The following is a 55618-nucleotide window of genomic DNA, read 5'->3' on the forward strand; positions in this document are numbered from 1 at the left end:
GTTAGAATACCGGCCTGTCACGCCGGGGGTCGCGGGTTCGAGTCCCGTCCGCTGCGCCATATTTAACGAGTCAGACAATGTCTGGTTCGCGATTGAAAAGCACCGAAGCTTTCAGTCAAACGAGTTACTTGAGCGTCAGCTCAAAGCGATACGCAGCGGTAGTTCAGTCGGTTAGAATACCGGCCTGTCACGCCGGGGGTCGCGGGTTCGAGTCCCGTCCGCTGCGCCATATCTGTTTCAAGGATCACTGAACGCCTTGAAACACCGAAAGCAACCTCGGGTTGATTCGGCATCGATAGCAAAGACCCTGGTCGAAAGACCGGGGTTTTTTGTGTCTGAAATTTGACCTTTCCCAAATTCCTCCCTTCTAGCCGGCGACGAAGCCTAGCCGTGGCTCGTTCGATGCCGCCGGGCAATCTACCTGTGTCTCTGAGTCGCTGCGATGCAATACCGCATTGATTTTTTGATTCTTTGGTCAAATTTTTGTAACTGGTTGTTTGCTGCGAGCTCAGAAACCTATAAAGTTAACCTTTCGGTCAGCTTTGCACTGTCATCACGCCCTTTGCTTCGTCAAAAAGGGCTTCTGCAAGACTCGAGATTCCCAGTAGATAACCAGAAGGGCGGATCCATAACCGTCCAGAGGATGATCCATGTCCAACCGTGAAATATCCCGGCGCTCGTTCCTCCAGGGCGGGCTGGTGGCGGGTGTGAGCGTTACGCTCACGCCGCTCAGCAGTCAGGCGCTCGGTGCCTTGATGGAAAACAGCGTGACCGTGCCGTCCGAGCAGTGGCTCGGCAACAACGGCAAGGCGCGCCAGCGTAATGATGCCTTGTCCAAGGTCTGCGGCAGCAAGGTGTTTGCCCGCGACATCCGTTCCAAGGACATGCCGGGCTGGCCCCAGCAGCAAGGCCACGCCATGTTGCTGAAAACCATCAAGGCCGACCGCATCTACGACGGTTACGACCTGTCGTGGCTCGGCGCCGATCTGCAGCCTGATCGTATCGTTACCGCCGCCGACCTGGACAAGGACGGCATCGTGTTCCCTGAAGAGCACGCACCGGATCCGCTGCTGCCGGAAGGCAAAGTGCCGATGTTCATCGGCCACCCGGTTGCGATCCTGATCTGGAACGACTTCGAGCGTTTCCGCCAGGCCAAGAACAAACTCAAATTCAATGACAAAGCGATTCGTTACGGTGCGCAAGTACCGTTCTACGAAGGCGATCCCTATGGCAGTTTTCGCTACGTGCGCGTCGGTGGCCCGACGTCGGCGGACGAAGACGAGTTCGCCAGCCTCAAGGACTCGATCCTGTTCCCGATGCTGAAGAACCGTCGTCCGGTGTGGAATTCCCAACCGAACCTGCACGGCAACCTGACCGAACGCGGCCTGTTCTACGCCGACCGCATGAAAAAAGAGATCGACACCCCGCCGGACAACTGGCTGGTGTTCGACGAACGCTACAAAACCCCGTCGATCGAACCGGCCGCGATGGAGCCGGACAACGGCAACGGCTGGTACGACCCGGCGACCAAGACCCTTCATTTCGTCGTCGCCACTCAGTGCCCGCTGGAAACCGCCACCGAGACCGCGAAGATGATCGGGCCGTCGCGTTTCGGCCTGGCGAACCTGAACATGCACCCGGGCTACACCGTCGGTTACGGCTCCAAAGACCACAATATTTTCGTCTACTACGCGGCCCTGGCGGCGTTGTACGGCGCAGGTGTGCCGGTTCGCCTGGCCAACGACCGCTACGAGCAGTTCCAGAGCGGCATCAAGCGTCACCCGTTCGACATCCGCTATCAATTGGCAGTGGACAAGACCGATCACAGCTTCAAGATTTTCCGTGCCGAGATGAGTGTCGACGGTGGTGGCCGGATCAACTACAGCCCGTCGGTGGCCGCCGTTGGCGCTACTGCGGCGCAGTCGATCTACTACATGCCGCAGAACGACCTGCAGGTCACCGCTTACCATTCACGCGCCGTTGAAGCGGGTTCGATGCGCGGCTACGGCACGCTGCAGAGCATGGCCTCCACCGAAATGATGGTCGACGAAATCGCCGATCGCCTTGGTGTCGATGCCATTGATCTGCGCCGCAAGAACGCGCTGCGCTCGGGAATGAAAAACACTCAGGGCGCGATCCCGGCCGGTGCGTTGCGCCTGCACGAGATTCTCGACAAGGCTTCGCTGCACGAAGTCTGGAAAAACCGCGACGCGATCAAAAAGCAGCGCGAAGCGGCAGACCCGGACAACTGGTACGGCGTAGGTTTCGCCATTTGTCAGAAAGACTTCGGCACCGGTTCCGAAGCGCCGATGGCCAGCATCGAGTTCACCGCTGACGGGCGCATTTCCCTGCGTCACATCGGCATCGAGATCGGCACCGGCATGTCCACCTCGCAAGCGTTGGTGGTGGCTGACTTCCTCGGCAGCGCGGCTCACGACGTGAAGACCGGCGAAACCGAGTGGGATGAAATGCAGCTGGTCACCGCCGGCAACCCTTACATCATGAGCCAGGCCGAGCAGGACAACTTCCTGCGCAATCCGCGCTGGGTCGGCAAGCTGGCATCGGCCTCGTCCGCGACCAACTCCGCCTACTACTTCAGCCACGCCACCCGTGAAGCGGCGCGCGTGTTGTTCAACCACGGTCTGTGGCCGGCGGCGCTGGAGATCTGGCGTCAGGGCCCGTACGGCGGCCAGGCCAACCCTTACGTGGTGCGTCGCGAAGATGCGCATTGGGTCGACGGCAAGCTGACCGCCAACGGCATGCAGCCGCTGACCTTCGAAGAGCTGGCCAAGCGTGCTCACGAGCGCGGTCTGGTCACCGGCGCCACGGTTCACGGTTTTAACCGCTGGAGCTGGGCCGAAGCCGAATACAGCATCGACGGCGTGCGCGAGCGTCTGCCGCTCGACGGTCTGGCGGTGAAGTACGGCGACGGCGCCCCGAAAGCGAAAAAGGCGCAGATGACCAGCGCCGGTTTCCACCTGCTGGATCGGCAGAACATCGCCTACCCGGTGGTTCAGTTGAACAACGCCGCCGTGACCTACTACAGCCCAGTCGCAACGCTGGTCGAGTTGAAGGTCAACAAAGGTTCGGCAGAAGTCGAAGTGCTCAACCATCACTCGTGGCTGGAATGCGGCCGGGTGCTGGTCGAAGAACTGGTTCGCGGCCAGCTCGAAGGCGGGATCGCCATGGGCATCGGTCACGCCTTGATGGAAGAGATGCCGTTGTACGAAGGCGGGCCGGGGGAGGGTGACTGGAACTTCAACCGTTATCGCCTGCCGATGGCGCGCCATGTGGCGGTTTGGAAGCAGACGTCGGAAATCCTGCCGCCGCTGTCCCCGAGCGACCCGTCCAAGGGCATCGCCGAAGTGGTGATGATCCCGGTGGTCGGCGCCATCGGTAACGCCGTGGCCCACGCCATCGGTAAACGTGTTCGCGATCTGCCAATCACTGCTGCGCGCATCAAGGAGGCCCTCAATGGCTAACCGTCCGCTTCAACTGACCCTCAACGGTCAATCCGTCGGCCCGGTGGACATCCCTGATGACCTGCCGATGATCGATTACCTGCACGAATACAAAAACCTCACCGGTTCGCGCCTGGGCTGCGGCCAGGGCATCTGCCACGCCTGTGTGGTGATCGTCGACAACCCGGACGGCACCAGCGAAGAAGTGCGCACCTGCATCACTGGCGCGCATTACTTCGAGGGCAAAAAAGTCCGCACCATCGAAGGCCACGCCAAGCGTGACGAGCAAGGCCAGGTTACCGAGCTGAACCCGATCCAGCAGCGCTTCGTCGATGAATTCGCCTTCCAGTGCAGCTACTGCGCGCCGGGCTTCGTCAACGCCGCGACCGTGCTGGTGGAAAAGCTGCAACGCCAGCCGATCGTCAAAAGCAAACTGGAACAAGTCATCGAGGACAGCCTCGGTCATCACGTCTGCCGTTGCACCGGGTACGTGCGTTACTACAACGCCACCCGCAACGTGCTGACCGATCTCGGCCTGGTCAAGGAGGGTTAAGCATGAAGCAATTACTGACCCGCCTGACCCTGGCGGTCGGGCTGGCTGCGCCTGTGTTGGCGGCGCATGCGGATGATCAGGTCAAGCGCGGCGAATACCTCGCCCGCGCGGCCGACTGCATGGCGTGCCACACGGCGCCCGGTGGCGCGCCGTTTGCTGGCGGCCTGCCGATCGTGTCGCCGTTCGGCACGATCTACGGCACCAACATCACTCCAAGCAAAGAGCACGGCATCGGTTTGTACAACGACGACGAGTTTTTCGCTGCGCTGACTGAAGGCAAGCGCCGTGACGGCGCGAACCTATATCCGGCGATGCCGTACACCTCGTATCACTTGATGCCGCGTGCGGATTCGGATGCGATTCACGCGTATCTGAAAACCATCGAGCCAATCGAGCGTGCCGCACCGGTGACCAGCCTTAGCTTTCCGTTCAACGTGCGTCCGGGCCTGATCGGCTGGAACATGATGTACGGCAAAGCCTTGAAGCTCGAATCTGCCGAAGGCAAAAGCGACGCCTGGAAACGCGGCCAGTACATGGTCGAAGTGCTCGGCCATTGCGGCGAATGCCATACGCCACGCGGCCTGCCGGGCGCGATGCAACTGGACAAGCGCCTGACCGGCGGCATCCTCAACGGCTATCTGGCACCGAGCCTGCTGGCCACTGATCTGGCGGCCCGCGGCTGGAACCATCAGGACCTGAGCACGTTCCTCAAGCACGGCATGAGCGCCCAGGGCACGATGTTCAACGAGATGTTCCCGGTGTTCCACAACAGCACTCAGGGCCTGAATGATCCGGATCTGGCGGCGATGGCGACGTTCCTGCTGGGCGACAAGCCTCCGGCGGCGAAAGAGCTGACCGACGTGCCGTTGGAAAAACTCAGTGCCAGCGCTCAACGCGGTCGTCAGGAATACTTGAACGTCTGCGCCGGCTGTCACGCGGCTGGTGGCGAGGGTAAGCCGCACATCGCGGTGGCCATGCGCGGCAACACCACGCTGCGTCTGGAAGACCCGCGCAACCTGTTGCGAGTGATCGAGGATGGTATCGGCGAACAGAAATTCGCCGGATTCGAACACATGCAGCCGATGCCGGGTTTCGCCGACAAGCTCAGTGCTGAGCAACTGACCGATCTGCTGAACTACCTGCGTCAGGGTTGGGGTGGTCAGTCGGCCGAGCTGGCGGTCAGCGATGTGCAGAAGCTTCAGGCTGACGCCCCGTCCATCGAGCACAAGGCGCACTGATCATGCAGCATCTCGATCTGCAGGTTGTGCGTCGGGCGCTGGAGTGGTCGACGGCGGGGCAGCGCATCTGGCTTTGCACCGTGCTGACCACCTACGGTTCGGCGCCGCGCGCGCCGGGTTCACTGCTGGCGGTGAACGATGGCGGGCAGTGGATCGGGTCGCTGTCCGGTGGTTGCGTCGAGGAAGACTTTCTCGAGCGCGTCGCCGAAGGTGCGTTTCTCGATGCGATCAATGTCGTCCGTTATGGCGAAGGTGACGATCCACGTTCGCGGGTCAGCCTGCCGTGCGGCGGCATTCTCGATGTGCTGGTAGAGAAATTTGACGCGAGCTGCGATGTGCAGGCGCACCTGCGTGAACTCGAATCGGCGTTGCTGGGGCAGCGCCGGTTGATTCGCGAGGTCGATCTGGCCACGGGCGCGCGTAGCCTGTTTGCCGATCGCGAACAAGGTGCGCGGATCGAGCGTGAAATCGACCGGGTGCGGATCCGCATCGGCGCCGCTCAGCGTTTGTTGCTGGCGGGGTATTCCAGCGTGGCGCAGGCGTGTGCGGAGTTCGCGGTGAGTCTTGGCTTCGAAGTGATTCTCTGCGACCCGCGTGATGAGGTGCTGGAAGGCGTGGTGCTCAATGGCGTGGAGATCCGCCGGCAATTGCCGTCGGTGTTTATCGCCGACGGCGGTTGCCACCGGGATACGGCGGTGGTGGCGTTGACCCACGATCCGCGTATCGACGATCTGGCGATGATGGAAGCGGTGCGTACCGAAGCGTTCTACATTGGCGTAATGGGCTCACAGCAGACGTCGCAGAAGCGCTTCGAGCGATTGCGCCGGATTGGCGGTCTGGGGGAGAGCGAGCTGGCGCGGATTCATGCGCCGATCGGTCTTAACCTGGGCAGCAAGACGCCGTCGGAAATCGCTTTGGCGGTGCTCGCGGATATCCTGCGGATTCGCAGCGGGATTGCGCGGGATCAGTTGTGATTTGAGCTGAATGTAAAAAGGGCCGCTATTCAGCGGCCCTTTTTTTGGCTTGTCAGAAACCGAGCTTGTCGCGCAGTCCGTAGTACCACGCGCCCAGCGCGGCAAACGGTGTGCGCAGCAGTTGCCCGCCGGGGAACGGGTAGTGCGGCAGGTCGGCAAACGCATCGAAGCGCTCGGCTTGCCCGCGCAGCGCCTCGGCCAATACCTTGCCGGCCAGATGCGTGTAGGTCACGCCGTGGCCGCTGCAGCCCTGGGAGTAATAGATGTTGTCGCCCAGACGCCCAACCTGAGGCAGGCGCGACAGGGTCAGCAGGAAGTTTCCGGTCCAGGCGTAGTCGATCTTCACGTCCTTGAGTTGCGGGAAGGCCTTGAGCATTTTCGGGCGGATGATCGCCTCGATGTTTGCCGGATCCCGTGCGCCATATACAACGCCGCCGCCGAAGATCAGGCGCTTGTCGCCGCTCAAGCGGTAGTAGTCGAGCAGGTAGTTGCAGTCTTCGACGCAGTAGTCCTGCGGCAGAAGGGATTTCGCCAGCTCATCGCCCAATGGCTCGGTGGTGATGACCTGAGTGCCGCACGGCATCGATTTGGCCGCCAGTTCCGGCACCAGATTGCCGAGGTAGGCGTTGCCGGCCACGATGATGAATTTGGCTCTGACCTTGCCCTGCGGTGTATGCACGACCGGATTGGCACCGCGTTCGATGCGCACGGCCGGTGACTGTTCGTAGATGGTGCCGCCCAGGGACTCCACGGCAGCAGCTTCGCCCAATGCCAGGTTAAGCGGGTGGATATGGCCACCGCTCATGTCGAGCATGCCGCCGACGTATTGATCGCAGGCGACCACTTCACGGATGCGGCGCTGATCGAGCAGTTCCAGTCGGGTATGGCCGAAGCGTTCCCACAGGCGCTTCTGCGATTCGAGGTGGCCCATTTGCTTGGCGGTGAGGGCGGCGAATACGCCACCGTCTTTCAGGTCGCACTGGATGTTGTACTTGCTGACGCGTTCACGAATGATCCGGCCGCCCTCGAACGCCATCTGCCCGAGCAGTTGTGCCTGTTTCGGGCCGACGCTGCGTTCGATCACATCGATGTCACGGCTGTAGCTGTTGACGATTTGTCCGCCATTGCGCCCCGAAGCGCCGAAGCCGACCTTGGCGGCTTCCAGCACGGTCACGCGAAAACCGTTCTCGAGCAGGAACAGGGCCGAGGAAAGTCCCGTATAACCAGCGCCGATCACACAGACATCCGTCTCCACGTCATCCTGCAGGGCAGGGCGTGGTGGCACGGCGTTGGCCGACGCAGCGTAATAAGACTCTGGGTAAGGGGTGTTCGCCATCCTGCAGCCTCTGTTTAATATATTTTACGAGTGCGGCGATCCTACCCCAGTTGAAAAACCTCCGCCAGCCACCGGGAAATCTTCTTGCGGCGGGTCGAAATTAAATATTTTGCATATTCATAGGGTTAGGTGAAAAAAAGGTGTTGACACCCCTTCGGAATTCCGTAGAATGCCGCCTCACAGCAGGCACGTAGCTCAGTTGGTTAGAGCACCACCTTGACATGGTGGGGGTCGTTGGTTCGAGTCCAATCGCGCCTACCAAACAAAATCCGCTCTGCTGGGCGGTCTGGAAGGGCTCACCGAAAGGTGGGCCCTTTTTTGTTGTCTGCGATTTCAGAACCTTTGCAAAGTTTCGGTTTGGTCGACCGCAGCTACACTGCGGCACATTTGCAGAGGTGTATTCATGAGTCGCCAATTCAGGCGCGCCGGTCCAGGCGATATCGAAAGCCTGTTGAAGATTGATCCTGTCGCTGAAAAAGATAGCTGCCGTCGCGAGTACATCGCGAGGGCTGTACGGGCGCAGGAGTGCTGGGTTGTCTGCGAGGCGGACGATCCTGGCGCTCCCGTCGGCTACGGATGTCTGGATCGAAGCTTTCTTGGAGAGTGGTTCATACCTCTCGTGATCGTCTCCAGTGCGAACAGGCGTTCCGGCGTGGGGCGGCAGATCGTGAGCGGTCTGGAGCAGCATGCTTGTGCAGAAAAGATCTTCACGTCGACCAATACGTCCAACTCGCCGATGCGACAGCTGCTTACAAATCTTGGATATCAGCACAGCGGAATGGTAGAGAATCTGGATCCGGGGGATCCCGAGCTCATTTTTGTAAAATTCTTGAGCCAAGCGCGTATTGATCGTGATTGATTTTGATCCATTCGTCGCCGACCGTCGCGAGCGACCTTTTAAATAGTGTGGATATTTAAGGGGTTACGGATTTTATTAACCATCCGGTTATCAAAAATACGTTGTTACATACTGGAAAAATCAGTAATATCCGCCCCGCGTTCACCACCACGGTTTATGCATTTTTAAATCCCAAGCTTCCATCAGCTGCTTGGGATTTTTTTTGCCCGCGATTTGCCTTTCCCGCACCTCTGCCCAGCCTCTCGTCTCGCCCGTTCCTGTTTTCCGGGAGCGGTGACAGGCAAGTCCATATTTTTTCGACTACTACTGTCAGGCTGATTTCAGCTCTGCCGGACAGGAGTTCATCGATGCTGGTTCATTGGTTTCTTGCAGCGATTCATTTACTGGCTTTTGCCATGGGCTTCTGGGCGGTGTTGACGCGTGGGACGGCCTTCAGTCGTTTGGCGTCCGGCTCCGGTGATGTCGGGCGAGTGTTGCTAGCCGACAATCTTTGGGGGCTTTCGGCGTTGGTGTTGCTCGTCACCGGCGGCATGCGCGCCTTCGCAGGTTATGAGAAGGGAACCGACTATTACCTGCATCAGCCACTGTTTCATCTGAAGATGACGCTGTTCGTGCTGATTCTGCTTCTGGAGCTCATGCCGATGATCACCCTGATCAAATGGCGCGTGTCCAAGGCGCGCGGCGCTGTCCCTGACACGGGGCGTGCAAAGATGTTCGCGCGGATCAGTCATGCCGAAGCGCTTCTGTTGGTATTGATGGTCGTGGCGGCCACCGGAATGGCGCGTGGCGTTACATTCGGCTAGTCGGGCGAGATTCCCAGCCGCTATTCGGAAATGTCCGACAGCCAGCTCGTTGAATGACGGTTAGTATCGGTTGCGAGAAGGGTTGAGGCAGGAAGTGGCGTGGCACGCGCCGTCACCAGGGAGGTGGGGGATGGCAATACGGCGCTTGAATCTTTAGCCAGTCATTGCGCGCAGGCAAACGAACTGGCTACTGACTGCGTAGGGCTCAGGGCGTTTGTGGCTTGTCCGGTGCGGTCAGGCCAGCCTGGATGCGCTGGTAGATCTCTTCCCGGTGCACTGCAACGTTCTTCGGAGCATTGATGCCGATTCGAACTTGCTGGCCGCTGACGCCGAGAATGGTGATCGTGATGTCATCACCAATGTTTATGCTTTCACCGACTTTGCGGGTGAGTATCAGCATGGTCTTCTCCTTGATTGCTTTGTAGGGCACCTGATTCAGACAGTGCAGAGGTCGGTGGTACGTATAGATTAGTGCGAAGTCTTACAGTTTGGGTGCCTCTTTCTGACGCGCAGCAGCGGCATTAATTCCCAGCGCGTAACTATACAGGGGCCGTCGGCATCAATCTCGTAGTTTTATGCCGCAATTTGCGGGGCTCGGAAAGTATTCTCGAATGTTAAGATCGCCGCTTTGAGAATTCAGAGGGAAGCGTTGTGCGCAAATTGGTCTGGGTAGTCGCGGCACTGGCATTGGCAGGATGTGGCGAAGGCAAGAGTGTGGATGCGCAAAAGCCGAAACCGGCGGTGGTAGCGGCGCCTGCTGCGGTGGGCCCGCAGTGGGATCTCGAAGTGCGCGGTGAAACCCCTCAGGCCGTCAGCGACCTCAGCGGCTGGCTGATAGAGCATGGCTTTGTGGCCAGTGTCATCAAGGACGCCAGCGGCAAGACCCGGATCCTGCTCGGCCCTTTCAATTCGAAGGCTGACGCCGAGGCGCGCCAGGCAGATGTGAACGCCGCATTGATCAAGGCGAAGAAGCAGAACATCGAAACGCTGGTGATCGAGCGCACGGCGACGCAATAAGGGGCCTTTCGACGGAGCTGACTAAAGGGTGTCCCCCGTGATTCGTTTTTCAAGGAGTCACTGAAGATATCCAGAAGGAGCTCCGCATGGCCTCCGCCAATCCTTACAAGTTGTTCGACGTCGTTTTGCGTCACAAGCAGCAATTGAGCCCGCATCTCATGCGGATCACGCTCGCAAGCCCCACGGTCACCGAGATGGCGACCTGGGCGCCGGATCAGCGAGTGAAGCTGTTTTTCCCGGCAGCCGACGGTTCACCCGCCAAGCTTTCTCAGGGCGAAGGGTGGTACGCCCGTTTCCGCTCGATGCTGGTTGATTGTCGCCCGGCGATGCGCACTTACACCATCCGTCATTTGCGTGCCGAGTCGGGTGAAGTCGATATCGATTTCGTCCTGCACGGCGAAACCGGCCCGGCCTCCCGTTGGGCGTTGCGAGCGCAACCTGGCGAGTCGATGCAGATTCTGGCGCCCGACAGCCGATTCTCGGCACAAGAGGCGGGGGGATTTGAATGGAAGCCACCGCAAACGCTCAAGCAACTTCTGTTGGTCGCCGACGCCACAGCGTTGCCGGCCGCCATGGGGATCCTGGAAGAACTGGCGACACTTACTGAACCGCCGCAGGCCCAGGCGTTTTTTGAAGTCGACAGTCGTGAGGATATGTTGGCGGTTCCTGACTGGCCCGGACTTTCGGTGCAATGGCTGATCCGCGATCACGCAACTGCCGGCACGTTGATGGTGGAAGCCGTGCAGCAGGCGACGTTGCCTGTCGATGCATCGCCGGTTGGGCAAGCGGTCGAGCTGGCGGATGTCGACATCGAAGAAGAGATTCTGTGGGAGATCGCCGATACGGCCAGCGAGTGTTTCTATGGTTGGATCGCCGGAGAATCCGCTGCGGTCATGAGCCTGCGCAAATACCTCATCAAGGAGCGCGGCATTCCGCGCGAGTCACTCAATCTGATGGGCTACTGGCGTCACAACAAATCCGGCGGTTGAGCACAAAAAAGGCCTTGAGTTTATCGCTCAAGGCCTTTTCTTTTGATCAGACAATCAACCGCAGGCTTTCAGGTTCACCGGGCCGACAAATTCGTTGCCGCGCCCCATCACACACGCCACGCTCTGATTACGCTGGCGCTCCCAGTCTTGCACCGGGTAAGTCTTGTCCCAGGCTTCGTACAGTTGTCGATCCTGCTTCGACAAGCGCAAGCCGTATTGTTTGCTCATGTAAAAGTAGGTGCGGGCGATCATGCCGCGGATCGAAGGGCGGGGCATGACCTTCTTCGCCTTGAAGTCGACCTGAGTCAGGCAGGAGCCGTACTGACCTTTTTCGACCGGCAGCCAGCCGTAGCTGAAATTGCTGCGGTCGCCATTCACCTCGCCGATGCTCGGCACCAGGTTGTGCAGGTCGGCTTCGGCTTTCTGATAGCTCGGGTCGTAGCGGGTGCAATTCTTGCGGCCGCCTTCCTGCCAGCATTGACGCTGATGGCCGAACTGCCAGGCCGGAACAATGTGCTCCCATTCGATGCGGGACGCTCGCTTGGCGTTCTTGCGCGGGACGTAGCCGCAGGCGGCAAGATCGACCTTGTTGCCGGTGTATTTGCACCCGCAATAGAACTCGGTGGATTGTGGTGCGTACAGCTTCCAGGCGACCTTCTTGGCTTCGGTGAACGTACGCGGCGCGCCAGCTTGCGCACCCAGGGAAATGAACAGCAACAGCACAGCAGCAAAACGCAGAATCATTGAATCAATCTTCCTTCGGCACAACCCAGAAAATCTGTACGCCGCCATCATCGCGGTAGGCGAGGGTGACGTTGTCGTTCTCGTCGATCTCTTCCAGCAAGCGCTCCCAGTCATCCACCGGCTCGTCCGGAAGGCGGAAGATCAGTGCGGCTTTGGCTTTTTGTGCGGTGGGGGAGTTGATGATTTTTTGAACGCGCATGCCCATGCGTTCATAAGCGTCAGGAGCATCAGGGGAAGTGGCCACGAGGTTATCCTTATTAAGCTGTACGTGCATACAGTATTTAACTGTAGGCATTTTCGCAACTGCTTAAAATTCAAGAAAATCCTCTGACAGCGGTTTTCCGGTTTTGATGTCACGCAGGTGAAATTTTTCTTTGGAGGAGGTGCAAGCTTCACCCTCCGTCAAGTTGACGAAGGGTGAAGTCAGTGCCCGATCAGGAAAAGATCAGGCGAGGTCAAATCAGTATTCCCAGAACATCCGTTGCAGCTCTTTGCTGTCGTTGGTCTTGGTCAGCGCGACCATGGCCAGGATGCGGGCTTTCTGCGGGTTCAGGTCGTGAGCAACCACCCAGTCGTATTTGTCGTCAGGCTGTTCGGCGTTGCGCAGAACGAAACCGCCGGCATTGACGTGAGACGAGCGAATGATCTGCACGCCGTCCTTGCGCAGCGCCTGCAGGGTCGGAACCACGCGCGAGGAAACCGAGCCGTTGCCGGTACCGGCATGGATGATTGCCTTGGCGCCGGACTGGGCGAGGGCCTTGTAGGCTGTGTCGCTGACATTGCCGTAGGAATAGGCAATTTCTACATCAGGAAGGCTCTTGATGTTTTTGATATCGAATTCCGAATCCATGGTGTGGCGCTTGGCTGGCAGGCGGAACCAGTAAGATTTGCCTTCTACCACCATGCCGAGCGGACCCCAGGCGCTTTTGAACGCTTCGGTCTTGATGTTGATCATCTTGCTGACATCGCGACCTGACTGGATTTCATCGTTCAGGGTCACCAGTACGCCTTTGCCGCGCGCTTCTTTGCTGCTGGCGACGGCCACGGCGTTGTACAGGTTCAGCATGCCGTCGGCCGACATGGCGGTGCCCGGTCGCATGGAGCCGACCACGATGATCGGCTTGTCGGTTTTTTCCACCAGGTTCAGGAAGTACGCGGTCTCTTCCAGGGTATCGGTGCCGTGGGTGATGACGATGCCATCGACGTCTTTGCTGTCGGCCAGTTCGGAAACGCGACGTCCCAGTTGCAGGAGGTTTTCGTTGGTGATGCTTTCCGAGGCGATTTGCATGACCTGTTCGCCGCGCACGTTGGCCAGCGTGCTCAGTTCGGGAATGCCGGCGATCAATTGTTCGATGCCCACTTTCGCGGCCTGATAAGTCGCACTGTTGGCTGCACTGGCGCCCGCGCCGGCGATGGTGCCGCCGGTGGCCAGTACCACCACGTTGGCCAGCTTGGCCTGGGTTTCAGCTTCTTTTGCCTGGAGGGCAGTTGGCAGGAGCAGGAGGAGGGCCAAAGCGCCCGGAACGAAACTCTTCAAAGCAGATGTCATTATTTTTCTCTCTAGTAGTGAGACGGTGCTGATGCAGGTTCATCTAGATGCGCCCCGGGCCGATCTGAATGCCAGGGGTGCAGGGAGGGAGCAGGATCTGTACCAGTCGTACTGTGCTTGAGAGAAATGTTTAACCTTATGATTTGAATCAAGATTTATTTGAAGAGTGGTTGTGAGCTTGCCTAGCTCATCCGGGTTTCCGAACGCGGGATGTTTTCTCGTTCGGCTCACCGAAAAGGACTACGAGCCTCGTCCTCAGACTGAACTGGCTGCTTTCCAGATCTCTGCTAAAGAAAACGGCGCGCTGGCCGATGCGCCTTGACAGGGATTCAATTTTTCAGGAGTTCAAATGTCATTGACTATCGGTTTTTCAAATCCCGGTTCGGTCACGATCGGCGGCAAAACGGCCGCTACGATCAATGCAATGAGTGAAGCTGAAGCCGACGCGTCTGCCGAGGCACTGGGTACCGAAAAGGTTGAAACCAATCAGGTCAGAACCGGTGGTCCTGCCCAGGAAGCAAGCGCGAGCGAGGCTCAAGGCGGTGACAATCTGAGCATCACTATCAAGACGCTGCTCAAACGGATGCAGGAACTGCAGAAGCAGCTTCAGGAGCAGCAACAGCAACTGGCTGCCGCGCAGGCTGCGAGTTATCCAACCCCCGAAGCCAAGTCGCAGGCGGTGATGTCCATACAGGGGCAGATCGCTCAAACCAGCGGTGCGTTGTTGGAAGTCTCGGCTGCATTGGTCAAGGAAATGTCGAAGGGTTCTTCTGTCGGTAACGTGGTCAACACCACGGCTTGAGCACTCAAGGGGCGGATCGATGGATTCGCCCTGCAACGCAATACCGATTTCTGATTGTTGACAAATGTCGGCGTGATTCGCATAGTTCGGTCTACGCAAACGTTTGCGCGGCCTTCGCGATGGATTGAATTGTCGTGGGGTGCAGCGAGCTTACGCCAGCGCAAGCGTTGCTCACAATAATCATAAGATCGGAGTGAACCCATGAAGCTGCCATTCGCTGGACGTCTTCTTGCTGTCGCCATGCTGGCTGCCGCATCCGCCGCACTGCCTGTCTCTTCGGCTTTCGCCGAATCCCCTGAAAAACCCAAAGTCGCCCTGGTCATGAAATCCCTGGCCAACGAATTCTTCCTGACCATGGAAGACGGCGCCAAGGCCTACCAGAAAGAACACTCCGCCGATTTCGACCTGATCTCCAACGGCATCAAGGACGAAACCGACACGGCGGGGCAGACGCGCATCGTCGAGCAGATGATTCTGGCAAAGGTCAACGCGCTGGTCATCGCACCGTCTGATTCCAAGGCGATGGTGCCGGTGATCAAGAAAGCCGTCGATGCCGGTATCACTGTGATCAACATCGACAACCAGCTCGATCCGGCTGTGATCAAAAGCAAGAACATCAGCGTTCCGTTCGTAGGCCCGGACAACCGCAAAGGCGCGCGTCTGGTGGGCGAGTACCTGGCCAAGCAACTGAAGGCCGGTGACGAAGTCGGCATCATTGAAGGCGTCTCCACGACGACCAACGCCCAGCAGCGTACCGCTGGCTTCAAGGATGCGATGGAGGCTGCGCAGATCAAGGTTGTTTCCCTGCAGTCCGGCGATTGGGAAATCGACAAGGGCAACAAGGTGGCCGCTTCGATTCTCAGCGAGTACCCGGACGTCAAGGCGCTGCTGGCCGGTAACGACAGCATGGCCGTGGGTGCCGTTTCCGCCGTGCGCGCTGCCGGCAAGGCCGGTCAGGTGCAGGTTGTCGGTTACGACAACATCAATGCCATCAAGCCCATGCTGAAGGACGGCCGCGTTCTGGCGACTGCCGACCAGTACGCTGCGAAGCAAGCGGTATTTGGCATCGAGACTGCGCTGAAAATCATCAAGGGCGAGAAAGTCGACAGTGGTGCGAATGGTGTGATTGAGACACCAGTCGAGCTGGTCACCAAATAAGTCCTCTGGCGACACAACGGCGCTCGTCCGTCCGGGCGAGCGCATGGAGATTTTTATGTCAGTTTCCGCTCCGAACGCTGTCCTCTCGGTCAGCGGTATCGGCAAGACCTATGCGCAACCGGTTCTGACCGGCATCGACCTGACGTTGATGCGCGGTGAAGTGCTGGCGCTGACCGGTGAGAACGGTGCCGGCAAAAGCACCCTGTCGAAGATCATCGGCGGGCTGGTCACACCTACCACCGGCCAGATGCAGTTCCAGGGCAAGGACTATCGCCCCGGCAGTCGCACGCAGGCTGAAGAGCTGGGTGTGCGCATGGTCATGCAAGAGCTCAATCTGCTGCCGACGCTTTCGGTGGCGGAGAACCTGTTCCTCGACAACCTGCCAAGTAACGGTGGCTGGATCAGTCGCAAGCAGCTGCGCAAGGCCGCCATCGAAGCCATGGCTCAAGTCGGCCTCGATGCCATCGACCCGGACACACTGGTCGGCGAGCTGGGCATCGGTCACCAGCAAATGGTCGAGATCGCCCGTAACCTGATCGGCGATTGCCATGTGCTGATCCTCGACGAACCGACCGCAATGCTCACCGCTCGCGAAGTTGAAATGCTTTTCGAGCAGATCACCCGGTTGCAGGCGCGCGGCGTCTCGATCATCTACATCTCGCATCGCCTCGAAGAGCTGGCCCGGGTAGCACAGCGCATTGCCGTGTTGCGCGACGGAAACCTGGTCTGTGTCGAGCCGATGGCAAATTACAGCAGCGAGCAACTGGTCACCCTGATGGTCGGTCGCGAGCTGGGCGAGCATATCGATCTGGGGGCTCGCAACATCGGCGCGCCGGCCCTGACGGTCAAAGGTCTGACCCGCTCCGACAAGGTGCGTGACGTGTCCTTTGAGGTTCGCGCCGGTGAGATTTTCGGCATTTCGGGGCTGATCGGAGCAGGGCGCACCGAGCTTTTGCGGCTGATCTTCGGCGCCGATGTCGCGGACAGCGGCACGGTGGCGCTCGGATCTCCGGCCCAGGTGGTGAGCATTCGCTCGCCAGTCGATGCAGTGCGCAACGGCATCGCCTTGATCACCGAGGATCGCAAGGGCGAAGGCCTGCTGCTGAGCCAGTCGATCAGCGCCAACATCGCTTTGGGCAACATGCCGGAGATTTCCAGCGGCGGGTTCGTCAACAACGGCGATGAAACGAAGCTCGCGCAGCGGCAGATCGACGCCATGCGCATCCGCAGTTCCAGCCCGACGCAGCTGGTGTCCGAGCTGTCCGGCGGTAACCAGCAAAAGGTGGTGATCGGTCGCTGGCTCGAGCGCGACTGTTCGGTGCTGCTGTTCGACGAGCCGACTCGCGGTATCGATGTCGGCGCCAAGTTCGATATTTATGCCTTGCTCGGCGAACTGACTCGGCAGGGCAAAGCGCTGGTCGTGGTGTCCAGCGATTTGCGCGAGCTGATGCTGATCTGCGACCGCATCGGTGTGTTGTCGGCAGGGCGCCTGATCGACACGTTCGAGCGCGACAGCTGGACCCAGGATGACTTGCTTGCCGCCGCGTTCGCCGGCTACCAGAAACGTGATGCGTTGCTCAACGAAGCAGCGCCTAGGGATCTCCCATGAAAACTGCATCTTCCGCCGGCAAATCCAGTGGCAATTTCTACGGCCTCGGCACTTACCTGGGCCTGGCCGGCGCGTTGCTGGCAATGACTGCGCTGTTCTCGGTCATGAGCAGCCATTTCCTGTCGTATAACACCTTCAGCACCCTGGCCAACCAGATTCCCGACCTGATGGTTCTGGCGGTGGGCATGACGTTCGTCCTGATCATCGGCGGGATCGACCTGTCGGTAGGCTCGGTACTGGCGCTCGCGGCATCTACCGTCAGCGTGGCGATTCTTGGCTGGGGCTGGAGCGTATTGCCGGCTGCCTTGTTGGGGATGGCCGTCGCGGCGTTGGCCGGCACGGTTACCGGCTCGATTACCGTGGCGTGGCGAATTCCGTCATTCATTGTGTCGCTCGGTGTTCTGGAGATGGCCCGTGGCCTGGCCTATCAGATGACCGGTTCGCGCACGGCTTATATCGGTGACTCCTTCGCCTGGCTGTCGAACCCGATCGCCTTCGGCATTTCGCCGTCGTTCATCATTGCCTTGCTGGTCATCTTCATTGCCCAGGCCGTTTTGACCCGTACCGTGTTCGGTCGCTACCTGATCGGCATTGGCACCAATGAAGAAGCGGTGCGTCTGGCGGGGATCAATCCCAAGCCCTACAAGATCCTGGTATTCAGCCTGATGGGCCTGCTTGCCGGCATTGCGGCGCTGTTCCAGATTTCCCGGCTGGAAGCGGCCGACCCGAACGCTGGTTCCGGCCTTGAGCTGCAAGTGATCGCTGCCGTGGTGATCGGCGGCACCAGCCTGATGGGCGGACGTGGTTCGGTGATCAGCACCTTTTTCGGCGTGTTGATCATCTCCGTGCTGGCGGCCGGTCTGGCGCAGATTGGCGCGACCGAGCCGACCAAGCGCATCATCACCGGTGCGGTGATCGTGATCGCCGTGGTGCTCGACACCTATCGCAGTCAACGCGCAAGCCGACGGGGCTGATAAATGGCAACGATCAAGGATGTGGCGGCACTTGCAGGAATTTCCTACACGACCGTGTCCCACGTAGTAAACAAGACCCGACCGGTGAGCGAAGAAGTGCGGCTCAAGGTCGAGGCGGCCATCAAGAGTCTCGACTATGTGCCGAGCGCGGTGGCCCGTTCGCTGAAAGCGAAAACCACCGCCACCATTGGTTTGCTGGTGCCCAACAGCCTCAACCCGTACTTCGCCGAACTGGCGCGCGGGATCGAGGATTATTGCGAGCGTAACGGCTACTGCGTGATTCTCTGCAACTCCGACGACAACCCGGACAAGCAGCGCAGCTACCTGCGGGTCCTGTTGGAAAAGCGCATCGACGGCTTGATCGTCGCCTCTGCGGGTGGCGACAGTGGTCTGGCGCAAGGACTGGCGGGCGTAAAGACGCCGATGGTGATCGTCGACCGTGGACTCGAAGGCGTGGACGCCGACCTGGTGCGCATCGATCACGAATATGGCGCGTACCTCGCGACGCGGCATTTGCTTGAGCTCGGTCATCGCGATATCGCTACGATCGGTGGTCCGACGAGTACCAGCGTCGCGCAAATGCGTCAGGCCGGTTTTGCTCGAGCGCTGAAAGAGGCGGGTGTTGAAGTGGCCCCGTCGCGCATGCTGGAAAGCGACTTCACCAGCACCGGCGGTTACAACGCGGCTTCGGTTCTGCTTGAGCACAACCCGCCGAGCGCGATCTTTGCCGGTAACGACATGATCGGCATTGGCGTGTTGCGAGCGGCGGCGGAACGTAACGTGCGCGTGCCCGCCGAGCTGTCGGTGATCGGCTTCGACGATATCCAGATGAGTCGCTATGTGTATCCAGCGCTGACAACCGTGGGCCAGTCGATCCTTCAGTTGGGTGAGATGGCCGCGGAAGTGTTGTTGCGAAGAATTGCCACCCCGGATCTGGCGACGGATCAGCGGATCGTGACCCCGAGTATTGTCCTGCGCGAATCGACTGCACCGCTGTCCGGGGTGTTCACCGAATACCGCTGAAACCGAATTGATGAGTAATGATGTATGTCCGCAAATGTAGTGGTAATAGGCAGCCTGAACATGGACCTGGTCACCCGGGCGCCTCGCTTGCCTCGAGGCGGTGAGACGCTGATCGGCCATTCCTTCGCGACCGTGTCCGGTGGCAAGGGCGCCAATCAGGCGGTAGCCGCTGCACGGCTGGGTGCACAGGTGTCGATGGTCGGCTGTGTCGGCAACGATGACTATGGCGTGCAATTGCGCGACGCGTTGCTGGCCGAGCAGATCGATTGTCAGGCGGTCAGCGTGGTGGAGGATTCCAGTGGCGTGGCGCTGATCGTGGTCGATGACAACAGTCAGAACGCGATTGTCATCGTGGCCGGCGCCAATGGTTCGATGACCCCGGCGGTCATCGACCGGTTCGACGCCGTGCTGCAAGCGGCCGACGTGATCATCTGCCAATTGGAAATCCCCGACGCCACGGTAGGCCATGCGCTGAAACGTGGACGTGAACTGGGCAAGACGGTCATCCTCAACCCTGCGCCGGCCAGTCGCCCGCTGCCGGCAGACTGGTTTGCCGCCATCGATTACCTGATTCCCAACGAGAGCGAGGCCGCCGCCCTCAGCGGTTTGCCGGTGGACTCGCTGGCGACCGCTGAAAAAGCCGCTGCGCACCTGATGTCACTGGGCGCCGGCAAGGTCATCATCACGCTGGGGGCTCAAGGCTCGTTGTTCGCCAACGGCACGGGTTACCAGCATTTTCCTGCACCCAAAGTGAAGGCGGTCGATACCACCGCCGCCGGGGATACGTTTGTCGGCGGATTTTCGGCGGCACTGGCGGCCGGCAAAACCGAGGACGAGGCCATTCGTTTCGGGCAGGTCGCTGCGGCCCTGTCGGTTACCCGGGCAGGTGCCCAGCCGTCCATTCCCACCACCTCCGACGTACAGGCATTCAAACCCGCATGAAAAAGACTCCTTTGCTCAATGTCGCCCTGTCGCGGCTGATTGCTTCCCTCGGCCACGGCGACATGGTCGTGATCGGCGATGCCGGCCTGCCGGTGCCGCCGGGTGTCGAACTGATCGACCTGGCGTTGACGCATGGCGTGCCGGATTTCGTCAGCACCCTGAAAGTCGTACTCAGCGAGATGCAGGTGGAAAGCCACGCGCTGGCCAAGGAGATTTTCGACAAGCAACCGACCGCGCTGTCCACGCTGGACGAGCTGAATGACGAAGGCTCGCTGGGGCGGCGTGACCTGCTCAGTCACGAGCAATTCAAAGTACTCAGCCGACAGGCACGAGCGATCGTTCGTACGGGCGAATGCCAGCCGTACTGCAACATCGTGCTGGTGTCTGGAGTTACGTTCTAAACAGGGTTCGCCCCTTTTGATTTCATCTGCACAAGGAATGCGCCATGCACCGCTATGCTCAAAAAATGCATCAATTGATTCGGAGTCTGCTGCTTTTGTCCGTGATAACCGCGACCGGCGCCCAGGCGGCGGAAAAGATCGACCTGATCATCGACACCGATCCGGGCGCCGATGACGTGGTCGCCCTGTTGTTAGCCATGGCCTCACCGGAGGAGCTGAACATTCGCGCGTTCACCACCGTGGCCGGCAACGTGCGTCTGGACAAGACTTCGCGCAATGCCCGGTTGGCCCGTGAGTGGGCAGGGCGGGAAGAGATTCCGGTGTACGCCGGCGCGCCGAAGCCGCTGATGCGCACTCCGATCTACGCCGAAAACATCCATGGCAAGGAAGGCCTGTCGGGTGTCACCGTGCACGAGCCGAAAAAGGGCCTGGCCGAAGGCAATGCGGTCAACTACCTGATCGACACCCTGAAAAAAGCCAAGCCGCACAGCATCACCATCGCGATGCTCGGCCCGCAGACCAACCTGGCCCTGGCGCTGATCCAGGAGCCGGAGATTGTTCAGGGGATCAAGGAAGTGGTGATCATGGGTGGCGCCCACTTCAATGGCGGCAACATCACGCCGGTGGCCGAGTTCAACCTGTACGCCGACCCGCAAGCAGCGGAAGTGGTGCTTAAAAGCGGGGTGAAACTGACTTACCTGCCACTGGATGTGACCCACAAGATCCTGACCAGCGATGCGCGCCTGAAGCAGATCGCGGCGCTGAACAACAATGCGAGCAAGATTGTCGGCGACATCCTCAACGAGTACATCAAAGGCGATATGGAGCACTACGGCATTCCGGGTGGTCCTGTGCATGACGCCACCGTCGTGGCTTATCTGCTCAAGCCTGAGCTGTTCACTGGCCGGTCGGTGAATGTGGTGGTCGACAGCCGTGAAGGCCCGACCTTCGGCCAGACTATTGTCGACTGGTATGACGGCCTCAAGGCGCCGAAGAACGCCTTCTGGGTGGAGAACGGCGACGCCCAAGGCTTTTTCGATCTGCTGACCGAGCGTCTGAAACGTCTGAAGTAAGCGATACGCCCGCAGGTGCCAGCTTGCGGGCTTTTACTCCCTCTCGGTGTCCGATGTGCCTTTGAAGTCATCGGGATACTTTTCGAACAGCTGGGCGATGAACGACTGCGCGCCTTGCGTTCCCAGCGTCTTCACCAGCAAGTCAATGCTGATCAATGCCAATTCCTCCGGACTGCCCGGGCTGTAAGAACTGTGCCCTTGCGGCCAGGCGGCCTTGATGTCGGCGGTAATGCTTACGGTGGTCATGGCAAGGCTCGGTCGCGGGATCGGAGTTTTGAGTTAACCACTTTGCCGAGCGTTTGGCACTGCGACTTAGGCATGAGCGCAGGGCTATGCGACACTTGGTCGTTTCCGCAAAAAACAAGGATTGCGCTGTGCAGATCGATTTGAATAGCCCCGACGGCCTGACCCTTGATGCTGTCCGCCGGATGCTGGCGTCAGCCAGTGATGACGAACACACTCAACTGCGCGTGACCAAGGGTGGGATTGCGTATATCTCTTCGGGTGTCACTGGTGGTCAAGACATAGATGGCCTGCTATTTCGTCTGGAGACCTGGGCAAAAGGCTCGGGATACGTGGGAAATGTCGCGGCCAACGACGAAGTCTGGGTCATGCAGATCTTCAACGCGCTCAAGGACAACTGGCCAAATCCTCCCTTCGATTACATAGATGTCTACTGAGCGTCATTAATATTCAGTGACGTTTTACGGGGTGAAGCTTCAGACGTTGCTCAGGCACACTCAGTGTTTTTCCGATTGTGGGGCGGGGTGATAGCACTCACCGTGAAACCAAACGCCGTATTGGCGGTCGCACGATCTCTGCTCAAAATTGAAATAAGGAGGCTTCAATGCCTTGGAAGTTCGCGTCACTGGGTGCACTGATGGCCGTTGCTCTGTTGGCTGGTTGCTCTACGACCTCCAGCGAGTCGCAGAAGGATCCCGTGGCGACTGAGGCCGGACATGGTCGTTGTGAAGCATCGGCTGCGGAGTTCGCTCTCGGCAAGAAAGCTTCGCCGGAACTATTGGAGCAAGCGCGCAAGAAAGCCGGTGCGCAGAACGCCCGATTCCTCAAGCCGAATGACATGATCACTTTGGAGTACCGCTCCGATCGCCTCAACCTGAATACCGATCAGAACCTGGTAGTCACCCGCGTCAACTGCGGCTGAGCCTTTCGGGCGTTTGTTTCACCCATAAAAAACCCCGTCACATGGACGGGGTTTTTTTAGTGCGCCGGGAAATTACTCTGGGCGAACTTGTGCAGCTTGCATACCCTTTTGGCCTTTCTCAGCCACGAAGGAAACGGTCTGGCCTTCTTTCAGGCTTTTGAAACCGTCGGATTCGATAGCTTTGAAGTGTACGAACAGGTCGTCACCGCCACCTTGAGGAGTGATGAAGCCGAAGCCTTTTTCATCGTTGAACCATTTAACGGTGCCGGTTTGGCGATTAGACATGGTGTATCTCCAAGAAACATATATTTTCAGTAGTACTGTGCTGCTCAGGCCAACTGGGCACACTGGGGTATCATAGTCGAAATGTTCGCTTTGGTAGCCCCCCGGACGTGCTGTTTGCCAATCAGTCGTGTTTTCTTTACTGCCTGTTTCGGCTGGAGGCCCCGGTTTAAAAGGCTTCTGGCGAAAAATGAAGACAATAAAAAAACCTGTAAAACCTGCATAAATCGTACGAAAAGGCCTGAATCAGATGCTTTTCAGCGGTGCTGGGGGCAGTGGAAAGGCCTGTTCCATCATTTTTTCGCCGGTGTATTGGCCTTGCATTTGGCAATTTGCCCCAGGGCTTTCTGCTGCAGTTCCTGGCTGGCCTTGTTGTCCATCAGTGCCTGAATGTCGCTGGCCGGGTAGGACTTGATCGCATCGGCACCGCACGCGCAGTGGGACTTTGCGGCAGCGGCACCGATTTGCGGAGTGGCCGCCTGGGTGCACTGAGCCATGTATTTCTCACGCTCGCCCTTCGGCCAGTCGGCGTGGGCGCTCAACGGCAGCAGCAAAACGAGGGGGGCGACTGCAGCAAGCAGGGTGTTAAGACGCATGCGAGGATGCTCCTTGTGGGTCAATGTCTTGTTATCTGAGGGGCCTAAGGCCGATCAAGTTCAGCACTCTGGCATAAAACGGACGATTTGCCTCCCGGTAAAACCAGAGTGCATCGGTGACCGTTCATCTGTGCTAGCATGCCTGGCTCGGGCGTTCGCAAGCTCCGGATGACCTTCAGTCCTGGCAGCGGCAGCGTACGAATTTTCTGATTTGAATCCCAGTCACTCTGGTTCGGTTTTCCGGTTGGCCGCAAGGCTCCTGCCGCTGTAAGGCAGGCGTTCGTCATTGAATGGCCTGGATCGGATCTTGTACTGGCTCATCCCAACCCACGTGACCTTTGGTAGGGGTCACCACTAGGAGAGGAGGCGCCATGCCAACTATTACTCTTCCCGACGGCAGTCAACGTTCATTCGATCACCCGGTTTCCGTAGCCGAGGTCGCCGCATCCATCGGTGCAGGCCTGGCCAAGGCCACCCTGGCCGGCAAGGTGAACGGCAAGCTGGTTGACGCCAGCGACATCATCGACAGCGACGCAACGCTGCAAATCATCACGCCAAAGGATGAAGAGGGGCTGGAGATCATTCGCCACTCTTGCGCCCACCTGGTTGGCCACGCGGTCAAGCAGTTGTACCCGACGGCCAAAATGGTCATCGGTCCGGTCATTGATGAAGGCTTCTATTACGACATCGCCTTCGAGCGTCCTTTTACGCCGGACGACATGGCGGCCATCGAACAGCGCATGCAACAGCTGATCGACACCGAATACGACGTCATCAAGAAAGTCACCCCGCGTGCCGAAGTGATCGAAGTGTTCAAGGCTCGTGGCGAAGATTACAAGCTGCGTCTGGTCGAGGACATGCCGAACGAGCAGGCCATGGGCCTGTACTATCACGAAGAATACGTCGACATGTGCCGCGGTCCGCACGTGCCGAACACTCGCTTCCTGAAATCCTTCAAGCTGACCAAGCTGTCCGGCGCCTACTGGCGCGGTGATGCCAAGAACGAGCAATTGCAGCGCGTTTACGGCACCGCGTGGGCTGACAAGAAGCAACTGGCTGCTTACATCCAGCGTATCGAAGAAGCTGAAAAGCGCGATCACCGCAAGATCGGCAAGCGCCTGGGCCTGTTTCATACCCAGGAAGAAGCGCCGGGCATGGTGTTCTGGCACCCGAATGGCTGGACGCTTTACCAGGTTCTCGAGCAGTACATGCGCAAAGTGCAGCGCGACAACGGCTATCTCGAGATCAAGACGCCGCAAGTCGTTGACCGCAGCCTGTGGGAGAAATCCGGGCACTGGGCCAACTACGCCGACAACATGTTCACCACCGAGTCGGAAAGCCGCGACTACGCCATCAAGCCGATGAACTGCCCTTGCCACGTGCAGGTGTTCAACCAGGGTCTGAAGAGCTACCGCGAGCTGCCGATGCGCTTGGCCGAGTTCGGTGCCTGCCATCGCAACGAGCCGTCGGGTGCGCTGCACGGCATCATGCGTGTGCGCGCGTTCACTCAGGACGACGCCCACATCTTCTGCACCGAAGAACAGATGCAGGCTGAATCGGCAGCGTTCATCAAGCTGACCATGGATGTTTATGCCGACTTCGGCTTTAAAGACATCGAGATGAAGCTGTCCACTCGTCCGGAAAAACGCGTCGGTTCCGACGAGCTGTGGGATCGCGCCGAAGCGGCCCTGGCTGCAGCGCTTGATAGCGCTGGTCTGCCGTACGATCTGCAGCCGGGTGAGGGCGCTTTCTACGGTCCGAAGATTGAATTCTCGCTGAAAGATTGCCTCGGTCGCGTGTGGCAGTGTGGTACCTTGCAGCTCGATTTCAACCTGCCGGTGCGTCTGGGAGCCGAATACGTCTCCGAAGACAACAGCCGCAAGCATCCGGTGATGTTGCACCGTGCGATCCTCGGTTCGTTCGAGCGTTTCGTCGGGATTCTGATCGAGCACTACGAAGGTGCATTCCCTGCGTGGCTGGCGCCAACCCAGGCAGTGATCATGAATATCACTGATAAACAGGCAGATTTCGTCGCTCAGGTCGAAAAAACTCTCAACGAAAGCGGGTTTCGTGCCAAGTCCGACTTGAGAAATGAAAAGATCGGCTTTAAAATCCGCGAGCATACTTTGCTCAAGGTTCCATATCTCTTGGTTATTGGGGATAAGGAAGTCGAGATGCAGACTGTCGCTGTGCGTACTCGTGAAGGTGCTGACCTGGGCTCGATGCCCGTCGCCCAGTTCGCTGAGTTTCTCGCGCAAGCGGTTTCCCGGCGTGGTCGCCCAGATTCGGAGTAATTATTATTAAGCGTGAAATGAGACAAGATAAACGAGCTGCACCGAAAGCCCCGATCAACGAGAATATCTCGGCACGCGAGGTTCGGTTAATTGGCGCTGATGGCGAGCAGATTGGCATCGTCTCGATTGATGAAGCGCTTCGTATTGCTGAAGAAGCAAAGCTTGATCTGGTAGAAATCTCTGCCGACGCAGTCCCGCCGGTTTGCCGGGTGATGGACTACGGCAAATCGATCTTCGAAAAGAAGAAGCAGATTGCTGCGGCGAAGAAGAACCAGAAGCAGATTCAGGTAAAAGAAATCAAGTTTCGTCCAGGGACGGAGGAAGGGGATTACCAGGTAAAACTGCGCAACCTGGTACGTTTCCTGAGTGACGGGGACAGGGCCAAGGTATCCTTGCGATTCCGCGGCCGTGAGATGGCCCACCAGGAGCTGGGGATGGAACTCCTCAAGCGGGTTGAACAAGACCTGCTCGAGTACGGTTCGGTCGAACAGCATCCTAAGATGGAAGGACGCCAGCTGATCATGGTCATCGCCCCGAAAAAGAAGAAGTAATCAACAGGGCACGGCAGGCCTTCTGATTATGTTTATCAACTGAATGCGGAGTATCCGAACATGCCAAAGATGAAAACCAAAAGTGGTGCTGCTAAGCGGTTTCTGAAAACTGCTAACGGTATCAAGCACAAGCACGCTTTCAAGAGCCACATCCTGACCAAAATGTCGACCAAGCGTAAGCGTCAACTGCGCGGTAGCAGCTTGCTGCATCCGTCTGACGTGGCAAAAGTCGAGCGCATGCTGCGCCTTCGTTAATTTTTGGATCAAGAATAGAGGAAGTAACTCATGGCTCGTGTAAAGCGTGGCGTCATTGCCCGTAAACGTCACAAAAAAATTCTGAAACTTGCTAAAGGCTACTACGGCGCACGCTCCCGCGTATTCCGTGTTGCCAAGCAAGCGGTAATCAAGGCAGGCCAATACGCCTACCGTGACCGTCGTCAGAAAAAACGTCAGTTCCGCGCTCTGTGGATCGCTCGTATCAACGCTGGTGCTCGTGTTAACGGTCTGTCCTACAGCCGTTTCATCGCTGGCCTGAAAAAAGCGTCCATCGAGATCGACCGTAAGGTTCTGGCTGATCTGGCAGTGAACGAAAAAGCGGCGTTTGCTGCGATTGTCGAGAAAGCTAAAGCCACCTTGGCTTAAGTACCCCCGACAGTCACCTGGCCCCACCTCTGTGGGGCCAAGTGTTAAACGTCATAAATAGGGGAAGAGCCTTCAAGCTCTTCCCCTATTTTGTATCTGGAGTCTGTACATGGAAAACCTGGATGCGCTGGTCTCTCAAGCACTAGAGGCTGTGCAAAGCGCTGAAGATATCAATGCCCTGGAGCAAATCCGGGTTCAATACCTTGGCAAAAAGGGTGAATTGACTCAGGTGATGAAGACCCTGGGGAATTTGCCGGCAGAAGAGCGTCCGCAGGTCGGCGCCCTGATCAACGTTGCCAAGGAACGTGTTACAGGCGTTCTCAATGCGCGCATGGCTCTGTTTGAAGAAGCCGAACTGGCTGCCAAACTGTCTGCCGAATCGATTGACGTGACCCTGCCGGGCCGCGGTCAGACCTCCGGTGGTCTGCATCCGGTAACCCGGACTCTGGAACGTATCGAACAGTTCTTCACCCATATCGGCTACGGCATTGCCGAAGGCCCTGAGGTTGAAGACGACTATCACAACTTCGAGGCGCTCAACATCCCAGGTCACCACCCGGCCCGGTCGATGCATGACACCTTCTATTTCAACGCCAACATGTTGCTGCGCACCCATACCTCGCCGGTACAGGTCCGCACCATGGAATCGAAAAAGCCGCCGATCCGCATTGTCTGCCCAGGCCGTGTGTACCGCAGCGACTCCGATATCACCCATTCGCCGATGTTCCACCAGGTCGAAGGCCTGCTGGTCGATCGCGATATCAACTTCGCCGACCTCAAAGGCACGATCGAAGAGTTCCTGCGGGTGTTCTTCGAGAAAGAGCTGGCGGTGCGTTTCCGTCCTTCGTACTTCCCGTTCACCGAGCCTTCCGCCGAAGTCGACATGGAATGCGTGATGTGCAGCGGTAAAGGCTGCCGCGTTTGCAAACAGACTGGCTGGCTGGAAGTGATGGGCTGCGGCATGGTTCACCCGAACGTGTTGCGCATGTCCGGGATCGATCCGGAAGAGTTCTCGGGCTTTGCCTTCGGCATGGGCGTTGAGCGTCTGGCCATGCTGCGTTACGGCGTGAACGACTTGCGTCTGTTCTTCGACAACGACTTGCGGTTCCTCGCGCAATTTCGCTAGTCGTAACGAATTCTTAGGAGAGCAGGATGAAATTCAGTGAACAATGGCTGCGTGGCTGGGTCAGCCCGCAGGTAGATCGCGACGCGCTGGTTGCCCGTCTGTCGATGGCCGGTCTTGAGGTCGATAGCGTTACGCCGGCCGCCGGTGTTTTCAGTGGCGTGGTGGTGGGTGAGGTGCTGAGCACCGAGCAGCACCCCGATGCCGACAAATTGCGCGTGTGCCAGGTCAGCAATGGCGCGGAAACTTTCCAGGTCGTGTGCGGTGCGCCAAACGTGCGTCCAGGCCTGAAGATTCCGTTCGCGATGATCGGTGCCGAGCTGCCGGGCGACTTCAAGATCAAGAAGGCCAAGCTGCGCGGTGTCGAGTCCAACGGCATGCTGTGCTCGCAATCCGAGCTGCAGGTCGGTGAAGGCAATGACGGTCTGATGGAGCTGCCAGCCGATGCGCCGGTGGGCGAAGATTTCCGTGTTTATCTGGACCTGGAAGACGCCAGCATCGAAGTCGATCTGACTCCGAACCGTGGCGACTGCCTGTCCCTGGCCGGTCTGGCCCGTGAAGTCGGCGCGCTGTACGACGCTCCGGTCACTCGCCCGGTGGTGATGACCGTTCCGGCGGTGCACGACGAAGTGCGCTCGGTAGAAGTTTTGGCACCTGCGGCCTGCCCGCGTTACCTGGGCCGTGTCATCCGTAACGTTGACCTGTCCAGGCCGACGCCGCTGTGGATGGTTGAGCGTCTGCGTCGCGCCGAAGTCCGCAGCATCGACGCCGCCGTCGACATCACTAACTACGTGATGCTCGAGCTGGGCCAGCCTCTGCACGCCTTCGATCTCGCCGAAATCAATGGCGGCATCCGTGTGCGCATGGCGGAAGAGGGCGAGAAGCTCGTTCTGCTCGACGGTCAGGAAGTCAGCCTGCGCAGCGATACGCTGGTGATCGCCGACCACACTCGCGCTCTGGCGATTGCCGGCGTGATGGGTGGCGAGCACAGTGGCGTTTCCGCGACCACTCGCGACGTGTTCCTTGAAAGTGCGTTCTTCGACCAGATCGCTGTCGCGGGCAAGGCTCGTTCGTATGGTCTGCACACTGACGCTTCGCACCGCTATGAGCGCGGTGTGGACTGGCAACTGGCCCGTGAAGCCATGGAGCGCGCCACCGGCCTGCTGCTGGAAATCACCGGTGGCGAAGCCGGCCCGATCATCGAGACCGTCAGCGAGCAGCACTTGCCGTCGATCGCGCCGATCACCCTGCGGGCTCAGCGCATCACCCAGATGCTGGGCATGGAAATGGATTCGGCCGAAGTCGAGCGTCTGCTCAATGCTTTGGGTCTGAAGGTTTCCGCCGACGGAGCAGGGCAGTGGCGCGTAGAAGTGCCAAGCCATCGCTTCGACATCAGCCTGGAAGTCGATCTGATCGAAGAGCTGGCACGTCTGTACGGTTACAACCGCCTGCCGGTTCGTTACCCGCAAGCTCGTCTGGCGCCACAGGCCAAGGCCGAAGCGCGCAGCGATCTGCCGGAGCTGCGTCGTCTGCTGGTCGCCCGTGGCTACCAGGAAGCGATCACCTACAGCTTCATCGATCCGAAGCAGTTCGAGCTGTTCAACCCGGGCGTGGAGCCGCTGCTGTTGGCGAACCCGATCTCCAATGACATGGCCGCCATGCGTTCGTCGCTGTGGCCGGGTCTGGTCAAGGCGTTGCAGCACAACCTCAACCGCCAGCAGGATCGTGTTCGTCTGTTCGAGAGCGGTCTGCGCTTTGTCGGTCAGCTGGAAGGTCTGAAGCAAGAGTCGATGATCGCCGGTGTGGTATGCGGCAGCCGTCTGCCGGAAGGCTGGGCGCAAGGTCGCGATACCGTGGACTTCTTCGACGTCAAGGCTGACGTAGAAGCAGTGCTGGGCTTTGCCGGTGCGCTGGATCAGTTCACTTTTGCACCGGGCAAACACCCTGCGCTGCATCCGGGCCAGACCGCACGCATCGAGCGGGAAGGGCGTGAAGTCGGCTTTATCGGCGCGATTCACCCTGAACTGTCGAAGTCCCTGGGTCTCGACCGTCCGGTCTTTGTCTTCGAGCTGGTTCTGGCTGAAGTCGCTCTGGGTAAAATGCCGAAATTCCACGAGTTGTCGCGCTTTCCTGAAGTGCGTCGTGACCTGGCACTGATTGCGCACAAAGACGTTGCAGCCTCGGCTGTACTGGACGTAATCCGTGAAAATGCAGGCGAATGGCTGACAGACCTCAGGCTATTTGACGTGTATCAGGGTAAAGGCATTGATCCTGATAGAAAAAGCCTCGCAGTCGGCTTGACCTGGCAGCATCCATCGCGCACTCTTAATGACGATGAGGTGAATTCGACGACGCAAAATATCCTCACCTCGCTCGAACAAAGGTTGAACGCCACGTTAAGGAAGTGACGTATGGGGGCTTTGACGAAAGCTGAGATGGCGGAACGTCTGTATGAAGAGCTGGGCCTGAACAAGCGGGAAGCCAAGGAATTGGTTGAACTGTTTTTCGAGGAAATCAGGCACGCTCTTGAAGACAACGAGCAGGTCAAATTGTCGGGTTTCGGCAATTTCGACCTTCGGGACAAACGCCAGCGGCCTGGCCGCAACCCGAAAACGGGGGAAGAAATCCCGATCACGGCTCGCCGTGTGGTCACCTTTCGTCCAGGGCAGAAGTTGAAGGCCCGAGTTGAGGCTTATGCTGGAACCAAGTCATAACGACGAGCTCCCCGTCATCCCGGGCAAACGCTACTTCACCATCGGTGAAGTCAGCGAGCTGTGTGCGGTAAAACCGCACGTGCTGCGCTACTGGGAGCAGGAGTTTCCTCAGCTCAACCCCGTCAAACGCCGCGGAAACCGCCGGTATTATCAGCGCCAGGACGTGCTGATGATCCGGCAGATCCGCGCGCTCCTTTACGATCAGGGGTTTACCATCGGCGGCGCGCGACTGCGTCTGTCCGGCGATGAAGCCAAAGACGACACCACCCAATACAAGCAAATGATCCGCCAGATGATCGCCGAGCTCGAAGATGTTCTGGTGGTTCTCAAGAAATAATTTCCTGCTTTTAAATACTTCCAGTTTTCAAAAGCTTGCGATATATTCTTGAGCGTTCTTCGAGATGGAGAACGAGTTTCAAACCTAGTCGGGGCGTAGCGCAGTCCGGTAGCGCACTAGCATGGGGTGCTAGGGGTCGAGTGTTCGAATCACTCCGTCCCGACCATATAATTCAATGACTTAGCCCAACTTTAGCGAGTTGGGCTTTTTCATGCGCAGGGACTTTTACAGGGGATCCAGTTTACTTCCTCATCAAAGTCCGACACTCAAGCCGATCACCTAGATCGGCTTTTTTGTGCCCGCACAAAACTACCCAGTGATTTCACTGACAGACACCCAGCGTCGTTCCTCAGCCGCGACCCGAATCGCCGTCGCCAGCCTCTCAACTTCAAATGCTTCTTCAAAATCAGTCCCGGTCTGCCCGCTCCCGGCCAACGCCATGATCAGCTCATGCACTTCCAGTGTCTTCAGCTCGTTGTAGCCCAGCTGATGCCCCGGCGCCGGGCTGAACGCGGCGTAGCCGGGCAAGTCCGGTCCGGCGAGTAAACGCTGGAAGCCACCTTCGCCGGCGCGACACAGGCGTAGCTCGTTCAAGCGCTCCTGATCAAACGCCAGGGTGCCTCGGGTGCCGCTGATCTCGAAGCTCAGATGATTCTTGTAGCCATGCTTGAGCCAGCTGCTGCTGAAGGTACCCCGCGCGCCACTGGCGAAACGCAGCAAGGCATGGGCCTGATCGTCGACCGCAATGCGACGTCGTTCCTGGCTGCCGGTTGTGGTCGGGCGTTGGCCATGGACTGTCTGGGAGTCGGCGCACACCGCTTCGACATCGCCCAGCAGGTAGCGCGCCATGGCGAGCAGGTGGCTGCCCAGATCCGCCAATGCTCCACCAGCATGTTCCGGTTCGCAGCGCCACGACCAGGGGGAGGCCGGATCGGCCATGAAATCTTCGCTGAATTCACCTTGAAAGCTGATGATCTTGCCGAGTTCGCCACTCAGGATCAGCTCTCTCGCCAGGCCGATGATCGGGTTGTGCTGATAGTTGTAGCCGACCCGGGTGACGACGCCGGCATGCTTCGCCGCCACGCGCATGGCATGAGCTTGCTCAAGATTCACCGCCAGCGGCTTTTCGCAGTAAACCGGCTTACCGGCGGCGAGGGCGGCCATGGCCATCGGGTAGTGCAGGTGATTGGGAGTGGTGATGGCGATCAGGTTGACCTTGGGGTCGTGGATCAATCGCTGCCAGTCGCCATGGGCCTGATCGAAGCCCCAGGCGGTGGCGCAGGCTTGTGCGCGTGCGGGATCGGCGTCAGCCAGGGCGGCCAGGCGAAGGGTGAAGGGCAGTTCGAATGCCCCGCTGACGTTGCGAAAGGCCAGGGCGTGGGCGCGCCCCATGAAGCCCGTGCCGATCAGGCCGATTCCGAGTTCACGCATGACAGGATCCTTTGAGTTTTTGTTTTCAGAGATCCTGTTTATAGAATAAATATTCCCTGCATTCAAATAATGGAATAAATATTTTGAATTGCCACATTCGTTGAGATGACGGTGCTCCGATCAGTCCTCGAACCCGACCTGCTCGTGTATCTCGTCCACCTTCAACTCCAGTCGATAGGCCACGGCGATAAACAGCGCCTGGCAAAGGCACAAAGTCGCACTCAAGGATCGGAACGCAAACGAGCTACCTTCATTGACCAGCAGCAGGGTATTGGCGCGCTTGGCCAGGGGCGAGAGATTGCTGTCAGTGATGATCAGGGTTTTCGCCTGATGGTGCTGGGCGATGCGCAGGCAGTGCTGGGTTTCCTTACCATACGGCGTAAAGCTGATGGCGATCACCAGGTCATTGGCGCGCACGCTGCGCATCTGCTCGCGATAGCTGCCGCCGAGGCCCGAGACCAGGTGAATGCGCTTGTTGGTGTGTTGCAGGTTGTAGACCAGATAGTCGGCCACGGCGAACGAGCGGCGCACGCCGACCACGTAGATATTGTCGGCATTGACCACAAGATCCACGGCCTTTTCAAAGGCTTGGTCATCCAGTTCCTGGCCCAGGCGTTCGATGCCCGAAAGGGTGGCGTCGATGCACTCGCGGGCCAGGTCGCCGCCGCTGGCTTTCTGCGACTTGTTGGCGATCATGCTGCGAATGCGCTGCTGGTAGTTCTGTACCGGCGTGGCTTTGTGGGTATACGCCTCGCGGAACAGCGCCTGCATTTCACTGAATCCGCTGAAACCGAAACGCTGGGAAAACCGCACGATGGCCGACGGGTGCACTTCGCACTCGCGGGCGATGTCGCTGATGCGGTCGACCATGATCCGGTCGCTTTGCTGGCTCATGTAACTGGCGATGCGTTTGAGCTGGCGCGGAAGGCTTTCGTATTCAGTGGTGATGAGCTGCAGCAGACGCTCGGCATTGATCGGGGGGCTGGCAAGATCGCTCTCGGGCGTGCTCTCGGCGGTAGCCGGCTGATCGGTGCTGGACATAAATAATCCTTTTGGCTTGTTCTTATAGGGACGGTTACGTCTCGTCCCCTGACAATAGTTTGGCTGTGCGCAGTCTACAGGCTCGGCCCGGACAAAATCTTGGGCTTGCGCCAGCGGGATGCCTGCTGAAACGATGCACTGCGTCTGGAGCGCCCGCACTGAAGCTTATTGGAAAAAATATTCCACGTGAAAAATAATTGGAATATTTATTGATTGTTCGATCCGGCTCGTTTTAGTCTGCATCCACCAAGAGTGTCCGGCGCGGTCACCGCGTTGGGCACAGGCTGATAAAAATAACAGGAGCCAGCATGGGCCAGACTCGTTTTGCCAGTGGACGTCAATTGGATCTGATTTGCCTCGGACGCCTCGGCGTCGACCTCTATGCGCAGCAAGTCGGGGCACGGCTGGAGGATGTGAGCAGCTTCGCCAAATACCTCGGCGGCTCGTCCGCCAACATCGCGTTCGGCACCGCCCGGCTGGGGCTCAGGTCGGCGATGCTGAGCCGGACCGGCGACGATCATATGGGGCGTTTCCTGATCGAGTCGCTGGCCCGTGAAGGCTGCGATGTCAGCGGCATCAAGGTCGATCCGGAGCGACTGACCGCCATGGTGCTGCTGGGTCTCAAGGATCGGGAAACCTTTCCCCTGGTCTTCTACCGTGAGAATTGCGCCGACATGGCGCTGCGGGCCGAAGACATCAGCGAAGCCTTTATCGCCTCCAGCAAAGCCTTGCTGATCACCGGCACTCATTTCTCCACCGATGGCGTCTACAAGGCGAGCACCCAGGCGCTGGACTACGCCGAAAAGCACAACGTCAAACGGGTGCTGGACATCGACTACCGCCCGGTCCTGTGGGGACTCGCCGGCAAGGCGGACGGCGAAACCCGTTTCGTTGCCGATCAGAACGTCACTCAACATGTGCAACAAATCCTCCCGCGCTTCGACCTTGTGGTCGGGACGGAAGAAGAGTTTCTGCTGGCCGGCGGTTCCGAGGATTTGCTCACCGCCCTGCGCAATGTCCGGCGCTTGAGCGCAGCGACCTTGGTGGTCAAGCTCGGTCCGCAAGGTTGCACGGTGATCCACGGGGAGATTCCACAACGTCTTGAAGACGGCGCGATTTATCCCGGCGTGCGGGTCGAGGTGCTGAACGTACTGGGCGCCGGCGATGCGTTCATGTCGGGTTTCCTCAGCGGTTGGCTGGAGGATGCCAGCGACGAGCGTTGCTGCCAGTTGGCCAACGCCTGCGGTGGTCTGGTGGTGTCGCGCCATGCCTGCGCGCCGGCGATGCCGACCCGTGCCGAACTCGATTACCTGTTCAGCAGCCCGGTACCGATTACCCGGCCGGATCAGGACGTCACCCTGCAACGCCTGCATCAGGTCAGTGTGCCGCGCAAGCAGTGGAAGCAACTGTTCATCTTTGCCTTCGACCATCGCGGACAACTGGTGGAACTGGCCCAGAAGGGCGGACGCGACCTCGGCGCCATCGGCGAACTCAAGCAACTGTTTATCAAGGCCGTGGAGCGGGTCGAAAACGATTTGCGCGAGCAGAGCATCGAAGCCGATGTCGGGCTGCTGGCGGATCAGCGTTTCGGTCAGGACTCGCTGAACGCCGCCACCGGTCGAGGCTGGTGGGTGGCGCGGCCTGTCGAGGTGCAGGGCTCGCGGCCGTTGGCCTTCGAGCACGGGCGCTCGATCGGCAGCAACCTGATCGCCTGGCCGCAGGAACAAATCATCAAATGCCTGGTGCAATTCCACCCGGATGACGAACCGATGCTGCGGCTGGAGCAGGAAGCGCAAATCAAGGCGTTGTATCAGGCATCGCAAGTCAGCGGTCACGAACTGCTGCTGGAAATCATCCCGCCCAAGGATCACCCCTCACCGCATCCCGACGTGTTGTATCGCGCGCTCAAACGTCTCTACAACCTGGGTATCTACCCGGCGTGGTGGAAGATCGAAGCGCAGAGCGCCGAGGAATGGCAACAGCTCGACGAACTGATCCAGGCGCGCGATCCCTATTGCCGAGGCGTGGTGCTGCTGGGCCTGAATGCCCCGGCATCCGCATTGGCCGAAGGCTTCCAGCAGGCCAGTCAGAGCCAGACCTGCCGCGGGTTCGCCGTGGGCCGGACGATTTTCCAGGAACCGAGCCGCGCCTGGCTGGCCGGCGAAATCGACGACGAGACGCTGATCCGTCAGGTACAGGGCACCTTCGTCGAGCTGATCGATGCCTGGCGTACGGCCCGGGCCTGAGCCGCGGTTGAACATTCTAGAAATAACAATAAAAGGTGCAGCCATGCCCGCTATCCGAATTGGCATCAACCCGATTTCCTGGAGCAACGACGACCTGCCGTCCCTCGGCGGTGAAACGCCGCTGAGCACCGCCCTCAGCGAAGGCAAGGCCATCGGTTATGAAGGCTTCGAACTCAACGGCAAGTTTCCCAAGGACGCCAAAGGTGTTGGCGACGTGCTGCGTCCGTATGACCTGGCGCTGGTGTCCGGCTGGTATTCCAGTCGTCTGGCGCGGCGTTCGGTGGCCGAGGAAATCGATGCGATTGCCAGCCATGTCGAGTTGCTGGCGAAGAACGGCGCGAACGTGCTGGTTTACGGTGAGGTCGCCGATTCCATTCAGGGCCAACGAATTCCGCTGGTCGAGCGCCCGCGTTTTCATACCGAACAGGCATGGCAACAATACGCCGACAAGCTGACCGAGCTGGCGCGCTTCACCCTGTCCCAGGGCGTGCGTCTGGCGTATCACCACCATATGGGTGCCTACGTCGAATCGCCGTCGGACATCGACACCCTGATGGCGTTGACCGGTAATGAAGTCGGGCTGCTGTTCGATTCGGGCCATTGCTACATGGGCGGTGGTGAACCCTTGCAGGTGCTGCGCAAACACCTGTCGCGCATCTGCCACGTGCATTTCAAGGACGTGCGCAAACCGGTGGTACAACTGGCGCGCAACAACCTGTGGAGCTTCCCCGACTGCATCATCAACGGCACCTTCACCGTGCCAGGGGATGGTGACATCGACTTCGCCGAGTTGCTGGACGTGCTGCTGGCGGCCGATTACCACGGTTGGCTGGTGGTCGAGGCCGAGCAGGATCCGGCAGTGGCGCCGAGTTATGTCTACGCGAAAAAAGGCTTCGACACCTTGCGTGCGTTGCTCGACGCGAGGACTGCACGATGAGCCTGCTGGTCAAAAGCAATGCCCGTGGCCGGACCATGGTCGAGCTGGCTGAAGGTGAGCTGCAATACGTCGGTTTCGCCGCGTATCGCTTGAGCCTGGGTGAAACCTTGCCTGTCGCAGCGGGCGACAAGGAGCTGTGCCTGGTGCTGCTCAGCGGCCGGGTCGGCATCCACGGCGAAGCGCCGGGGCAGGGCGCCTTCAACTGGGACAACCTCGGTGATCGCCAGTCGGTGTTCGAAGACAAATCCCCGTTCGCCGCGTACCTGCCACTCGGCAGTCAGGCGCAGGTGGTGGCATTGAGTGATGCGCAAGTGGCGGTTTGCGCCGCTCCCGGTTCGACCACCACGGGCCTCGGCCCGCGCCTGATCAGGCCTGAAACCATGAAGCGCAGCGTGCGCGGCAAGGGCGCCAATACTCGCTATGTCTGCGACATCCTGCCGGACAGCGAGCCGGCCCATTCGCTGCTGGTGGTGGAAGTGCGCACGCCGTCGGGACACTCGTCGAGCTATCCGCCGCACAAGCACGACACCGACGACCTGCCGCACCAGAGCTTTCTCGAAGAAACCTATTACCACCAGATCAACCCGCCCCAGGGCTTCGTGTTCCAGCGGGTCTACACCGACGACCGCAGCATCGATCAGGCCATGGCCGTGGAAAACAGCGACCTCGTGGTCGTGCCCAAGGGCTATCACCCGGTCAGCGTGCCGTATGGCTACGAGTCCTACTACCTGAACGTGATGGCCGGACCGAAACGCGTCTGGCAGTTCCATAACGACCCTCAGCACAGCTGGCTGCTGGATCTCTGAATTCCAACTTTCGCACGGAGAACAAGAACAATGGGCGACGCCCCGGTCATAGGCCACTACATCGATGGTCAGGTGCAGGACAGCGGTAGCGAACGATTCAGCGATGTCTTCAATCCGGCCACCGGTGCCGTTCAGGCGCGAGTCGGGCTGGCCAGTCAGAAGACCGTGGACGCTGCTGTCGCTTCGGCGCTCAAGGCATTCCCGGCCTGGTCCGAGCAATCGTCCCTGCGCCGTTCGCGGGTGATGTTCAAGTTCAAGGAGTTGCTCGATCGTCATCACGACGAACTGGCCGAAATCATCAGCCGCGAACACGGCAAGGTGTTTTCCGACGCCAGGGGCGAAGTCACCCGAGGCATTGAAATCGTCGAGTACGCCTGCGGTGCGCCGAGTCTGTTGAAGACCGAGTTCAGCGACAACATCGGCGGCGGCATCGACAACTGGAACCTGCGTCAGCCACTCGGCGTCTGCGCCGGGGTCACGCCGTTCAACTTCCCGGTGATGGTGCCGCTGTGGATGATTCCGCTGGCGCTGGTCACCGGCAACTGCTTCATCCTCAAACCGTCCGAGCGCGATCCGTCCGCCAGTTTGCTGATGGCTCGCCTGTTGACCGAAGCCGGTCTGCCGGACGGCGTGTTCAATGTGGTTCAGGGCGACAAGACGGCGGTCGACGCCTTGCTGCAGCACCCGGACATCGAGGCGATTTCGTTTGTCGGATCGACGCCGATTGCCGAGTACATCCACCAGCAGGCCACCGCGCGCGGCAAGCGGGTGCAGGCGCTGGGCGGCGCGAAGAATCACATGATCGTCATGCCCGACGCGGATCTGGATCAAGCCGCGGATGCCTTGATCGGCGCCGCTTACGGATCGGCCGGTGAGCGCTGCATGGCGATTTCGATTGCGGTCGCGGTCGGCGAAGTCGGCGATCAACTGATCGCCAAACTGCTGCCGCGGATCGATCAGTTGAAAGTCGGCAACGGTCTGCAAGGCGACAACGACATGGGCCCGCTGGTCACCGCCGAACACAAGGCCAGGGTGGAGGGTTTTATCGATCAGGGCGTGGCTCAGGGTGCGCAGCTGATTGTCGACGGCCGCCACTTCAAGGTGCCGGGCGCCGAGGCGGGCTTTTTCGTCGGCGCGACGCTGTTCGATCACGTCACCACCGACATGAGCATTTATCAGCAGGAAATCTTCGGCCCGGTGCTGGGCGTCGTGCGCGTGCCGGATTTCGCCAGTGCCGTGGCGCTGATCAACGCCCACGAATTCGGCAATGGCGTGTCGTGTTTCACCAGCGATGGCGGGATCGCCCGCGCCTTCGCCCGCAGCATCAAGGTCGGAATGGTCGGCATCAACGTGCCGATTCCGGTGCCCATGGCCTGGCATTCGTTCGGTGGCTGGAAGCGCTCGCTGTTCGGCGATCACCACGCCTACGGAGAAGAAGGCATTCGTTTCTACAGTCGCTACAAAAGCGTGATGCAGCGCTGGCCCGACAGCATTGCCAAGGGCCCGGAGTTCAGCATGCCGACGGCCAAATAAATCATCTGCGCGGAGAACAACAAGAATGAGTACTCCACTGCGTTTTGCCCTGAACCGAATGGTCGGTCCACGTTTGTCCCTGCCTGCGTTCATCGAATTGGCGGTGACCCTCAAGGCCGACGCCATCGAGATCCGCAACGACCTCAAAGGCATCGAGATCGAGGACGGCACCGCGCCCGGACACGTGCGTGAGTTGTGCACGGCACATGGCATCAGCGTGCTGTCGATCAACGCGTTGTATCCGTTTGACGTGTGGAATGACGAGCGCCGCGCGCAGGCCTTGAAACTGGCGGCCTATGCCCGCGATTGCGGTGCGCGGGGGCTGGTGATGTGCCCGTTGAACGACCGCGCCGATCCGCGCAGCGTCGCCGAACGAGCGTCGGGCCTGCGCACCGCGTTGAGTGAGCTGGCGCCGATCCTGCGCGATCACGGCCTGCTGGGATACATCGAGCCGCTGGGTTTCAAAGCCTGCTCGCTGCGCCGCAAACGCACGGCGGTGGAGGCGATCAAGGCAGTCGGCGGGCTGGATGTGTTCCGTCTGGTTCACGACACCTTTCATCACCATTTGGCCGGTGAGCAGGAGTTTTTCCCTGAGCTGACCGGGCTGGTGCACATCTCCGGTGTCGAGGAAACCGAGGCGCCGCTGGCGACCCTTGGCGATGGTCACCGGGTGCTGGTGGGCGCGGACGACATTCTCGGTAACGCGGCACAAATCAACAGCCTGCTTGCTGGCGGCTACAGCGGCTACCTGTCGTTTGAACCGTTTGCAGACAGCGTCCATGGCCTGGCGGATATCCAGACGGCGATCGGCGCGAGCATGGAACACCTGAGCAAATCCCTGGGTTGACAGTGCCCCTCGCAGGGATCGGATCTGAATTTGAAAGGTGCGGTTATGACCACAACAAGACTGACCATGGCCCAGGCCCTGGTGAAATTCCTCGACAACCAGTACATCGAGGTCGATGGCGTTCAGAGCAAGTTCGTCGCCGGGATCTTTACCATTTTCGGCCACGGCAACGTGCTGGGTCTGGGGCAGGCGCTGGAGCAGGACAGCGGTGACCTGATCGTCCATCAGGGCCGCAACGAACAAGGCATGGCCCATGCGGCGATCGGTTTCGCCAAGCAGCATCTGCGGCGCAAGATCTACGCCTGTACCTCGTCCGTGGGGCCGGGCGCGGCGAACATGCTGACCGCTGCCGCGACCGCGACCGCCAACCGGATTCCCTTGCTGCTGTTGCCGGGTGATGTCTATGCCTGCCGTCAACCGGACCCGGTGTTGCAACAGATCGAGCAGTTCCACGACCTGAGCATCAGCACCAACGATGCGTTCAAGGCCGTGAGCAAATACTGGGATCGCATCAACCGTCCCGAACAATTGATGACCGCAGCAATCCACGCCATGCGTGTGCTCACGGATCCCGCCGAAACCGGCGCCGTGACCCTGGCCCTGCCGCAGGACGTGCAGGCCGAGGCCTACGACTATCCCGATTATTTCCTGCAAAAACGCGTGCATCGCATCGAGCGTCGTCCGGCCACTGAAGCGATGCTCGGCGATGCCGTGGCACTGTTCAAAGGCAAGCGCAAACCGCTGATCATCTGTGGTGGCGGCGTCAAATACTCGGGCGCCAATGCGGCGTTGCAGGCGTTTGCCGAGCGCTTCGATATTCCTTTCGCCGAAACCCAGGCCGGCAAAAGCGCGCTGGTGTCCAGCCATCCGCTGAACGTCGGCGGCATTGGCGAAACCGGTTGCCTGGCGGCAAACCTGCTGGCCAGGGAAGCGGATCTGATCATCGGGGTCGGCACCCGCTACAGCGATTTCACCACCGCGTCGAAATCCTTGTTCCAGCACCCTGACGTGCGATTTCTCAACCTCAACATCAGCCCGTGCGATGCCCTGAAACTCGACGGCGTGCAACTGCTGGCGGATGCCCGGACAGGTTTGTCGGCGCTGGCCGAAGCGCTGGGCGACTACCGTTCCGGCTGGGGCGATCAACCCCGTCAGGCCCGGGCGCAACTGGATGAGGAAGTGGATCGCCTGTATCAGATTGACTATCAGGCCCGGGAATTCGTCCCGGAAATCAACGACCACCTCGATCCGGCGGTGTTGCGCGAATTCATCGAGCTGACCGGTTCCTGCCTGACCCAGAGCCGCGTGCTCGGCGTACTCAATGAAACCCTCGCCGATGACGCGGTGATCGTCGCCGCCGCCGGCAGCCTGCCCGGTGACTTGCAGCGCAGCTGGCGCAGCAAGGGCGTTAACACCTATCACGTCGAATACGGATATTCGTGCATGGGCTATGAGGTGAACGCGGCGCTGGGCGTGAAGCTCGCCGAGCCTGAGCGCGAGGTTTATGCGCTGGTGGGCGACGGCTCCTACATGATGCTGCACTCGGAGCTCGCCACCTCGATCCAGGAGCGGCGCAAGATCAACGTGGTGCTGTTCGACAACATGACCTTCGGTTGCATCAACAACCTGCAGATGGGCAACGGCATGGACAGCTTTGCCACCGAGTTCCGTTACCGCAACCCGCAGAGCGGCAAGCTCGACGGTGCTTTCGTGCCGGTGGATTTCGCCATGAGCGCGGCGGCCTACGGCTGCAAGACCTACAAGGTGAACACCGTTGAAGAACTGCAGGCGGCGCTGGCCGATGCGCGCTTGCAGACGGTCTCGACCCTGATCGACATCAAGGTTCTGCCCAAGACCATGATTCACGGTTATCTGTCGTGGTGGCGGGTCGGCGTGGCGCAAGTCTCCACCAGCGCCCGCACCGACGCGGTAGCCAAAACCCTGAACGAACGACTGGCCAAGGCCCGTCAGTACTGATTGCCCTGAATCGAACAACCACAAGGAATCCTTTCATGTCATTGCTTTCCCAAGCGTTGCGGCTAGGCGTCATCGGCACCGGGGCCATCGGCCAGGACCACATCCGTCGTTGCAGCCAGACCTTGCTCAACAGTCAGGTCGTGGCGGTCACCGACATCAATCTGCAGCAGGCGGCCAAGGTCGTCGCTGACCTGAAGCTGACCGCCGAGGTTTATCCCGACGGCCACGCGCTGATCCAGGCGCCGGACGTCGAGGCGATCCTCGTCACCTCCTGGGGCCCGAGCCACGAGGAGTTCGTGCTGGCCGCCATCGCGGCGGGCAAGCCGGTGTTCTGCGAGAAACCACTGGCGGTCACCGCCGAAGGCTGCCGCAAGATCGTCGAGGCCGAAGTCGCCCACGGCAAACGGCTGGTGCAGGTCGGTTTCATGCGTCCGTACGATGAAGGTTATCGCGCGTTGAAGTCGGTGATCGACAGCGGCCAGATCGGCGAACCGTTGATGCTGCATTGCGCGCACCGTAACCCGAGCGTGGGTCAAAACTACAAGACCGACATGGCGATCACCGACACGTTGATCCATGAGCTGGACGTACTGCGCTGGTTGCTCGATGACGATTACGTCTCGGTGCAGGTGGTGTTCCCGCGCAAGAGCAGCAAAGCCCTCGCGCATTTGAAAGATCCGCAGATCGTGCTGCTGGAAACCGCCAAGGGCACGCGCATCGACGTGGAAGTCTTCGTCAATTGCCAGTACGGCTACGACATCCAGTGCGAAGTGGTGGGGGAGACCGGCATCGCCAAATTGCCGGAGCCGTCCCAGGTTCAATTGCGCAGCGGGGCCAAGCTGTCCAACGCGATTCTGATGGACTGGAAGGATCGCTTCATCGCGGCCTATGACGTCGAGTTGCAGGCGTTCATCGATGGCGTGCGGGCGGGGCAGGTGGGTGGACCGTCGGCGTGGGATGGCTTCGCCGCCGCTGTTGCTGCCGACGCGTGCATCGAAGCGCAGAACAGCGGCGCGATCGTCAACGTTGCACTGCCGGACCGTCCCCATTTCTACAGCTGACGCAAATCCCTGTGGGACCGAGCTTGCTCGCGATTGCGGTCTGTCAGGGCACATCAATGTGGAATGTGCCGCCGCCATCGCGGGCAAGCCCGCTCCCACAGGGTCCGCGTTTTATTCAGGGAAATACTTGTATGCGCATCGGACTTGTCGGTTACGGCCATGGCGGCCGGTTTTTTCATGCTCCGCTGATCAGCAGTCTGCCGGCGGCGACGTTCGTCGGCGTGGTCACCCGTTCAGCGGAGCGCCGACAGTTGCTGGCGGCGGAGCATCCGGGTGTGCCGGCCTTCGACAGCATCGGCCAGTTGGTGGAAGCCGGGATTGATGTGCTGGTGGTATCGACGCCCCTCAAGGGCCGGCCGGCACTGGTGCTCGACGGCATCGAACACGGCGTGGCGGTGGTCAGCGACAAGCCGTTCGCCGCCGACTGGCAGCAGGCGCAAACCCTGATCACCATGGCCGAGCGCCAAAATGTACCGCTCAGCGTCTATCAGAACCGGCGCTGGGATTCGGACTTTTTAACCGTGCGCAAACTCATCGAATCCGGCGCGTTGGGCCAGGTCAGCCGGTTCGAGTCGCGTATCGAGCGTTACTCGCCGTCGTCGGTTCACAACGGCAGCGGCGGTGGTTTCCTGCGCGACCTTGGCAGTCATCTGGTCGATCAGGCGCTGTTGCTGTTCGGTCCGGTGACACGGGTCTACGCCGAACTGGACTACCTGGAAAAAGACCAGGCCTTCGATCACGGCTTCTTCATGTCCCTGACCCACGTCAACGGCGTGACCTCGCATCTGGGTGGCAGTTGCCTGCAAAACAGCCCTGGCCCGCGCTTTCGGGTGAGCGGCACGCTGGGCTGTTACAGCGTCGAGGGTCTGGACGGGCAAGAGGCCCAGGCGCTGGCCGGGCTCTCGCCGAAAACCGAAGGCGAGCACTGGGGCGTCGAGGAGCACCGCCGCTGGGGCTGGTTTGAACACGGAGACGAGCGTGAGCGGGTTCCGTCTGAGCGCGGCTGCTGGAGTCAGTTCTATTTGCAGCTACAAATCGCGTTGCAAAACGGTGGCCCACTGCCCGTGGACGCCCGTGATGCACTGGCGACAACCCGCGTGCTAGACGCTGCGCGCCTGAGTTTCAAACGTCGTCAGGTAGTGGAACTGAGTGAGTTTGCAAGCCATGGAATAAAATCATAATAAAATTCTAAAACAGGTTGATATGGAAAATATTTTCCAATAAAGTCGATTCCAGATTCACTGTCTCGGGATACGTTCCAACGCTTCGACTGCTTGTCCGCTTACTGAAATCGTCATGCCTCATCCATAAAACCAACAAGAATGTGGAGAAAGACTTTTCATGAAGACCAAGACCCGTTTTGCCTCACTGGCCTTGTCCCTGATGTTCGCCAGCGGCGCTGCGCTGGCCGATATGAAGATCGGCGTCAGCATGTCCCAGTTCGATGACACCTGGCTGACCTACCTGCGCGAATCCATGGACAAGAAAGCCAAGTCCTATCCCGACGGCGTCAAGCTGCAGTTCGAAGACGCCCGCAGCGATGTGGTCAAGCAACTGAGCCAGGTCGAGAGCTTCATCAGCCAGAAAGTCGACGCCATCGTGGTCAATCCGGTGGATACCGCCGCCACCAAAAAGATTACTGAAGCGGCAGTGAAGGCCGGCATTCCGCTGGTCTACGTCAACCGCCGCCCCGATGACCTGAACCTGCCCAAAGGCGTGGTAACCGTTGCTTCCAACGACCTGGAGGCCGGCGAAATGCAGATGCAGTACCTGGCCGACAAGATGGGCGGCAAGGGCGATATCGTGATTCTGCTGGGGGACCTGGCGAACAACTCCACCACCAACCGCACCAAGGGCGTTAAAGAGGTGCTGGCCAAATACCCGGACATCAAGGTCGAGCAGGAGCAGAGCGGCGTATGGCTACGGGACAAGGGCATGACCCTGGTCAACGACTGGCTGACCCAGGGCCGCAAGTTCGACGCGGTGGTCTCCAACAACGACGAAATGGCCATCGGTGCCGCCATGGCCCTGCAACAGGCCGGCGTCGCCAAAGGCAGCGTGCTGATTGCGGGGGTCGACGGTACGCCGGACGGTTTGAATGCCGTGAAGAAGGGCTCCCTGGCCGCTTCCGTGTTCCAGGACGCCAAGGGTCAGGCCGACGGTTCCATCGATACGGCGGTGAGAATGGCGAAGAATGAGCCGGTCGAGCCGGCGGTCTGGGTGCCATTCCGCCTGATCACGCCGCAAAACGTTGACCAGTTCAAATAGTCCGTCCGTTCAATAACAACAATAAGCCCGCAAGGTGGCGATCGCGACCTTGCTGATGGAGTACCTGATCATGTTCGCTTCAGCGACTGCTTCGAGCACCCCTTTGACGGGGAGCCCGCCCACTGCAATACCTGTCGAAGAGCCGTACCTGCTGGAGATCCTCAACGTCAGCAAGGGTTTCCCCGGTGTGGTGGCGTTGTCCGATGTGCAACTGCGGGTACGCCCCGGTTCCGTGCTGGCGCTCATGGGCGAGAATGGCGCGGGCAAATCCACCCTGATGAAAATCATCGCCGGCATCTACCAGCCAGACGCCGGCGAGCTGCGCCTGCGGGGCAAACCGGTGGTGTTCGAAACGCCACTGGCAGCGCTTCAGGCCGGGATCGCGATGATCCACCAGGAACTCAACCTGATGCCGCACATGAGCATCGCCGAAAACATCTGGATCGGTCGCGAGCAGCTCAACGGCTTTCACATGATCGACCATCGGGAAATGCACCGCTGCACGGCGAAACTGCTGGAGCGCCTGCGGATCAACCTTGATCCCGAAGAGCAGGTCGGCAATCTGAGTATCGCCGAGCGGCAGATGGTCGAGATCGCCAAAGCCGTGTCCTACGACTCCGACATCCTGATCATGGACGAACCGACATCGGCCATCACCGACAAGGAAGTCGCCCATCTGTTCTCGATCATTGCCGACCTGAAAAACCAGGGCAAAGGCATCATCTACATCACCCACAAAATGAACGAAGTGTTCGCGATCGCCGATGAAGTGGCGGTGTTTCGCGACGGCGCCTACATCGGCCTGCAGCGGGCCGATTCCATGGACAGCGACAGCCTGATCTCGATGATGGTCGGTCGCGAATTGAGCCAGTTGTTTCCGGTGCGCGAAAAGCCGATCGGCGATCTGTTGCTGTCGGTGCGCGACCTCAAGCTCAATGGCATCTTCAAAGGTGTTTCCTTCGACCTGCACGCCGGGGAAATCCTCGGCATCGCCGGGTTGATGGGCTCCGGCCGGACCAATGTGGCCGAAGCGATCTTCGGCATCACGCCCAGCGACGGTGGCGAGATCCGTCTCGATGGCGAAGTGGTGCGCATCAGCGATCCGCACATGGCGATCGAGAAGGGCTTCGCGCTGTTGACCGAGGATCGCAAACTCAGCGGTCTGTTCCCGTGCCTCTCGGTGCTGGAAAACATGGAAATGGCCGTCCTGCCACACTACGCCGGCCACGGGTTCATCCAGCAAAAAGCCTTGCGCGCCTTGTGCGAAGACATGTGCAAGAAGTTGCGGGTGAAAACCCCGTCGCTGGAGCAATGCATCGACACACTGTCGGGTGGCAATCAGCAGAAGGCCTTGCTGGCCCGCTGGCTGATGACCAATCCGCGCATCCTGATTCTCGACGAGCCGACCCGTGGCATCGATGTAGGTGCCAAGGCCGAGATTTACCGGCTCATCACCTACCTCGCCAGCGAAGGCATGGCGGTGATCATGATTTCTTCGGAACTGCCGGAAGTGCTCGGCATGAGTGACCGGGTGATGGTCATGCACGAGGGCGACCTGATGGGCACCCTCGACCGCAGCGAGGCGACTCAGGAGCGGGTGATGCAACTGGCCTCGGGCCTGTCCTCGGTTCATTAATGGATACCGCTGGTGGCCGAGGCCGCCGTCGATGATGCGATAGAAAGGTGAGTGGTTATGAACGCGATACTGGAAAACAAACCGGCCACGGCACCGGTCAAGAGTCGCCGGCGCTTTCCGACGGAGCTGAGCATTTTTCTGGTGCTGATCGGCATCGGCCTGGTGTTCGAACTGTTCGGCTGGATCGTGCGCGACCAGAGCTTCCTGATGAACTCCCAGCGGCTGGTGTTGATGATCCTGCAAGTGTCGATCATCGGCCTGCTGGCGATTGGCGTGACCCAGGTGATCATCACCACCGGTATCGACCTGTCGTCGGGCTCGGTGCTCGCGTTGTCGGCGATGATCGCGGCCAGTCTGGCGCAGACCTCGGATTTCGCCCGGGCGGTGTTCCCGTCACTGACCGATTTGCCGGTCTGGATTCCGGTGATTGCCGGGCTCGGTGTCGGGCTGCTGGCGGGGGCGATCAACGGCAGCATCATCGCCATCACCGGGATTCCGCCGTTCATTGCCACACTGGGCATGATGGTTTCGGCCCGTGGCCTGGCGCGTTACTACACCGAAGGCCAGCCAGTGAGCATGCTCTCGGACTCCTACACGGCCATCGGCCACGGCGCGATGCCGGTGATCATTTTTCTGGTGGTGGCGGTGATCTTCCACATCGCGCTGCGCTACACCAAGTACGGCAAATACACCTACGCCATCGGCGGCAACATGCAGGCGGCGCGCACCTCAGGCATCAACGTCAAACGCCATCTGGTCATCGTCTACAGCATCGCCGGACTGCTGGCGGGGCTGGCCGGCGTAGTGGCTTCGGCCCGCGCCGCTACCGGGCAGGCCGGGATGGGCATGTCCTATGAGCTGGACGCGATTGCCGCGGCAGTTATCGGTGGTACCAGTCTGGCGGGTGGAGTGGGGCGCATCACCGGCACGGTAATCGGCGCTTTGATCCTTGGGGTGATGGCCAGCGGGTTCACGTTTGTCGGGGTCGATGCTTACATACAGGACATCATCAAAGGACTGATCATCGTGGTCGCGGTGGTGATCGACCAGTACCGCAACAAGCGCAAGCTCAAGCGCTGAAATTAATCGTCCTGGCCTGCCAAGGCGGGATCAGCGTCATATACAAAAGCCGATCGGAAAGATCGGCTTTTTTATGCCTGCGAAAACTGGCTAAGTGGTTCAGGGTTTCTTTTCTTCCATCCCATCCTTTGAGCCACTGGATGTTTGCGCATCCTTCTCTGTCTCGTGGGACTCTGCACCGGAGTTCGACCCCGAGGCTTCTTCACCCTTTTTGTCGGCCTTGTCTTCTTTGGATTCGGTGCCTCCCTGATTGACTCCGGGAATGCCGGTAGGGGGGACGCTGCTTCCCGCCATCGCCAGCGGTGCGGTGGCGGATAAAAGACTTCCAAGCATGAGGGCTGCAATGGTTCTGTTCATCGTCGGGCTTCCGCGTCGGGTGGATGTATCTTGGAAAATCAGAGGCGAAGCAAAGTGCCGGGCGGCTGACGGGCGGGAGAGGTGGGAGACGGGTGGCGGTGGAGCTGCGCATCTTTATGGCCATCCTTCGGCCGAGATTGGCTGAAAAAAGGCGGCAAATTGCTGGCCCCCGAATGTTTCAAGTCCCGGCAAACTCGCCTTTTTTCAAAAGGTTAGGTGGGCTATATGCGGACGATTGTCATCACTGTAGCAACGCTTTCCCTCGCTCTGCTCGCGGTGGAGGCCCAGGCCAGGGAACTGAGCAAGAGCCATCGTTTTGCGTGTACCTGGGGTTCGGACATCGCCGCCGGTGCGCAACAGTCGAAGCTGTCAGGGATTTCCCTGTATGGCGCGCGCAAGCGCCTGCAGGCGCGCAAGTTCCAGCAACCGTGGATGCGCATGACCGCCATGGGCATCACTGAGCAGACCTACGACAGCGCGTCGCGGCTGAAGCCGGCGGCCGTCAAGCAGACGTACTACGAACAGTGCGTTCGGCATGAGCTTGCACAGCGTTGAACGCAAAAGCCCGACCTGAAGAGGTCGGGCTTTTTCATGTCCGGTGCAATGACAGCGTCACTTGTCACTTTCGCAATTGACCATCCACGACACGCCAAAACGATCCACCAGCATGCCGAAACGCGCGGCCCAGAAGGTGGCTTCCAGCGGCATGTCGACGCGACCGTCCCTGGCCAGGGCGTTAAACACCCGTTCGGCCTCGGCGATGCTGTCGACATTCAGCGAAATCGAGCAACCGCTCATGCCTTGGGTGGGGCGGTCGGGTGTGGTGTCCGAAGCCATGAGCATCTGATCCCCGACTTTCAGGCAGGTGTGGAGGATCAGGTTGTGGTGCTCTTTCGGTACATGTTCGGCGGCTGGCGTTTCGCCGAAGGTCATCATCGCTTCGAGTTTGCCTTGCAGGCATTGCTCGTAAAACGTGAAGGCTTCGCGGCAGTCGCCGTTGAAGATCAGGTACGGGTTGATTTTCATGGGGGTGCTCCCGAATAGGCAGTGGAACGCAGCGCGGCCGGGTGTGCCGAAGCAGCGTCATGGATTGACTCCATCCAGCAAAGCGTTAGAACGCCGGATTGCCAACCGATGCTGCAAGAGTTTCCTTTCGGGGTGACCGATGGTCTGCGGGGAAGGGGCGTCAGGAATCGCGCGGGTTCTTCTGTACCGCAGCGCCCGCCACTCGGGCGGCAGGTCGGGTTTGCATCAGCGCATCGATCGCCTTGCGATAGTTCTGTCCGCCCAGCGCCATGCTGTTGTTGTGCGTTGCGCCGGGCACCAGCAGCAGGCGTTTCGGTTGCCGGGCGGCGGCGAACAGTTGCTCGCTGAAGCGCGACGGCACGAAGGCGTCGGCCAAGCCGTGCACCACCAGCAAGGGCATGTGGATCTCGGCGATCTTGTCGATGGAGTCGAATTTCTGCGACAGCAACCAACGCACCGGAAGAGAGGTGTTGGCCACGGCAGCCGCAACATCTGCCAACGAGGTGAATGTGGATTCGATGACCAGCCCGCGCACCGGCAGTGGGGTGTGATTTCTGGCGGCATCGCGACCGAGTTCGGCAGCCAGATCGATGGCGACCGCGCCCCCCAGTGAATGCCCGTAGATCAGGCGTTTGTTCGGGTCTGGTTGCAACAGCTGGAAGCGTTCCCAGGCCACCCGCGCATCTTCGTACACCGTGCTTTCCGATGGCAGGTCGCCATGGCTCTGGCCGAAGCCGCGATAGTCGATGGCCAGTACCGAATAACCTGCTGCGCGCAGTTGCTCGATGCGGAACAGTTGCCCGGTGAGGTTCCAGCGCACGCCATGCAGATAAAGGATGGCCGGAGCATTGGCGCGCTCCGCCGGCCACCACCAGGCGTGAATGTTTTGCCCGGCCTTGAAGCTCTTCGGTTGCAGATCGAGTTCCTGCACGCTGCCGGGCAATCCGTGATACCAGCCGGCGGTGCCCGGTTCGATGCGGAACAACAGCTTGCGTTCGGTGTGTTCCAGCACGGCATAACTCGCCGGCACGCCGATGATCAGGGCGGCCATGCAGGCGAACGCCAGACGGCGGCGTCGAAGTCGGGTCATGAAGGCAAAGAACATTAAACGTTTCACCACAGCGTGGACAAAGAACGCTTTTTACCAGATGCCTTGACCCGCGCGTGACATTTTCGACCACCGCACCCCTGCAACGATTACAAAATGCTGCAACGACTCAGTCGATCTTCAGCACGATCTTGCCGATGTGGTCGCCCGCTTCCATGTGCGCATGGGCCTTGGCTGCGTCGGTGAGCGGATAGACCTTGTCGATCATCGGCAGGCAGCGCCCGGCGGCGAGCACCGGCCAGACGTGTTCGCGCAGTTGATCGGCGATGGCGGCTTTTTCCGCCGAGGTACGGGCGCGAAGCAGGGAGCCGGTAACCACCGCACGTTTGCCGAGGATCGCCAGCAGATCGATGTCATTGGCCCGCGCGCCACCGAGGAAACCGAGCATCACCAACCGCCCATCCATCCCCAAGGCGCTGATGTTCCCGTTGAGGTACGAGCCGCCCATGATGTCGAGGATCACATTGACGCCCTGGCCGGCGGTTTTTTCAGCGATGACAGCGGCGAAATCCTGTTCCCGGTAGTTGATCGCTTCGCCGCCCAGATTGTGGATCGCTGCGCATTTATCGGCGCTTCCGGCGGTGGCAAAGGCCTCGATGCCAAACTCGCGGCACAGCATCAACGCGGTGGTGCCGATGCCGCTGGTGCCGCCGTGGATCAAGGCGCGCTGGCCACGGCTGGCGCCGCCGAGGCCGAACAGATTGGCCCACACCGTGAAAAAGGTTTCCGGAATTGCAGCTGCCTGAATCCAGTCCAGCCCATCGGGAATCGGCAGGGCCTGGCCGGCCGGGACCGTGCAGTATTCGGCGTAACCTCCGCCATTGGTCAGCGCGCAGACCCGGTCACCGACCGCGAATGTGCTGACGCCGTTGCCAATCGCCACGACTTCGCCGGCTACTTCAAGGCCAGGAATCGGGTTCATGCCGGGCTTCATCGGGTATTTGCCGGCGCGTTGCAGGGCGTCGGGGCGATTGATGCCGGCGGCATACACGCGGATCAGTATTTCGCCTTCTGCGGCGACCGGCAGCGGGACGCGCCGGGATTGCAGAACCTCGGACCCGCCCGGTTCGGTGATTTCGATTCGGGTCATTTCAGGGGGCAACGTCATTTTCGATTCCTCTTGAAAAAGTGATCAGTAGATGGGAACGCAGTCAGGGCGCAATGATTCCCCTCATTGGGCGCAGCAGCGTTGTTCGACGGAGGAGGGCAGCAGTTTCATGGCGTGCTCAAGTATCAGCGCGATCACGATGGCACCGCCGGCAATCACGAAGAGCAGCACATGTTGTCCGCCCGTGGCGTTGAACAGCGCCGAATAAGCGAATCCGGCCAGCGCCTGAAACGTGGCGAACGACACCGTGGCGCGGCTCCACGCCACCTGTTGGCGATGATGATCCGGCACCAGCTCATGCACCCGGGCCAATGCCAGCGGAACGATGCCCGGTGGAAAGGAACCGAGGATCACCGCCAGCAGCGCCAACGCCAGGAACGAATGCGAAACCGCCAGCAAACCCAGGGTGACGGCCTGCACCACCAGCACCAGACGAATGCCGGTCCGTGCGCCGAGATGATCGGCGAGAAAGCCATAACTCACCGGGCCGACGATGGCGCCCAGACCGTACATGACCCAGATCAGCGCGCCGACATGCGCCCCGGCGCCCAAGCCGCGGGCGACGTAATCCACCAGAAAGACCATGGCCGGCACCAGCCCGGCGGCCATGAACGCGTACTGGGCAAACAGCAGATAAACAGCAGGCGGTGTCGGCTCGACCGGATCCACTTCAGCGGTGGTGGTGATTGCATGGGGCTGCTCCGAGGGCCAGCCGAACCAGCTCAATGCCGTCAGTGCTAGCGACAAAACGCCCAATCCCAGCCACGTCGCTTGCAGGCCAAGGCTCAACAGCAGCGGAACAATCGTGCCCGATCCGGCGATGCCCAGACCGATGCCGAGGAAAATCGCCCCGCTGGCCAGGCCCTTGCGCGCGGCCGGTACATGGGGCAGCACGGTCGCGGCCACCAGCACCATGATCGCGCCGCCCGCGATCCCGGACAGCAGGCGCCAGCCGAAATACCAGCTCACCGACACGGGATACGCACAGGCAAAAAACGCCACGGTCACCGCCAGCATCATCAGTCGCAAGGCATTTCTCTGGGTGAGCCGGCGTGCCAGCGGTCGGCCGAGGAGAGCGCCGACCAGGTAGCCGACCAGGTTGGCCGCACCCAGATAGACCACATCATGGGCGGAAAACCATTGGGCCTGAATCAGCGAAGGGATCAGCGGCGTGTAGGCGAAACGCGCCAGACCGATGCTGACCAGGCTGGCGCAAAGTCCGGCGAAGATCGCCAGCCAGACACTTGTGTCCGGACGTTCGGGCGAAGCAGTTGAAGTGTGCATGACGGCAATCCTTTGAAAGGTTTATGGCGCCCAGCATATCGGCTATCGTTGCTGCGTTAATGCAGCGAGTTTGCGTGATAGTGATGCGTTTATGCATCAATGGAGAACGATATGAACTGGGATGATGCACGGGTGTTTCTTGCGGTCTGTCGCGAGTCGACATTGCGCGGTGCCGCGCGCGTGCTGGGCGTGGATCAGGCGACAGTAGGGCGACGCATCACGGCGCTGGAAAAGTCGCTGGGCGCGACCTTGTTTCTGCGCACCTCCGAGGGCTATGCACTGACGGCCGTCGGCGAAGCGGCGCTCAAGTCGGTAGAAAAAATGGAGCATTCGGCGCTGGAGCTGGAACGGCGTATCCAAGGCCTGGACGATCGCCTGACCGGCAGTGTGCGGGTCAGCACCACCGATTCGCTGGCCATCGATTTCCTGATCCCGGCCATTGCGCAGTTGCACGAACGGCATCCGGACGTGCGCGTGCAACTGGACGCCTCCACGCAGATCCTCAGCCTGGCCAAGCGTGAAGCGGACATCGCCGTGCGCAACACCCGCCCGGACAATCCGGACCTGATCGCCCGGCGCATCGCGCGTTGGCCGGTGGGGCTGTTTGCCTCGCAGGCCTACGTCGACAGCCATGGCGTGCCGACGCCGGGCAGTACGTTCGAAGGCCATGACCTGGTGGTGTACCAGCCGTATCTGCAAGGCAACAAGGACCTGACCCTGGTGACTGAACCCGTGACTCGCGGCCGGATCGTCGCCGGTCTGAGCTCCAGCCTGCTGGTACGCCGCTCGATTGCCGCCGGGCTGGGTGTAGGAGAAATCCCGGTCTACATGGGCGAGCGCGACGGTCTGGTCAGGCTGTGGCCGGAGCGTACGCGGCCGTTGCCTTATGAAGTGTGGCTGGTGACCCACGCGGATCTGCGCCATACCGCGCGGGTCAGGGCGGTGATCGAGCAGATTGTCGAAGCGTTTGCGCTGGAGAATGAGTAGTCCTTGATGCCGTGTAGGACGGCTACATCAGCTGACGATCTTGCCTACAACAGCGCCAGAATCCGCTGGCTTGTGAGTTTTTTGGCCGGGCCCTATCGTTTCTCACACCCGGAGTGAGCAGGTGAAACGCTCCGAGGGATCAATCCAGGGAAGTGTTGATAAACGTCAGAGGTGTGGAATTGATTGCAAGGGAATTCAGCCAATTTCAAGCAAGCGACATGGCCGGGCAAACGGATAGTAGTGAGTGTATGAACTACATAACGCGAGACGAATTCAGCGCCAGGATCGAAGTCATCGAGACTAGAATCGATGCACGGATCGAGTCCATGTCCGCCAAGATCGATGGCTTTCTGACCCAACAGGCTGAGCGGGATCAGGCACGGTTGGAGCTCGAAAAAAGTCAGGAGCAGGGCCGGCTGGAGCAAAAACGCTCTATGGAGGAGGCACGGTTCTAGTGGGAGCGATCTCAGGAGGCGGCTCGGGTGGAGCGTGAGCGGTCCCAAGACGCGGCGCGTCTGGAGCAGAAACGAGAGCAGGAGGCAGCACGGCGGGAGTGGGAGAAGTCTCAGGAAAAGTCGCGCCTTGAGCGGGAAGAGGCCCAGGAGAAAGTGCGCCTTGAGCGGGAAGAGGCCCAGGAGAAAGTGCGCCTTGAGCGGGAGCAGGCTCAGGAAAGAATCCAGCTGGCGCACGAGAAGAATCTCGAAAACCTGCGGCAGGAGCGCTTGAAGGCTCGGCTGGGGCATGAAAAGGTCTTGGAGACGGCCCGACAGGAGCGGGAGACCGCCCGGGTCGAGCGAGAGAAAGTCTACGAAAAGGTCAGACTGGAACAAGAAAAGGCTCATCTGGAGCGCGACCAGCGTTACGCGATCGTCTCGGCTCGCATTGACAGGTCTCTGGAGCGAATTGACGAAGCCGTCAGGCAGGTCTCGACGATCAAGGCGAATTACTGGGCGGCAACAGCCGTACATTTTCTCGGGATGGTTGCCATACTCGCGGGTTCTTACTACGCCAATCAGGCAAACGTGCTCGTCACGATGCAGACCACCCTGGCCATGATTCAATCGGTGAAAGAGGCTGGAAACCCTGCGCCGGCAGTGCTGATGAGCTTGCCAGCAGAATGAAAAACGGCCTTCAACGAAGGCCGTTTTTTCGAGCGATGAAAACCACGGGCTTATGGCATTTCCGGCAGTTCCTGCGGGCGCAGGTCAAACACCAGGACTTCGGCATCCTGACCATTGCTCAGGGTCAGTGCCTGTTCTTCACGAACCCGCACGCCGTCGCCTTCCTTCAACTGCACGCCGTTCAGTTCAACACTACCGCGAGCGACGTGCACATAGGCATAGCGGTTGGCAGGCAGCTTGAGGGTGGCGCTTTCCTCGCCATCGAACAGCCCGGCATACACCCGTGCATCCTGGCGCACTTTCAGCGAGCCGTGGCTGCCTTCGGGCGAAATGATCAGTTGCAGGCGACCGCGTTTTTTCTGTTCGCTGAAGTGCTCTTGCTGGTAACGCGGTTTCGCGCCGCTGACGTCCGGTACGATCCAGATCTGCAGGAAGTGCACAGGCTTGGTCGCCGAATGGTTGAACTCACTGTGGGCCACGCCGCTGCCGGCGCTCATCAGTTGCACATCGCCGGGGCGGATTACCGAACCGGTGCCGAGGGTGTCCTTGTGTTCC

At 59.8% G+C, this 55618-nt stretch carries 57 protein-coding genes and 3 tRNA genes (1 of these 60 cut by a window edge); 44 read left to right on the forward strand and 16 right to left on the reverse strand.

Translation table 11 applies throughout. The annotated features are described in order from the left end of the window. Positions 1-152 precede the first annotated feature (152 nt). The 5 genes from GQX66_RS08110 (at position 153) to GQX66_RS08130 (ending at position 6226) form a co-directional block, all read left to right on the forward strand. Positions 153-229, forward strand: a tRNA-Asp gene (locus GQX66_RS08110). Between the two features lie 421 nt (positions 230-650). Beyond that, on the forward strand, positions 651-3482 hold the full coding sequence (locus tag GQX66_RS08115; protein ID WP_240867992.1) for a xanthine dehydrogenase family protein molybdopterin-binding subunit: 2832 nt from the start codon (positions 651-653) through the stop codon (positions 3480-3482). Further along, positions 3475-4014, forward strand: a complete 540-nt coding sequence (locus tag GQX66_RS08120) for a (2Fe-2S)-binding protein (protein WP_007956473.1) — start codon at positions 3475-3477, stop codon at positions 4012-4014. Before GQX66_RS08115 ends, GQX66_RS08120 begins: the two co-directional genes overlap by 8 nt. Positions 4015-4016: 2 nt before the next feature. Further along, positions 4017-5252, forward strand: a complete 1236-nt coding sequence (locus tag GQX66_RS08125; RefSeq protein WP_085747824.1) for a cytochrome c — start codon at positions 4017-4019, stop codon at positions 5250-5252. A gap of 2 nt (positions 5253-5254) precedes the next feature. Then, on the forward strand, positions 5255-6226 hold the full coding sequence (locus GQX66_RS08130; protein WP_240867995.1) for an XdhC family protein: 972 nt from the start codon (positions 5255-5257) through the stop codon (positions 6224-6226). A 52-nt stretch (positions 6227-6278) separates the two neighbouring features. On the opposite strand, the gene GQX66_RS08135 is transcribed toward GQX66_RS08130, so the two are convergent. Then, positions 6279-7562 (reverse strand): FAD-binding oxidoreductase, encoded by a 1284-nt coding sequence (locus tag GQX66_RS08135; RefSeq protein WP_240868006.1) that lies wholly within the window; start codon positions 7560-7562, stop codon positions 6279-6281. A gap of 184 nt (positions 7563-7746) precedes the next feature. Here GQX66_RS08135 and GQX66_RS08140 point away from each other — a divergent pair. From GQX66_RS08140 to GQX66_RS08150, 3 genes are all read left to right on the forward strand, one after another. Then, a tRNA-Val gene (locus GQX66_RS08140) sits at positions 7747-7823 on the forward strand. Between the two features lie 142 nt (positions 7824-7965). Continuing rightward, on the forward strand, positions 7966-8421 hold the full coding sequence (locus GQX66_RS08145) for a GNAT family N-acetyltransferase (RefSeq protein ID WP_102688385.1): 456 nt from the start codon (positions 7966-7968) through the stop codon (positions 8419-8421). Positions 8422-8768: 347 nt separating this feature from the next. Next, positions 8769-9224, forward strand: a complete 456-nt coding sequence (locus GQX66_RS08150; RefSeq protein WP_102688386.1) for a DUF2214 family protein — start codon at positions 8769-8771, stop codon at positions 9222-9224. Between the two features lie 205 nt (positions 9225-9429). Here GQX66_RS08150 and csrA read toward each other — a convergent pair whose 3' ends face one another. Further along, positions 9430-9624 carry a carbon storage regulator CsrA gene (csrA, locus tag GQX66_RS08155; RefSeq protein WP_003179932.1) on the reverse strand — a complete coding sequence of 65 codons (195 nt, stop codon included), beginning with the start codon at positions 9622-9624 and terminating at the stop codon, positions 9430-9432. Positions 9625-9875: 251 nt separating this feature from the next. Here csrA and GQX66_RS08160 point away from each other — a divergent pair, with 251 nt between their 5' ends. Then, on the forward strand, positions 9876-10241 hold the full coding sequence (locus GQX66_RS08160; protein WP_102688387.1) for an SPOR domain-containing protein: 366 nt from the start codon (positions 9876-9878) through the stop codon (positions 10239-10241). 86 nt (positions 10242-10327) lie between these two features. After that, a complete protein-coding gene (locus GQX66_RS08165) occupies positions 10328-11230 on the forward strand; it encodes a siderophore-interacting protein (protein ID WP_240868008.1) in 903 nt (300 codons plus the stop codon). Positions 11231-11284: 54 nt separating this feature from the next. Here the strand turns inward: GQX66_RS08165 and GQX66_RS08170 are convergent, their stop codons facing one another. The 3 genes from GQX66_RS08170 to GQX66_RS08180 form a co-directional block, all read right to left on the reverse strand. After that, positions 11285-11974, reverse strand: coding sequence for an endonuclease I family protein (locus GQX66_RS08170; protein ID WP_085612799.1), 690 nt, complete (start codon positions 11972-11974; stop codon positions 11285-11287). Positions 11975-11978: 4 nt separating this feature from the next. After that, complete coding sequence (locus tag GQX66_RS08175; protein ID WP_007956002.1) at positions 11979-12269, reverse strand: DUF1654 domain-containing protein; 291 nt, start codon at positions 12267-12269, stop codon at positions 11979-11981. A gap of 165 nt (positions 12270-12434) precedes the next feature. Next, positions 12435-13523 carry an asparaginase gene (locus GQX66_RS08180; RefSeq protein WP_007956004.1) on the reverse strand — a complete coding sequence of 363 codons (1089 nt, stop codon included), beginning with the start codon at positions 13521-13523 and terminating at the stop codon, positions 12435-12437. Positions 13524-13872: 349 nt separating this feature from the next. Between GQX66_RS08180 and GQX66_RS08185 the strand changes: the two genes are divergently transcribed. The 8 genes from GQX66_RS08185 (at position 13873) to GQX66_RS08220 (ending at position 21505) form a co-directional block, all read left to right on the forward strand. Continuing rightward, the gene (locus tag GQX66_RS08185; protein ID WP_240868011.1) at positions 13873-14325 is read left to right on the forward strand and encodes a hypothetical protein; all 453 of its coding nucleotides are present in this window, start codon (positions 13873-13875) and stop codon (positions 14323-14325) included. A 201-nt stretch (positions 14326-14526) separates the two neighbouring features. Next, entirely contained in the window at positions 14527-15483 is a 957-nt protein-coding gene (locus tag GQX66_RS08190; protein ID WP_007956008.1) for a sugar ABC transporter substrate-binding protein, read from the forward strand. A gap of 55 nt (positions 15484-15538) precedes the next feature. Then, positions 15539-17092: a sugar ABC transporter ATP-binding protein gene (locus tag GQX66_RS08195; protein ID WP_236190936.1), complete on the forward strand. Its 1554-nt coding sequence runs from the start codon at positions 15539-15541 to the stop codon at positions 17090-17092. Continuing rightward, on the forward strand, positions 17089-18066 hold the full coding sequence (locus GQX66_RS08200) for an ABC transporter permease (protein ID WP_240868012.1): 978 nt from the start codon (positions 17089-17091) through the stop codon (positions 18064-18066). Before GQX66_RS08195 ends, GQX66_RS08200 begins: the two co-directional genes overlap by 4 nt. Before the next feature lie 3 nt (positions 18067-18069). Further along, positions 18070-19089 (forward strand): LacI family DNA-binding transcriptional regulator, encoded by a 1020-nt coding sequence (locus GQX66_RS08205; protein ID WP_102688390.1) that lies wholly within the window; start codon positions 18070-18072, stop codon positions 19087-19089. Positions 19090-19113: 24 nt separating this feature from the next. Further along, a complete protein-coding gene (gene rbsK / locus GQX66_RS08210; protein WP_240868014.1) occupies positions 19114-20031 on the forward strand; it encodes a ribokinase in 918 nt (305 codons plus the stop codon). Beyond that, entirely contained in the window at positions 20028-20432 is a 405-nt protein-coding gene (gene rbsD / locus GQX66_RS08215) for a D-ribose pyranase (protein WP_007956017.1), read from the forward strand. Before rbsK ends, rbsD begins: the two co-directional genes overlap by 4 nt. A gap of 44 nt (positions 20433-20476) precedes the next feature. Continuing rightward, positions 20477-21505, forward strand: a complete 1029-nt coding sequence (locus GQX66_RS08220; protein WP_085747803.1) for a nucleoside hydrolase — start codon at positions 20477-20479, stop codon at positions 21503-21505. Positions 21506-21538: 33 nt separating this feature from the next. On the opposite strand, the gene GQX66_RS08225 is transcribed toward GQX66_RS08220, so the two are convergent. Beyond that, positions 21539-21751, reverse strand: a complete 213-nt coding sequence (locus GQX66_RS08225) for a hypothetical protein (RefSeq protein WP_085747802.1) — start codon at positions 21749-21751, stop codon at positions 21539-21541. 128 nt (positions 21752-21879) lie between these two features. Here GQX66_RS08225 and GQX66_RS08230 point away from each other — a divergent pair, with 128 nt between their 5' ends. Together GQX66_RS08230 and GQX66_RS08235 are read left to right on the forward strand one after the other, a co-directional pair. After that, on the forward strand, positions 21880-22185 hold the full coding sequence (locus GQX66_RS08230) for a hypothetical protein (RefSeq protein ID WP_102688394.1): 306 nt from the start codon (positions 21880-21882) through the stop codon (positions 22183-22185). A gap of 167 nt (positions 22186-22352) precedes the next feature. Continuing rightward, complete coding sequence (locus tag GQX66_RS08235; protein ID WP_085747800.1) at positions 22353-22670, forward strand: I78 family peptidase inhibitor; 318 nt, start codon at positions 22353-22355, stop codon at positions 22668-22670. Between the two features lie 72 nt (positions 22671-22742). On the opposite strand, the gene GQX66_RS08240 is transcribed toward GQX66_RS08235, so the two are convergent. After that, positions 22743-22955: a cold-shock protein gene (locus GQX66_RS08240; protein WP_003179963.1), complete on the reverse strand. Its 213-nt coding sequence runs from the start codon at positions 22953-22955 to the stop codon at positions 22743-22745. A 290-nt stretch (positions 22956-23245) separates the two neighbouring features. Further along, positions 23246-23548, reverse strand: coding sequence for a hypothetical protein (locus tag GQX66_RS08245; protein WP_085747799.1), 303 nt, complete (start codon positions 23546-23548; stop codon positions 23246-23248). Positions 23549-23919: 371 nt separating this feature from the next. On the opposite strand from GQX66_RS08245, the gene thrS reads away from it, so the two are divergent. From thrS to GQX66_RS08290, 9 genes are all read left to right on the forward strand, one after another. Further along, complete coding sequence (thrS, locus tag GQX66_RS08250; RefSeq protein WP_085747798.1) at positions 23920-25842, forward strand: threonine--tRNA ligase; 1923 nt, start codon at positions 23920-23922, stop codon at positions 25840-25842. After that, complete coding sequence (gene infC, locus GQX66_RS08255) at positions 25842-26393, forward strand: translation initiation factor IF-3 (RefSeq protein ID WP_169432615.1); 552 nt, start codon at positions 25842-25844, stop codon at positions 26391-26393. The genes thrS and infC overlap by 1 nt, the downstream gene beginning before the upstream one ends. A 60-nt stretch (positions 26394-26453) precedes the next feature. After that, on the forward strand, positions 26454-26648 hold the full coding sequence (gene rpmI, locus GQX66_RS08260) for a 50S ribosomal protein L35 (protein WP_002553160.1): 195 nt from the start codon (positions 26454-26456) through the stop codon (positions 26646-26648). Positions 26649-26678: 30 nt separating this feature from the next. After that, a complete protein-coding gene (gene rplT, locus GQX66_RS08265) occupies positions 26679-27035 on the forward strand; it encodes a 50S ribosomal protein L20 (RefSeq protein WP_002553161.1) in 357 nt (118 codons plus the stop codon). Positions 27036-27144: 109 nt separating this feature from the next. After that, positions 27145-28161, forward strand: a complete 1017-nt coding sequence (pheS, locus tag GQX66_RS08270) for a phenylalanine--tRNA ligase subunit alpha (RefSeq protein WP_011333387.1) — start codon at positions 27145-27147, stop codon at positions 28159-28161. Between the two features lie 26 nt (positions 28162-28187). Next, entirely contained in the window at positions 28188-30566 is a 2379-nt protein-coding gene (gene pheT / locus GQX66_RS08275) for a phenylalanine--tRNA ligase subunit beta (protein ID WP_085747797.1), read from the forward strand. 3 nt (positions 30567-30569) lie between these two features. Then, positions 30570-30872, forward strand: a complete 303-nt coding sequence (gene ihfA, locus GQX66_RS08280; RefSeq protein WP_002553164.1) for an integration host factor subunit alpha — start codon at positions 30570-30572, stop codon at positions 30870-30872. Beyond that, positions 30853-31209, forward strand: coding sequence for a MerR family transcriptional regulator (locus GQX66_RS08285; RefSeq protein ID WP_003179985.1), 357 nt, complete (start codon positions 30853-30855; stop codon positions 31207-31209). Before ihfA ends, GQX66_RS08285 begins: the two co-directional genes overlap by 20 nt. An 89-nt stretch (positions 31210-31298) precedes the next feature. Then, a tRNA-Pro gene (locus GQX66_RS08290) sits at positions 31299-31375 on the forward strand. Positions 31376-31518: 143 nt separating this feature from the next. Here the strand turns inward: GQX66_RS08290 and GQX66_RS08295 are convergent. Further along, positions 31519-32640: a Gfo/Idh/MocA family oxidoreductase gene (locus tag GQX66_RS08295; protein WP_240868018.1), complete on the reverse strand. Its 1122-nt coding sequence runs from the start codon at positions 32638-32640 to the stop codon at positions 31519-31521. A gap of 120 nt (positions 32641-32760) precedes the next feature. After that, on the reverse strand, positions 32761-33681 hold the full coding sequence (locus GQX66_RS08300; RefSeq protein WP_085747795.1) for a MurR/RpiR family transcriptional regulator: 921 nt from the start codon (positions 33679-33681) through the stop codon (positions 32761-32763). Positions 33682-33989: 308 nt separating this feature from the next. Here GQX66_RS08300 and iolC point away from each other — a divergent pair, with 308 nt between their 5' ends. The 11 genes from iolC (at position 33990) to GQX66_RS08355 (ending at position 48072) form a co-directional block, all read left to right on the forward strand. Then, positions 33990-35927 (forward strand): 5-dehydro-2-deoxygluconokinase, encoded by a 1938-nt coding sequence (gene iolC, locus GQX66_RS08305; RefSeq protein ID WP_134020748.1) that lies wholly within the window; start codon positions 33990-33992, stop codon positions 35925-35927. A 43-nt stretch (positions 35928-35970) separates the two neighbouring features. Beyond that, a complete protein-coding gene (gene iolE / locus GQX66_RS08310) occupies positions 35971-36864 on the forward strand; it encodes a myo-inosose-2 dehydratase (RefSeq protein WP_085747793.1) in 894 nt (297 codons plus the stop codon). Further along, the gene (gene iolB, locus GQX66_RS08315) at positions 36861-37670 is read left to right on the forward strand and encodes a 5-deoxy-glucuronate isomerase (RefSeq protein ID WP_085747792.1); all 810 of its coding nucleotides are present in this window, start codon (positions 36861-36863) and stop codon (positions 37668-37670) included. The genes iolE and iolB overlap by 4 nt, the downstream gene beginning before the upstream one ends. Positions 37671-37700: 30 nt before the next feature. Further along, positions 37701-39203: a CoA-acylating methylmalonate-semialdehyde dehydrogenase gene (locus GQX66_RS08320; RefSeq protein WP_085747791.1), complete on the forward strand. Its 1503-nt coding sequence runs from the start codon at positions 37701-37703 to the stop codon at positions 39201-39203. Between the two features lie 25 nt (positions 39204-39228). After that, positions 39229-40050: a TIM barrel protein gene (locus tag GQX66_RS08325; protein WP_240868021.1), complete on the forward strand. Its 822-nt coding sequence runs from the start codon at positions 39229-39231 to the stop codon at positions 40048-40050. Positions 40051-40095: 45 nt separating this feature from the next. Continuing rightward, a complete protein-coding gene (gene iolD / locus GQX66_RS08330; RefSeq protein WP_240868032.1) occupies positions 40096-42027 on the forward strand; it encodes a 3D-(3,5/4)-trihydroxycyclohexane-1,2-dione acylhydrolase (decyclizing) in 1932 nt (643 codons plus the stop codon). Positions 42028-42062: 35 nt separating this feature from the next. After that, positions 42063-43088 carry a Gfo/Idh/MocA family oxidoreductase gene (locus GQX66_RS08335; RefSeq protein WP_102717978.1) on the forward strand — a complete coding sequence of 342 codons (1026 nt, stop codon included), beginning with the start codon at positions 42063-42065 and terminating at the stop codon, positions 43086-43088. Positions 43089-43219: 131 nt separating this feature from the next. Continuing rightward, positions 43220-44269 (forward strand): Gfo/Idh/MocA family oxidoreductase, encoded by a 1050-nt coding sequence (locus GQX66_RS08340; RefSeq protein ID WP_134020759.1) that lies wholly within the window; start codon positions 43220-43222, stop codon positions 44267-44269. A gap of 160 nt (positions 44270-44429) precedes the next feature. Next, complete coding sequence (locus tag GQX66_RS08345) at positions 44430-45356, forward strand: sugar ABC transporter substrate-binding protein (protein WP_007956051.1); 927 nt, start codon at positions 44430-44432, stop codon at positions 45354-45356. A 70-nt stretch (positions 45357-45426) separates the two neighbouring features. Next, positions 45427-46992, forward strand: coding sequence for a sugar ABC transporter ATP-binding protein (locus GQX66_RS08350; RefSeq protein WP_134020765.1), 1566 nt, complete (start codon positions 45427-45429; stop codon positions 46990-46992). Between the two features lie 57 nt (positions 46993-47049). Beyond that, complete coding sequence (locus tag GQX66_RS08355) at positions 47050-48072, forward strand: ABC transporter permease (RefSeq protein WP_007956055.1); 1023 nt, start codon at positions 47050-47052, stop codon at positions 48070-48072. Between the two features lie 99 nt (positions 48073-48171). Here GQX66_RS08355 and GQX66_RS08360 read toward each other — a convergent pair whose 3' ends face one another. Beyond that, complete coding sequence (locus tag GQX66_RS08360; RefSeq protein ID WP_007956057.1) at positions 48172-48429, reverse strand: hypothetical protein; 258 nt, start codon at positions 48427-48429, stop codon at positions 48172-48174. Between the two features lie 225 nt (positions 48430-48654). Between GQX66_RS08360 and GQX66_RS08365 the strand changes: the two genes are divergently transcribed. Further along, the gene (locus GQX66_RS08365) at positions 48655-48984 is read left to right on the forward strand and encodes a hypothetical protein (RefSeq protein ID WP_085747785.1); all 330 of its coding nucleotides are present in this window, start codon (positions 48655-48657) and stop codon (positions 48982-48984) included. A gap of 57 nt (positions 48985-49041) precedes the next feature. On the opposite strand, the gene GQX66_RS08370 is transcribed toward GQX66_RS08365, so the two are convergent. The 4 genes from GQX66_RS08370 to GQX66_RS08385 form a co-directional block, all read right to left on the reverse strand. After that, a complete protein-coding gene (locus GQX66_RS08370) occupies positions 49042-49455 on the reverse strand; it encodes a VOC family protein (RefSeq protein ID WP_240868043.1) in 414 nt (137 codons plus the stop codon). Positions 49456-49615: 160 nt separating this feature from the next. Next, positions 49616-50560, reverse strand: coding sequence for an alpha/beta fold hydrolase (locus GQX66_RS08375; protein WP_240868047.1), 945 nt, complete (start codon positions 50558-50560; stop codon positions 49616-49618). A gap of 112 nt (positions 50561-50672) precedes the next feature. Then, positions 50673-51671 (reverse strand): NAD(P)H-quinone oxidoreductase, encoded by a 999-nt coding sequence (locus tag GQX66_RS08380; RefSeq protein ID WP_129973542.1) that lies wholly within the window; start codon positions 51669-51671, stop codon positions 50673-50675. A 63-nt stretch (positions 51672-51734) separates the two neighbouring features. Continuing rightward, positions 51735-52955 (reverse strand): YbfB/YjiJ family MFS transporter, encoded by a 1221-nt coding sequence (locus tag GQX66_RS08385; protein WP_129973541.1) that lies wholly within the window; start codon positions 52953-52955, stop codon positions 51735-51737. A 111-nt stretch (positions 52956-53066) separates the two neighbouring features. Here GQX66_RS08385 and GQX66_RS08390 point away from each other — a divergent pair, with 111 nt between their 5' ends. From GQX66_RS08390 to GQX66_RS08395, 3 genes are all read left to right on the forward strand, one after another. Continuing rightward, positions 53067-53942: a LysR family transcriptional regulator gene (locus GQX66_RS08390; RefSeq protein WP_102688406.1), complete on the forward strand. Its 876-nt coding sequence runs from the start codon at positions 53067-53069 to the stop codon at positions 53940-53942. A gap of 326 nt (positions 53943-54268) precedes the next feature. After that, a complete protein-coding gene (locus tag GQX66_RS28500) occupies positions 54269-54397 on the forward strand; it encodes a hypothetical protein (protein WP_276613375.1) in 129 nt (42 codons plus the stop codon). A 27-nt stretch (positions 54398-54424) separates the two neighbouring features. After that, positions 54425-55063 (forward strand): hypothetical protein, encoded by a 639-nt coding sequence (locus GQX66_RS08395; RefSeq protein WP_240868050.1) that lies wholly within the window; start codon positions 54425-54427, stop codon positions 55061-55063. A 50-nt stretch (positions 55064-55113) separates the two neighbouring features. Here the strand turns inward: GQX66_RS08395 and GQX66_RS08400 are convergent, their stop codons facing one another. Continuing rightward, positions 55114-55618: the 3' portion of a pirin family protein gene (locus GQX66_RS08400; protein WP_085689135.1), read on the reverse strand. 218 nt of this gene lie beyond the right edge of the window; 505 of the gene's 723 nt are visible here — the last part of the coding sequence; the start codon falls outside the window, past its right edge — the gene reads right to left on this strand; the stop codon is at positions 55114-55116.

This window comes from Pseudomonas sp. B707, from assembly GCF_022496685.1.
GTDB lineage: Bacteria > Pseudomonadota > Gammaproteobacteria > Pseudomonadales > Pseudomonadaceae > Aquipseudomonas > Aquipseudomonas paraglycinae.

Coding starts and splice junctions, on each gene's coding strand:
- GQX66_RS08115 (WP_240867992.1), top strand. CDS start 651: ATGTCCAACCGTGAAATATCCCGGCGCTCGTTCCTCCAGGGCGGGCTG.
- GQX66_RS08120 (WP_007956473.1), top strand. CDS start 3,475: ATGGCTAACCGTCCGCTTCAACTGACCCTCAACGGTCAATCCGTCGGC.
- GQX66_RS08125 (WP_085747824.1), top strand. CDS start 4,017: ATGAAGCAATTACTGACCCGCCTGACCCTGGCGGTCGGGCTGGCTGCG.
- GQX66_RS08130 (WP_240867995.1), top strand. CDS start 5,255: ATGCAGCATCTCGATCTGCAGGTTGTGCGTCGGGCGCTGGAGTGGTCG.
- GQX66_RS08135 (WP_240868006.1), bottom strand. CDS start 7,562: ATGGCGAACACCCCTTACCCAGAGTCTTATTACGCTGCGTCGGCCAAC.
- GQX66_RS08145 (WP_102688385.1), top strand. CDS start 7,966: ATGAGTCGCCAATTCAGGCGCGCCGGTCCAGGCGATATCGAAAGCCTG.
- GQX66_RS08150 (WP_102688386.1), top strand. CDS start 8,769: ATGCTGGTTCATTGGTTTCTTGCAGCGATTCATTTACTGGCTTTTGCC.
- csrA (WP_003179932.1), bottom strand. CDS start 9,624: ATGCTGATACTCACCCGCAAAGTCGGTGAAAGCATAAACATTGGTGAT.
- GQX66_RS08165 (WP_240868008.1), top strand. CDS start 10,328: ATGGCCTCCGCCAATCCTTACAAGTTGTTCGACGTCGTTTTGCGTCAC.
- GQX66_RS08170 (WP_085612799.1), bottom strand. CDS start 11,974: ATGATTCTGCGTTTTGCTGCTGTGCTGTTGCTGTTCATTTCCCTGGGT.
- GQX66_RS08175 (WP_007956002.1), bottom strand. CDS start 12,269: ATGCCTACAGTTAAATACTGTATGCACGTACAGCTTAATAAGGATAAC.
- GQX66_RS08180 (WP_007956004.1), bottom strand. CDS start 13,523: ATGACATCTGCTTTGAAGAGTTTCGTTCCGGGCGCTTTGGCCCTCCTC.
- GQX66_RS08185 (WP_240868011.1), top strand. CDS start 13,873: ATGTCATTGACTATCGGTTTTTCAAATCCCGGTTCGGTCACGATCGGC.
- GQX66_RS08190 (WP_007956008.1), top strand. CDS start 14,527: ATGAAGCTGCCATTCGCTGGACGTCTTCTTGCTGTCGCCATGCTGGCT.
- GQX66_RS08195 (WP_236190936.1), top strand. CDS start 15,539: ATGTCAGTTTCCGCTCCGAACGCTGTCCTCTCGGTCAGCGGTATCGGC.
- GQX66_RS08200 (WP_240868012.1), top strand. CDS start 17,089: ATGAAAACTGCATCTTCCGCCGGCAAATCCAGTGGCAATTTCTACGGC.
- GQX66_RS08205 (WP_102688390.1), top strand. CDS start 18,070: ATGGCAACGATCAAGGATGTGGCGGCACTTGCAGGAATTTCCTACACG.
- rbsK (WP_240868014.1), top strand. CDS start 19,114: ATGTCCGCAAATGTAGTGGTAATAGGCAGCCTGAACATGGACCTGGTC.
- rbsD (WP_007956017.1), top strand. CDS start 20,028: ATGAAAAAGACTCCTTTGCTCAATGTCGCCCTGTCGCGGCTGATTGCT.
- GQX66_RS08220 (WP_085747803.1), top strand. CDS start 20,477: ATGCACCGCTATGCTCAAAAAATGCATCAATTGATTCGGAGTCTGCTG.
- GQX66_RS08225 (WP_085747802.1), bottom strand. CDS start 21,751: ATGACCACCGTAAGCATTACCGCCGACATCAAGGCCGCCTGGCCGCAA.
- GQX66_RS08235 (WP_085747800.1), top strand. CDS start 22,353: ATGCCTTGGAAGTTCGCGTCACTGGGTGCACTGATGGCCGTTGCTCTG.
- GQX66_RS08240 (WP_003179963.1), bottom strand. CDS start 22,955: ATGTCTAATCGCCAAACCGGCACCGTTAAATGGTTCAACGATGAAAAA.
- GQX66_RS08245 (WP_085747799.1), bottom strand. CDS start 23,548: ATGCGTCTTAACACCCTGCTTGCTGCAGTCGCCCCCCTCGTTTTGCTG.
- thrS (WP_085747798.1), top strand. CDS start 23,920: ATGCCAACTATTACTCTTCCCGACGGCAGTCAACGTTCATTCGATCAC.
- rpmI (WP_002553160.1), top strand. CDS start 26,454: ATGCCAAAGATGAAAACCAAAAGTGGTGCTGCTAAGCGGTTTCTGAAA.
- rplT (WP_002553161.1), top strand. CDS start 26,679: ATGGCTCGTGTAAAGCGTGGCGTCATTGCCCGTAAACGTCACAAAAAA.
- pheS (WP_011333387.1), top strand. CDS start 27,145: ATGGAAAACCTGGATGCGCTGGTCTCTCAAGCACTAGAGGCTGTGCAA.
- pheT (WP_085747797.1), top strand. CDS start 28,188: ATGAAATTCAGTGAACAATGGCTGCGTGGCTGGGTCAGCCCGCAGGTA.
- ihfA (WP_002553164.1), top strand. CDS start 30,570: ATGGGGGCTTTGACGAAAGCTGAGATGGCGGAACGTCTGTATGAAGAG.
- GQX66_RS08285 (WP_003179985.1), top strand. CDS start 30,853: ATGCTGGAACCAAGTCATAACGACGAGCTCCCCGTCATCCCGGGCAAA.
- GQX66_RS08295 (WP_240868018.1), bottom strand. CDS start 32,640: ATGCGTGAACTCGGAATCGGCCTGATCGGCACGGGCTTCATGGGGCGC.
- GQX66_RS08300 (WP_085747795.1), bottom strand. CDS start 33,681: ATGTCCAGCACCGATCAGCCGGCTACCGCCGAGAGCACGCCCGAGAGC.
- iolC (WP_134020748.1), top strand. CDS start 33,990: ATGGGCCAGACTCGTTTTGCCAGTGGACGTCAATTGGATCTGATTTGC.
- iolE (WP_085747793.1), top strand. CDS start 35,971: ATGCCCGCTATCCGAATTGGCATCAACCCGATTTCCTGGAGCAACGAC.
- iolB (WP_085747792.1), top strand. CDS start 36,861: ATGAGCCTGCTGGTCAAAAGCAATGCCCGTGGCCGGACCATGGTCGAG.
- GQX66_RS08320 (WP_085747791.1), top strand. CDS start 37,701: ATGGGCGACGCCCCGGTCATAGGCCACTACATCGATGGTCAGGTGCAG.
- GQX66_RS08325 (WP_240868021.1), top strand. CDS start 39,229: ATGAGTACTCCACTGCGTTTTGCCCTGAACCGAATGGTCGGTCCACGT.
- iolD (WP_240868032.1), top strand. CDS start 40,096: ATGACCACAACAAGACTGACCATGGCCCAGGCCCTGGTGAAATTCCTC.
- GQX66_RS08335 (WP_102717978.1), top strand. CDS start 42,063: ATGTCATTGCTTTCCCAAGCGTTGCGGCTAGGCGTCATCGGCACCGGG.
- GQX66_RS08340 (WP_134020759.1), top strand. CDS start 43,220: ATGCGCATCGGACTTGTCGGTTACGGCCATGGCGGCCGGTTTTTTCAT.
- GQX66_RS08345 (WP_007956051.1), top strand. CDS start 44,430: ATGAAGACCAAGACCCGTTTTGCCTCACTGGCCTTGTCCCTGATGTTC.
- GQX66_RS08350 (WP_134020765.1), top strand. CDS start 45,427: ATGTTCGCTTCAGCGACTGCTTCGAGCACCCCTTTGACGGGGAGCCCG.
- GQX66_RS08355 (WP_007956055.1), top strand. CDS start 47,050: ATGAACGCGATACTGGAAAACAAACCGGCCACGGCACCGGTCAAGAGT.
- GQX66_RS08360 (WP_007956057.1), bottom strand. CDS start 48,429: ATGAACAGAACCATTGCAGCCCTCATGCTTGGAAGTCTTTTATCCGCC.
- GQX66_RS08365 (WP_085747785.1), top strand. CDS start 48,655: ATGCGGACGATTGTCATCACTGTAGCAACGCTTTCCCTCGCTCTGCTC.
- GQX66_RS08370 (WP_240868043.1), bottom strand. CDS start 49,455: ATGAAAATCAACCCGTACCTGATCTTCAACGGCGACTGCCGCGAAGCC.
- GQX66_RS08375 (WP_240868047.1), bottom strand. CDS start 50,560: ATGTTCTTTGCCTTCATGACCCGACTTCGACGCCGCCGTCTGGCGTTC.
- GQX66_RS08380 (WP_129973542.1), bottom strand. CDS start 51,671: ATGACGTTGCCCCCTGAAATGACCCGAATCGAAATCACCGAACCGGGC.
- GQX66_RS08385 (WP_129973541.1), bottom strand. CDS start 52,955: ATGCACACTTCAACTGCTTCGCCCGAACGTCCGGACACAAGTGTCTGG.
- GQX66_RS08390 (WP_102688406.1), top strand. CDS start 53,067: ATGAACTGGGATGATGCACGGGTGTTTCTTGCGGTCTGTCGCGAGTCG.
- GQX66_RS28500 (WP_276613375.1), top strand. CDS start 54,269: ATGTCCGCCAAGATCGATGGCTTTCTGACCCAACAGGCTGAGCGGGAT.